Here is a 57,671-nt window from a genome sequence, read left to right on the forward strand (position 1 = left end):
AAGGTGAAATGAAAAAGCTATACAACGCTTATAATGCAGGCGATATTCGTACAGAAAAACAATTTATAGACTATTATAACAGCTTAATTCAAGGGATTCCGCTTCAAAGTGGGATTCAGATTGAAGGCATTCAGCAAAGTGAGGCAGATGCTAACTATGCGATTACTTCACTAACGTATAAAACAACAGACCAACAATCCCATACGATTGCAGCGAAGTACTGGGTTGAAAATAGTGACTACAATGCGCTCACGTCCAAGCTCCATGTGACTCGTATTCCTGGTGTAGAATCGATTTTCGGTGGCGACAAGCCTGAATATATGGCAGCAACGTATATGCTACGGTTCAAAGGTGTAGACTGGCTGAAGCTTCATAGTGCGACATTGTTAGATTATCCTTTAACCAATCTCGAAGCCAAATACGGTACTAACACGTATGTCGATTATGATTTTGGGACAGGCTTTAACAAGATTACCGAAAACTTCAAATCGCTAGACCCACAGCTCAAATTGCGTGGTATTAACTCCACTTATCAGAAAAATGGCGAAGTGATTATCAATGCACTGCTCATCTATGATGTCGATCCTGCGAATCCAGAGTCGGTACAATCGGCTATTGCTAAAGGTAAAGCCGAAGCGCCGCGTGTATTAACTTTTCTCAAAGAAAATATTCCAGGGTATGAACATGCAGAGTTAAATGGATTCCCGGAGTACTTGTATATTCGAGATTACAATCGCTTCGAAACAGATTATGTATTGTCATACGAAGATGTCGTAGCTAGTAAAATGTTCTGGGACAATGTCAGTATTGGCGGTTATCCGATGGATATTCAAGGAACACGTGCTGTGCCAACTGGTAAAGGATACGGCAAACCGGATTTCTATGGGATTCCACTACGTTCCTTTGAATTAAAATCTTATGACAATGTTCTGGTAGCTGGCAAAAATGTAGGAGCTTCGATCAAAGCTTACGGTAGTGCACGTATTACTCCAACAACCGCACTGGCAGCCGAGACGATGGGAATCATTTTAGGACGGGAAACGAAAAAATTACGTGACCTGAATGAAGAAGATTTCAAGCGAATTCATCGGTATTTGAGTGAGGATTACAATATTAAATTGGACTGAGTGAAGTTTGTTTGCAAAATGAGGATATTCTGAGGGAAACCGCTTCAGCAAAAATATGGTTTTTGCCGTCGCTGTTGAAGATGAATTCCTTGATAAGACTGGATAACGGTCGGCAGTCGCCTTCAAAGGCGAATAGACAGAAGTTTCCGAAGTTGTTTTCTTATAAAAACTTGGAGCTCTTTCAGAACATTGTTCTTCTTAAGCTCTGTGTGGAGATAATATTCTCAACATTGAAAACCGTTCTTGTAGAGAGGGTCGCATTGGCAGATTGGCTAATGTGGCTCTCTTTTTTTATTTTGGTAGTCGAGTTACGCTTTTGAGGAAAGAATTTATAAGTGTAAAAATAATTAGGAAAAACTTTAAATAATTAAAATAGCTAAGTCGTTGAAAGATTCGTAGGATCAACGACTTAGCTATTTTTCTTTTTCTTTTTTAATTATGAATATCACTTCATACAGATCAGGATATCTCTTCTATCCAACTAATTGAGCTTGATTAGGGAATCTATTAGACTGTTGTGACTTCTTTCAAACGTTGATCTAGCCATGCTAGCGCTTTTTGGATATGGTCTTGAGGAACATGTTCGTAGCGAGCACCGATTACTAATTCAGTCGAACAGTGAGCCCCTTCTTTTTTGTCTGTTAAGTATTGCACAATACCTACACCTGTCGCCTGACACATTTCGATTAAAATCGGTTCAATTTGTTCTTTGGGCAGTTCGAAATGAATATGGAACATGTTGGAGACAGGCACTTCAGGTAGCGTGTGAATAGCTGTGCATTTGTTCATCCACTGGGCTAATTGCACCGCTTCTTGGTAGTATTGTTCCATGTTGCCGACACGTTGTTCGTAGTAATATTTGGAGCTCAGAATATACGGATACAAGCTAATCAGATCGCCACCGTGTCTTCTTTTCCAGACTTTAGATTCTGCGGTAAAGTCACTCGGCCCTGCTAAGATAGCTCCCGCAATACCACCGATGCCTTTGTAAAAGGAGATATAGACACTATCGAATAATTCGCATACTTCGGCGGCTGTTTTTTGGTAAAATGGTAAAATTTCAAACAAACGAGCACCATCCAGATGAATCGAAATACCTTGTTTACGACAGTATTCAGAGATAGCTTGCAGTTCGCTGTAGGCAGGTAATTGTCCACCGATCTCACGTTGAGGCAATTCAAGCAATAAGCAGGCAATATCTTGATCCATTTGCTGTACATCTGCAAGGGTAATCAAGCGATCTTGATCCGCTAGCAAAATCGACTGAATATGGTGCAATTCTTTCAATCCATCTTCTTCATGGATCTCTAAATGGCACAAAGGATGGTAAGCCACTTTAGGGCTATTGTGGCGATCACACCAGATACGCAAAGCAATCTGTTGTGCCATCGTACCTGTTGGGAAGAATACTGCACTTTCTTTGCCTAACACGTCTGCCATCTGTTTCTGGAAATCTTCGATCACTTGTCCCCGACCATACTGATCACTGGAAAGATCACCATCAATGTCTGCAAATGCTTGTTGCAACACATGTATATTCCGATCGCTATGACCAGGTAAGATATATTCTGTTTTTGCAAATGCTTCTCTTAGTGTTAAAGTTGGTTGCTTGGATGAAGCAGATTCTGGTGTATTGTACATGGATATAAGCTCCTTTGGATGTCAGTTGAAGTGAATATGTAACCATAGCTTTAAGTTAACGTTATCATATCTGCGTAGCGATGCGTAATAGATTATACAAAAAAATAAAGTCATAGATAAATAAGTTTCTATTTACATATTAATAATACATTTAAGGTTATATTTGGAAATTAAGTATACTTGTGTTATAATGACATTGGTTGTCAACTAATCAAAAAGGAGAATGATGATGAAAAAACAGAAACTAATCTTGATCCCAGCCCTGTCGCTCGCCGCTTCTCTTGCCCTTGCACCTATTGGATTTGCTAGTGATTCATCCAGCACTCCAAACACACCAAACGCAACTGGTTCCAACCAAAGTGTAGCTCCATCGTTTACTGCTTCTCCCGTTTACAATGTAGGTACAAGTTCAGAACAGCTATTTTTACATGGTGAATTTGAAGTGAAAATTAACCCAAGTAAATATGCTAACTTTAACATTAAAATTTACGATAGTGTAGGTCGCCAAGTATCTGCAATGAGTTATAGCGGTAGTAGCCCTACTACACTGCTTAAATCTGACGAAAATTTAGTAGGTCCACATAAAATAGCAGTTACTACTACTCCAGTCGTTGCAAATGCAGGTACATTCCAAGTGAACTATTAAGTTACCCTGACATTTTATATAAAACTTTTAAATAGTTATTAAAGAAAAAGCCTTTCTCTGAAAAAAGAGAGAGGCTTTTTTATTTCAATTATCTGACTTATCTACTTTATTACAACACTCTAATCTTCTAATTCATAATCATCCAAAGACCAAGGTTCTATTTTTTTGATAGCTGTCATAGGAATAAGCATTCTTGTATCATCATGAGCTTCTTCAGGACAAATTGCAATAACATTATTGAAATAGTAATAATGAACATATAGTCCGATTACAAACAAATTATCAAGAAAAGTTATTTTGATATCTCTATCCAGATATGCTAGCATAAATATTTCTTGTTGCTCCATAATAATTCCTCCTAAGTTTTTATTGTGTGATATATATCTTTACTAATATAGCATTGATATATAAATAGGCACTTTTATATTTTCTTTTCCTATCAACATGTTCATTTCCACCCTTTTTTCCAATCATTTAGCAAAATATGATCCGCTAGAGTAGGGCATAAGATCTGGCTAGATTTCAAAAAATGATAATAAAAATGTTCAAACATCATTAAAACCTTATCTTTTTCGATATAAATAGCCTCATCAGGTGTCCAATCGGTATGACTTACACAGCTTACTCTGACCTGATTATTCTCTTCTTCAAAAATAAGCAAATGTTCAATCCCTTGTTCATAAAAATCCAATTGAAATGAGAAATCATTTTTGCTTATTTTCTTTAAAATAAATGGAATTTGTTCGATTACTGTTAATAGATCCGTTCTACAATCGACAGGCCATTGCTCTTGTCCGAAACCAGAAACAAGAAATACAATTGATTCTGAAATTTCAAAAACTTCACATATGTCAATCAAAATGGCTATTGGATCATCTAATTCCATTTCAAATGATGAATCCATTATTGATACTCTATTTGTAGAAGAAACGTTTTTCAAAATTAGCTGAATATTAAACATTTTAATTCCTCTTCTCTTACATTAAAAAACCAGTAAAAGCTATATTATGTAGTATTATAAAATGGCTAGATATCTGGTCACCTATTTTCTTACATTTATTTAATACCCATCTTCCTTATTATTTTTATTGAGAAGGCATTACATCAATACTTCCTTCATCTACATTTATTTTAAATGATTGAATAGGCACACCTAACTCACTAGTGGTTATTAAAATATACTCATTTATATGATCTGTATTTTTCAAACGTGCCCAAGCCCAATCTCCTGTACCTAAAGAATATCCATAAGAAGGCTCCATTTTAATTGGAATATCAATATATTTTTCTTGTTTTGTAGCTAACTCTTTAACATACAACTGTTGGCGTACATTTTTTTGTCCTCTATTAATAATTTCTAGACGATAATCATATTTTCTATCTGCTGTAGATTTAATAGGGTCTTGATTTACTGAGTCATACAACCACCCTCGTTCATCTACACCATCTTGATTCATATAGGAGCAACCTAATAAAAGTAATGAGAAAACACAAGCGATAGCACAACCTGCAATCCCTATATTTTGTTTTTTTGTTTTTATCAAATAAAAGATAGACAGTGAGATCACAATAATTGAAAAGATACCTATAGAAAATAATGTGTATATCGCTACAATATCCATAGAACGTTGAAAGTTAGCTGTTGAACCCACAATTAACCATAGAAGTGATGCTACATTTATGGCTATAGCTATGATCCAAATGCCTTTACATACGGTTGTAAGTATTCTCAATGTGTACTCCTACCTCATTTATTATTTTATTCAAAAATTTATGTACGTTTTATATACGTTATATATTCAATAGATTCTTTCTTTTATTATTTTGATCAGTTAGAAATAATGAAACTCTTTCCAGATACCATTAGTTTCAATTTATTATTCTTATGCTCAAATACTAAGTTTGAAGATAGTTGCTTTACTTTTTCGTTTAGTATGTTTATATCAGGTATCTCATATAAAACAAGTTCGAATGTTTGAATATATTCTGTCTCTGGATCAAGTGTCATATGAATTTCTTTAATTTTGGGAATGGCTATTTTATTTTTATCTGTACCATCAGTATTTACCATTACATATTTTTCATTCATTAAATATGTAAAATCTTTTTTAAATACCATTTCTAATACTCGATAATCTGGTTCTATACTCCAAAACATTTCTACAAATTCAAAAATAGAATCTTCAATCAAATCTTGATTTATACGATTTTGGACTATTTCCTCCGGACTATAATTCATCCATAGCTCAATGTCATTTTCCCCATCAATAATCAGTCCTGGTTTATATGGTCTTTTGTCTAAAAACTCCCATTTTTTTTGATACTTAATTTTATTTATTTCCATCATACTCCCCCTATTTAGAAGCTGTTCTGATAAACCATATATCTTATATGTACATCATCATACTATACATTCAAATAACAAAGTCTACTTTCGTGCTTTAGATATTCTCATGTGTCTTGAAATAAAGTTAATATTTTCACTGATTTTGTTATTAGATGACCTAATTACTATTATAAAAAAACCACCTAGCCATACTTAAGCGCAAGGTGGTTACTTATTTATCAAATATAATTCAAACTCAACCTTCCAAAATTCCTAACACCGTATCCAGCAACACATTAATCCCTTTCTCACAATCCTCATATGAAGTCAGCTCTTCTTCACAATGACTTTTTCCATTCACGCTCGGTACGAATACCATTGCAGAGGGCAAAAAAGAAGCGACAAATTGGGCATCGTGTCCGGCTCCGCTTGCCATTGTTTTATAGGAATATCCTAATGTCTGAACAGATCTTTCCAGTCTTTCACAAATGGCAGGATCGAACCAGACTGTATCGCGTCCCCATAATTTGGTGCTAGTCACTTCGCAATCTCCTTGTACCGCAGGTAAAGACTGAATAATACGCTCTACTTCGCGGACAACTTCTTCGTTTTTGTGTCTGGCTTCTAGTGTGAAAATGACTTTGTTCGGGATTACGGTATGAATATTGGGATATACATTAGATCGTCCCATCGTATAGACTAATTCCGAATCCAGCACACTTAATTGCGTGCGAAGTGTACTTACTAGATCATTCATCGCAAAAAAAGCATCTTTGCGCATATCCATAGGTGTAGTCCCTGCATGATCCGATTCACCGGTGATCTCAATCTCATAACAGACCATACCAACCACACAATCTACCAGGCCAATGTGTAATTTTTCGCGTTCTAACACAGGCCCTTGTTCTATATGTAATTCTAGGTAAGCTGTGGCTGCTTGGATTCGGTTGCTCTCTTCTCCTGCATACCCACTTTGGACTAATGCATCGCCAAATGTAATGCTGTCGCTATCTTTTTTGTTTAACATATCTGTTTTGGTGAATTTACCGGACAATACTCCAGAAGCCATCATCGAAGGTTCAAAGCGAGCACCTTCTTCATTAGTAAAATTCATCACTGTAATTGGAATACGGGGCGTAATACCATGATCTACCAGAGTGCGGACAATTTCCAGCCCGGCGATCACTCCCAATATCCCATCAAAACGACCGCCTTTTTTGACCGTATCCATATGAGAACCGAGTACTATAGGAGGCGCGTCTTCTGTTCCTGCTAATGTAGCGTACATACATCCCATATCATCGACGACGACTGTCATCCCTAATTGTTCACAACAGGAGCGAAAGTAACCACGTACCGCAATATCTTGTTCACTTAATGCTAATCGTGTCACACCATTGTTGGCTGTCCGTCCAAAATCAGCAAATTGTTCGATCGTATCTGCTAATCGTTGAGCATTAATAAATAATTTTTGTTGTTGCATAGCGATCACCCTATCCTATTTTGAGATATGTTCTACTGCTAATATGATACGTTTATGTCATGGTGAAAATCACAACTCACAGAGCTTATTTCAACCTATGAATATACCGTTTATGTATCTTACATCTTACCGCATTATGGGGAAAAGTCATTTGACATAGTGTAATATTTTATAAGATTTCAAAGTTACTTTATACTACATCCGGTACAAAAATCATGTCAGAATAAGAGTGTAAAAAGAGTATTATCTCTTTCCTTGGATTTGTCACTGGATTTTGATGAAATATAATGAAAAAACGTGGTTGCTATGCTACAATATTAGAATTGTATTGGGAACATTTAGGGAGGGTAAAGTAATCACTATGCTGATTATTGGTATTGCCGGGGGAACCGGATCAGGAAAAACAACTGTCGCTCGTTCAGTGATTGAACGTCTTGGCACAGACAAAGTCACTTTTATATCTCAGGATAATTATTATAAAGAGCACTCCCGATTGACTGCGGAAGAACGCCGATTGATTAATTATGATCATCCGTTTGCCTTTGATAATGAACTACTGATCGAACATCTATATTTGCTCAAACAAGGACAGGCGGCATTTGCTCCTGTATACGATTTTACAACTGATTCACGTTTTGTGGATCAGACGCTTGAATTGCATCCGAATCATATTGCGATCGTTGAAGGTCTGCATGTACTATCTGATGAGAAATTGCGTGCAGAGCTTGATATCAAAGTATTTGTCGATACCGATCCAGATGTGCGGATTTTGCGTCGTGTATTGCGAGATATCGAAGAGCGTGGACGTAGTATTCAATCGATTCACCAGCAGTATTTAACAACAGTCAAACCGATGCATGAAGCTTTTATTGAACCTTCCAAAAAATATGCAGACCTGATTATTCCTGAAGGCGGACAAAATGAAGTGGGTATTCAACTGCTTTCTATTTTGACCGAAAAATATTTAACCGGTGATCGTGCATGGGGCGAAGCGTAAATTCACCCATCTATAATGATAGTTATATAAAAAGAACAGGCTACACACCTTTTATGATGTTAGCCTGTGACTGTGTTACTATAAAAGCTGTTGGATAATTGATCCAGCAGCTTTTTTTAATTAATCCATTCATACTCTTGCTTGAGAGCGACATTGGAACCTCATGTGACACATATAACAGAATACATGACTTTTGATACTACCTAGTGTCATTGTTAATTAAAAAACTACCTTCCCTCTTAATGATACGTAATGACGAAATGTAAAACAGTACTCTTTTCAGATGGATTGATGTACTTATGCTGACGATCGGCTTTGAAACGAATACATTCTTCCTCTATCAGATCATATCGTTCTTGATTGACTTCTACCGTAAGCTGACCAGACATCACAGTGACCAATTCGGTCACTCCCGCTTGATGGGCTTCGGAAGTGTAAGAGCTATGCGGTTGCAAATACCCTCGGTACAACTCAAATCCATTCGAGCGAAATAACGGCTCTACTACAAAAAACTCATCAGAACTTCTTAATTGCACACTATCTTGCTTGCGAATAACAGACACATCGGATTCTCCAGATAATAAGGATGCGATAGGAACATGCAAACCATCTGCAATTTTCCAGATTACCGATAAAGTAGGATTCGCTTCTCCTTGCTCAATCTTAATCAAAGTTAATTTACTAACACCGATTTGCTTGGCAAATGCTTCTATCGTGATGCCTTTTGCTGTTCGAAATTGTCGTAAATTTATACCAATCTGCTTGCCAACCTCTTCTTCTTTAGCTTGAAATCCAGCATTTTTATCCATTGTATTCTCCTTTTATATCAAGCATTCTCTTTATTATTCTTCTTATAATGTATATTTTAAAGTACTAATAGTTAATTTTATTTTACTTTTATGATCTTTTTATACTATAATCTGATAAAAGTTAATTATAATATACTATTTAATTATTATTTTATACTTTAGAAAAATAGAATACAAGGAGAATACGTAGATGCTCACCAAACAACATACGGTTAAAACGGCTTTACTTGAAGCTTTTCCGTTGGCATTAGCGATAGCCGCATATGGATTATCTTACGGAGTGCTTGCTACTCAGGCACATTGGAGTCTTTGGAGTACTATCATGATGTCTGTGCTCGTCTTTTCAGGTTCAGTGCAGTTGATGATTATAGCTATGGTTATATCTGGTGCTACATTACCGGGCATGATAATCACTGCAGTACTGCTCAATTTGCGTAATTTGTTATATGGAGCTGCACTAGCAGATAATTTAGCCCCTGCTTCTCGCAAATATCGCTGGTTACTGGCATTTGGCGTCTCTGATGAATCATTTGTACTGGGAAATATACGTTATCAGAAGTATGGAGCAGATCCGTTGTATTTTGGCGTTGTAGCAGGATTATTTTATAGCGCATGGGTGATTGCTTCTTATATTGGTGCATATATCGGGGATTTAATTGATCCGGTGCGTTGGGGATTGGATTTAGCGTTTCCGATTACATTTGTAGCTTTACTTATTCCTTCTCTTACTGACAAACCTATCATCGCTACAGCAGTAACTGCACTCGGTATCGCCAGTATATTGCATTATATAATGCCTACTAATGAATTCAATCTAATCATAACAGGTGTCATTTCTCCGTTCGTTGGAATGTATATTGCAAGGAGGCAACAACATGTCTGAACAGTGGATTTTGATTCTCGTTCTATGTATAGTAACTTTTCTATCACGTCTAATAGGCGTTGAAATGATGGCAGGGCGAATATTGCATCCGACCCTGCGTTTGTATTTTAACTATGTGCCGATTGCGATGATGGTGGCGCTTATTGTAGATCAGATCATTACGACTGATCAGGGATCGACGTCAATCTCATTGCCGATTATAGCTGGTGCTATTGCTACTACACTAATGATTAAAGTTACACGTTCCTTTTTACCTACTGTAATCATCGGTGTACTTGTAGGGCTTGGAATACGTTATTTGCTATCCAGTTAACATAACACCAAGCCATTACCTTTTATTGATCGGCACCCATATTGAGCTTAGCGCCTTTTTTGCGAATTTCTCCATCGATATCTAATGTATTGATAAGCGATAGATCGGCAACTCCTTGATCAATCGCGGGTGAACTTTGTTGTAGATGGAAATTCTGCTTGGCTGGATTAACAAATACAGGATTGGCAAATAACGAATGAGCATCATTTCCACTACGTTTACGATAGTCCGGGAAGCCTGTATACTCTTTATTTTTCCAGATCCATGTGGCTTCGACACGTCCATCCGGTGCATCGTACAGATTATAGTCGATAATATTGCCACTGTTTTTGGTGTATTCATTATAAATTAGAACATTTGATGCTCCAGCGACCATAATATTATTTTGGATCACATTGTTACGGGTATCGTATTGAACATATAACTGTCCATTACCACGATTTAACGTATCATTTTTATACAAAGTATTATTCATAATATGACTGTTGGTTGTAGAACCTCGCTCGGTATCATATCCACCCATAGCTATACCTGTTAAGCGGTTAGAGTAGATCATATTGGTACGTATTGTAATATTATCTGTCGCTTTACCTTTATGTTCGGATGCAATTTCGATACCGATATCGTTGTTATAGACTTTATTTTGTTCGATAATCGTATCTTTCCCTCCATCAATATAGATAGCTCCTGCCGAGTTGCTGTTATTGGGTATCTTTTTTCCGTAAAATGGATTGCGATTAGATGAGATATTGTAGATCGTATTGCCTTTAATTAATCCTTTACGAGCGACATCGTATTTGACATCAGGTGCTGTTCCTTCATAGCCAATCACATCGATCCCGATATTATCGTTATCATGTAAAAGATTATGACTTACAGTAAATTTCTCTACATTTCCATTAATGGCTAACGATTCGCTAGAACCTAATACGAGATTGTACAGTTCATTATTATTGATCGTAATATCATGCAACGACTCTGGCGCTTTGTTACCATAGACTGCTATACCATGTGCATCTCGACCTGTGGCATTGTTACCTGATAATGAGACTGTACTTTTGATATCATGAATTTTATTGCCTGTAATTTGAATATGACTACCTGCTCCTTGCACACTTATACCTGTAGGAACTTCATCTACATGAGTGGTAGTGTAATTACGAATCTCTAATCCTTTGACCGTAATGTAACTAGCATCTTGAATATCGACCATACCTTGCAGTCCATCTACAGATTGCCCTGTGCCATCTAAAATGGCTTTTTCAGAACGGTAATTGGTAAATGTAATATTACCTTTGCTTGCTGAACCTGAACGAGTGATCGCTAGTTGTTGCTTATACACCCCTGCGCGTATATACACAGTACTACCTGCCGGTACTGTATCTGCGGCATGTTGGAGCGTTTTCCAGGGAGAAGTGATCGTTCCTGCCTGACTATCTTTGCCTGTAGGAGACACATAATATTGAGTAGTCGCCGCTTCTGCTGAAGGTGGAGCACTATATACTAATAAACTTATACATAATATACAGCCCAGACCGATCAAGCTATATAATTGATATTTTCGCAATGGATGATCATCCTTTCCTGACTAAAGTTCTGAACATGTCCCATTATAAACGTAATCTGATCGCTGTCTAGCATACGATTGCATATTCGGTAGTTTTTATTGAAAGATCCTTATTCGAAAAAAAGCCTTGATTACGGTATAGCACGTCCGCAATCAAGACTTTGACTAATTATGCTAAATGACTCGATGTTGCAGCCATTTTTTACCCCTGAATCGCTTCATAAAGATCAATCCGCGGACTGCCCATTCACAATCCATCGCAATCCAGATCCCTAGAATACCCCAACCCAGTGTAATCCCGAGCACATATCCAAGAACAACCCGGAATAACCACATCGACAACATCGATACCAGTGAAGTAAACTTGGAATCGCCTGCTGCCCGTAACGAAGAAGGTGTAATAAAAGCTATCGCCCATAATGGCACTTGAGCAATGGTATTGATAAATAAGACTAAGAAAATATCATCTACAATCTCTGCCGGCGGGTTGAAAATAGAGATCAGTGGATTGAAGAATGGGAAGATCAACAGTCCCATAACGACAAAAGAAAGAGACGATAACATCAGAAACGATTTGGTAAATTTGCGTGCATCTTGGATATGTCCGCTACCGATACACTGCCCGACTACGGTAATAATAGTGAGTGATAACGCATTTGCGGGAATCTGCATTACCCCTGCCAACGAAGAACAGATAGCATTGGTCGCTATCGCATACGTTCCCATACCAACGATAAAGATTTGCGTTAAAATTTTACCACCGTTGAAAAACATTTGTTCGGCGGCAAAAGGAATCCCGATAAATAGTACTCTTTTGAGCATAGAGAACTTTATAATCAGAATCTCACGCAATTGAACTTTGAGGTTTACATCCATTTTGAACAAATAATAGATCGCACAAGCCGCACCCAAATATCTTGCGATATTGACCGAAAGTGTCATTCCGAATACGCCCATATGTAACCCGTTGATAAATACAAAATTTAATAATACATAGATCACATTCATAATCAGCGACAACATCAATGAAGCTCGTGTACTCCCTACCCCGCGCAATGCTCCGCAGACTGCTTCAACAATTGCGATGCCTAGAAAAGAAGTACAACTTCCGATTAAATACGTTCGCGCAAGATTCATTACATCTGCTTCAGCCGATCCAAAAAGGATATTAAGTAGCGGTGCATGAAAAATAATCCCGAACAACGCGACCGCTATCGCTAGTAAAGAAACGGAAGATACCGCCCCTGCACTCGCTTCGGAGACACCGCGTTCATCTTCGCGCCCTTTGTATTGGGCTACGACTACGGTTCCGCCTGTAGCCACAGCAATAAATACGCTCAGTAGAAAAATATTGATCGAATCGATCATATTGACTGCACTGACAGCGGCGACTCCTGCTGAACTGATCATCGCTGTATTGATTAAGTTCAATCCCATAATAAAAATCTGATCGATCAAAATCGGTACAAACAGCGCAATCATCTGGCGGTAATGAATATTTGAGCCTGAAAAGTACTTATCCAGTAGCCGATGACTTCGCTTAAACTTAAGTTCAAATGGTTGCATCATAGTTCACTTCTTTTACATTAGAATGGGCATACGTAACAATAGACCGACGTTCGTGTATCAAAAGTTTTTGATACAATCATTTCAAAAAATAATATAAAAAAAGCTCTTCAGATGAGAAAGCAACTGAAGAGCATGGATGATATCTTAACTATAATAGGCTTGTTGCCAAGCGCATGTTCGTCGATTGCGTACATGAATATATCACTCTTTACATGAAAGAACAATACTTTTGACGCAATCTTAAGTGATTTTATTTTCCTTTCGCTAATTCGGATAATTGAGCAGGCGTTAGACTACCTTTATAAATACGTAGTTCATCCATCTGTCCTTTGAACGGAGTATCCCAATAGTTCACACCGAGTCCGAAGCTAGCATTATTATCTGTAAAAATATCCGGGAAGTTATCGCCACTGAACTTCTGTACTCCATTCACATAGATCGTTAAGCGACCTTCATCTACAGAGAAAGCTAGATGTGTCCATTGATTCGCTGGAATAGTTACTCCGGTCACTCCGTCGTACCATGCTGTTCCAGACCAGACCATAGCATTGTCTGCTGTTGCACCACGCGGGATCAAGCTTACCCAATGGTCGGTATCTTTCGCTCCGAAAAAGGCTGGCGAATAGGTAGTTAATTGATCAGGCTTCACCCATAAAGACACCGAATAGGAATTGTTCGAGATTAATCCTTGTGGCAAACGAATACCTGATTTTCCATCGAAAATAGCAGATTGTCCCTGAACTCCTGTGCCATACGTAATCGTGCCTACTGTTGAATCCAAGCGTTCTCCTGTCACTGTTCCTTGTCCAAATGTAGACGTTGTATCTTTTAAATTATTTTCAAAGCTATATTGAGCAGTTAACGTAGCTTCTACAAATGGCTGTACTGTCACCTGAAATACTTTGGTCTGCTTGCTGCTGCCCTTAGTAATAGTAGCTGTCAGTGTTACATTCGCTGGTGCCTGCCCTGCTTGTGGACGAGTGACTGCGCCTGTATTCGCAACTACAGCTGGATTAGAGCTTGACCATACTATCGATGTTCCGCGACTACCTACTGTAGACAATACGACATCACTGATCATATTAGAAGTATCTCCTAGACTAAGATCACCATACACATCGGCAACCACTTGCTTATCCGAAACATCTGCTAAACGACTGCCCCAACCCATTGTTCCGTTGGTAGACAATGCTGTAAATGTCATCGTATATTGCTTCGATACCGGATTCCAATTTTTCACGAATACGCCTGTATAGGTGACGCCTTCGATTGTTAATACAGCATCAGCTGTTCCTTTTTGTCGCCATGTGCCTTGAAGCTCGCCAGAGATGGTACGATCTTTGTTTAGACGAATATATTTGGTGTTTTTGATCGCTGGTGAAGAATCGTTACCATGATCGATAAATTGGTAATCGCCTATGATCGTATCTTCACTGACTTTAGTTAAATTTTCACCTGTATAACGGTAAGGAGATACAACAGGCCAACCGTCTTTGTTAATATACATCTGGTGAATACGAAGTTCGTGTTCTTCTCCTCTAGCCGGGAAGCGAGTATGGAATACAAGGAAGGTCTGTCCTGTTTTGTTATCGGTGTAGACGGAGTTATGACCTGGAGAGACATAACCTAGATTTTCTCCATATCCAGGATCGCCTACTTTACTATCCCATAGATAGTTACCGATGAGCTTGTTACCATACGTTACATTAGACGTTTGTGCAGGCCATGTTGCTTGTTGTCCTTTGGCATCTTGATAAGGGCCTTCTGGCTTGGTCGCGCGGAAGACACGCATATTGTATCCCCCATTAGCTGCTAATCCACCATAGGTCATATACAGATAGTAGTAACCACTTTCTTTGTTGTATTGAATATAAGGGCCTTCACCTGATTGACCATAACCACCTGCTACTTTGGTGCCGAAATAGCGATCAATTAAGCGTCCATCTTTTGTTTTACCATCTTTGCCCGGGTAGATCGGTTTGCCTGTTTTGGCATCAATTTCTAATACAAAAATACCACCAGACCATGAACCATAAGTCATCCATAGCTTGCCTTTGGTATCGGAAAATATAGTTGGATCGATCGCATTTGGATACGTTTGATTGGCATATGTTCCATCTGCATTGAACCATGCTGCATTTTCACCAGTTACTTTTTTCTGATCAATAAGCGTCTGGATATTGGTATTTGTCCATTTTTTATCAACAGTACTGTTATTATCAAATGCTTTGTCTTTGGTAAAACCAGAGTAGATCATCGTATCAACATACGTATAAGGGCCTTCTATTTTTTGCGATACTGCCATTCCGATCGCAGAGCGGATATATGTTGATGATGTGCAATAGTAGATCGTATAAGCGCCTTTGGTTCCATCGGCATTCACATATTTGGGATTCCAGATCACATCAGGAGCCCAGACCGAGAAGCCACCTTTACTATCTGCATCATTTTCGCCTGCCCATTTGAAAGAGCCAGCTAGATTTTTGGAAAGATCGCCGTATAATGTATTGCCTGGAGTGGTGTAGCCGTTTGCAAATGAAGTCCAATTGATTAAATCTGGAGACTTGGCAGCCGAGATATGCGAACCAAATACGTAGAACGTTCCACCTGCTTTGATAATCGATGGATCATGTACCGATACATTGGAAAAAGTAGGCGTTGTGACTGCTGGCTTGAGATCATACTCTTCTGCTCGCACTGTTGAAGCCCCTCCAAAACCTAATGTTGGGATTGTTAATGAGATCATTAATGTGAAGGCTGTCGCTTTTTGAATCCAACCTTTATTCATTACTTATGCCCCTTCCGCATTATAAAGATCAGAGCGGATATGATTAACCCGCTCTGTCATACTATTAATAAGCAATCGATAACAATGAATTATGACTGTACATCAAGTACAAGTACATTGACTGAATTGGCAGGTAAGACGACAACCAATGACTGATTATCGATCTGTACTTGTTGCTCTTGAGGAACTACTTTTTCGTCGTTCTTTTTGTTCACATTGGGAACATGTACCAGTTCAGCATCCCCTGTTAATGTAATCCATTTGGCTGTCTGAGATACGGTAAATGCTTGCAGATCAATACGTGTTGCTTTGTCTGCATCATCTGCATTAACTAATTTGACATAGACATGATTCTCGTCTTTAGTGACGGAATGGAACACTTCACGATTGTAAGCTTCTAATTTGTAATCCAGTACTTTACTTGCCGTCTGACCGTTCGTGTAGGAGCAGATAAGACGATTGCCAGTATCTCCACCGTAATTAACAGTGATGGTATACGGGGTATGATCGGTAATAGCTTCATAGCTTGCTGCTCTTAGATTACCTGCTGCTGTACTGGTAGAATAATCGCCCAGTGTATAGCTTTCGACACCTTGCTTATGCACTTTGACACCTGTCGCCTGACCACCATAACCAATCGCATATTCGATCACATCTTTGTTCTCCGCAGAGATATCGGTCAGACCTGCACCTACGTAAAAACCATCTGTACCGGACACTCTAGAAGCAATCACCTCCACTGTGTAATCTGTCCATTCTTCATTGAGTATATAGAGACCATTTAAGCCACTGGCTTGAGCGTGCAATACTAATCCTTGCGCTGGATCGATCGTATAACCAACAGAACCCGGAATTTCTTGCCAGATCGATTGGAGTGGTTGTGTGAAATCTTGCTCTAATAGTACTGAACGATCCCGATTAGATGTGACTTTGGCATGACTGATGATCACTTCTGCATTTCCTGTTGCAATCTCAATTCCGCCACGAGGAATAAGTTCCATCGATTTACCATTTTTATAAGTGGAAAAGGAAGTGCCCAGTACTTTATTTCCCAGATATTTTGCATATAAATGCTGTACATAATAGTTCGGTGTAAACCAGACACTTTCATCATCAAACCAGATACAATCTGGAGTCCAGCGATAAGTTCCATCGGTTAATACTTTGTTAAATAGTGGCGCATAAGCGGCGAGACGGACTACATCTGCATTATTCTCAAATCCTGTAATTACAGCGGCTTCGGCTACCGCTCCTGCTAATGTATTTTTATCAGTAGATGCATATTCACCGACAAATACTTTGGACGATTGTTGCCAGTCGATACTGCCATCTGGCTGATACGCTCTATAGTAGTAGTTATACCGATCTGCATTACTTAGCAAATATTCATTCGAACGATAATAATGTTCATCTGCAATCGTATCCATATAGTTAGGTTGGTCTTTGTACCATGTGACTGTTTCTTCGATCACTTTCTGTCCGTCTGCAAAAGCTACTTCTGCCGATCCTTCCATATTTCCGCTCAAAAATTTCCATCCTTGTTGATACGCATCATCGTCTGCCTGTGCTCCCACTGTTGAGATAATATGCAGTTCATGATCAGGATAATGTTTCTCCATATATTGATCGATTGATACTTTGAACACTTCAAAATTAGCAAAAAACTCTACGCCCCAGTTTTCATTTCCAACGCCTAAGTAACGCAGATCAAATGGTGCTTCATGCCCCATATGACGACGCATCGCAGCCCATTCGTTATGTTCAAAATCCGTACTAATCGCAAAGTCGATCAGATCGGTAAAGTTCTTAATAAAGTAATCCCGTAATTCCCCACCTGCTGGATGCGCATAATCCGAGCGTGCCTGACACAATACACCACATGCCATCACAGGAAGTGGAAGAGCATTCAAGTCTTCGGCTAATTGGAAATATTCCATATAACCCAGACCCATCGTCATCATATAGCCCCAGACGTTAAAGTTTTCTTTGCGTAATTCGATATCTCCGATCGAGTCTTTCCAATCGTATACATTTTCCCAGATAAACGAACCTTCTGATATACAGCCTCCTGGAAAACGTAAAAACTTAGGATGCATATCGACTAATGCATTGACCAGATCTTTGCGCAAACGGTAATTCGGATTGCCTGTATAGTTACTATGAGCAGAAGACGAAGACACTTCTTCTGTCGCTCCCCATACATCACGAGGCATTAGCGACACCATATCAATCGAGATATCTCCATCAAAAGTCAGCGCTAATTGTCCAAATCCATTCGCTATTCCTGTCAATGTAATCGGAGTCTCTACACCATACTTTTTCCATGTGTGATTGCCTTCAATAAGGATGGTGATTGGTTCGCTAAGACTGTCATGTTCAGCAGACTGTAACTGGATCGTGATACTTCCGACAGATTCAGCTTTTGCCCAGATCGTGAAATCATACTGCGTTCCTGTACGGATCGCCATCGCACAGTTATGATTCGTATCCCCAAATCCGCGGTTATAAATAGTCGCTTCATCCGCAACTGTCACATAATACGAATTCACTTCTGGATCTTGTACACCAAAGTGTTCATTCAAGCCACCACTGGATTGTGGAGTCATTTGCTCTGTATCACCGAACCATGCAAACAATGGCTCACGATTACGCCCTGTAGAACATCCACATTCTCCAGAAGCATGAGAATAGGTATCAAATGCAAACGATTCAAACGAACGGTTCTGCACCAACTCCGCATAGATCCCACCGTCTGCCGCGTTGTTGATATCTTCATAAAATAAGCCATACATCACTTCGCTCACGTCCAATACTTCCCGGTCACCATGAATCGTAAGCGTATATGGTGGTACATGTGCAGGAAGTACAGACACATGGTAACTTTTCTCCAGCGTAGTCGTACCTCTAGTAAGCACCGCGGTCAAAGTCACCGCTTGTGGCTCGGTCACGTCTCCGATCTGCCCTTGATCAGATAACCATTTCGGTTGATTAGATGTCCATGCTACATTGACACGTCCACCCATTAATTGCTGTGGTAATAAGATATCTTTGGTAATAATGGTGGTTGGAAATGAAAGATATTTATCACGTGCTAATCGAATAATCTCTTCATCAGTTAACGAATCGCACATTACTTCTATGATCTCGTCCGCAGATAATCCTGCTTCATATATACGGAAATCAGATAACGAGCCGACAAAATCATCATCTGCTACAAATTGAGAGCGTCCGATATAATTGGCTTCTTTGCTGGTCTGTTCTGCAAAGGCTTGGAACCAGTGGCGCAGACGTGCATAATTCCCACTAGACGTCTGGCTAATCGATCCATCTGCAAGCACTTCACCATTTACATAGACGACAGGCCCTGCACTGCTCAGTGTGCCACCTTCGGTTCCTTTGACAGATAGAGCTACATGCATCCATTCATCCCGTACAAATCCTTTGCCCGGATCAATCGCTAAATCCCCATCTGCTGTTAATGTTCCACGCATCTGGCGTGTCATAAATAAAGACGGACTTCCTTCACCATTACCAAAATCAAAAAGACGCTCCCAGATACTCACGCCCATCCCCAAATTCACCCATGTCGTAACTGTTATTCCATTGTTATCGCTTACATTTTGCAGTGCATCAACAGGAAGTTGGATAAATGAACTACCATTTTGCCCACCTGCAAACGTAACTGCATTTCTACCATACACTTCAGCAATCACAGGCTGGGTCGTGCCTGCAACGATCCCATCATTTGCTTTTCCTGAAGAATCTTGAGCGATATGTTCTGCGTTATCAAACTTATATTGTACAACTAACTTATCGTGTAATTGAGTCATTGCTATTCTCCTATCTCTATCTATAGTTAATAAAAATATTAATAAATTAATATAATTGCATATTATATAGTCATATTACTCTACTATGGTTATACTTTTCAATGCTTAATTTTGTAATCGTTGGAAAATAGATAGCAGTAGAGAAGATTTTTATGTTAACAAGCGCTTTTAAGTGATGTATAATTGTTATAACAGTATAATTATTTTACAGGAGGAATTGATGATATGAGTAAATCATTACACTTAGAACGTAAAGTTTCTAAGTTTGGCAACAGCTTAGGTCTAACGATGACAGAAGCATTTAAACAACTCGGATTAGAAGCTGGAGATAAAGTAGAGGTCAATATTAAAGAAAATAGCGAAGAAATTGTGATCAAAAAAGTGCAAAAAGTAGATTTACCTGCTGGCATCAGCCCAGATTTTTTAGATACCCTTTCGCAAGTTATGGGGCAATACGATACGACTCTCAACGAATTGAAAGATAGATAATGGATGCTATTCGTTATCTATCTTTAGCAGAAGTTGTCGCTATCAATATTGCGGTTATTCAGAAGTATAGTCCTGGTGAACCCATCGGTATTAAAAGTAAGAGCCTATTAGAATCTGCTCTTCTTCGTCCTCAATCTTCAGCTTACGAAGAAGCATCCCCCTCTATTTTTGAAAAAGCGACTGCTTTATTTCAATCTCTTGGTGAGAATCATGCTTTTCAACATGCAAACAAAAGAACAGCCTTCACTGCTCTCGTTATTTTTCTACATTACAACGGCTACCATTTTAAAATGGAACCCAAACAAGCTACAGATTTCACGGTAAATATGGTTAATCATATGTACACTTTTGAGGAAATTGTTGAGCTGATTTCAGATCATTCGGTTTCTTTTTAAATTTCTGTGTGCATATATTTTGTAGTATTTATTTTTCAATCATATGGGTATAGTCACCAAAAAATAGCATGAAAGAACAAAAAGCCACTAGTCTAAATGCAACTAGTGGCTTTCTTCCTTTTGAAATTAAACCAAATATTTATACTTTTCTTAATTCCAAATGTTTCACTTCAATACCCGGCTTCACAAATTCAAACTTCAATTCGTATACGCCGGCTTCTAATTCCACTTTTACTAACTTCTGTGTGATCCATTTGCCTTCTGTACCATTGGTCTGGATCGTGGTCACTAACTGATCATTAAACGTTAAGTTACAAGCACTTTGCGCTAGATCATTTTCAGGTGACATCACGTAAGCGAACAATCGGTACATACCGGCTTCTTTGACTTCGATAAATGTCGACTCATTCGTATCCAGTGGAATCGGTTGGTTTGGTTTCACTTTTTGCGCTTGTTCTGCGGATAGATTAGCATTTCCTTTAAAAACATCTACACTTTCAACAAACGCTTCTTTTCGCCCAAATACAGGCGCTTGCATAATAAATTCACAAATATTGATCGCACAACGTTGTAACTCACCCACCGTTAACGCTCCATTTGTCAATGATTCGATAATATTATCGCCCCATGCATTGGTCTCTGCACCATAGTTAGGCACAACCATATAGAGATCATTTTGCGCGCGTACCATTGCATGCATATGTTTGCGATCAGCCGGCCCTGCGTCTGCTGGATCATTCATAATCGCCCACCAGTCAGTCATCACAATACCGTTGAAGCCCCATTCACCACGCAAAATAGTTGTATTCAGATCATAGTTAGAAGCCGCCCAGTGGCTATTAATCGGGTTGTATGAAGTCATGACCGAGTTCGCGCCACCTTGCTTCACAGCAATCTCGAATCCTTTGAGATAAATCTGGCGTAGCGCACGTTCAGACACGACAGCATCTACTTTGCTACGATGCTTCTCCTGATTATTACAAGCGAAATGCTTCAATGTTGCATTGGAACCGCCTTTCATAATGCCTCGTGTACAAGCAGCTGCAAATACACCTGAGATCAACGGATCTTCTGAAAAATATTCAAAATTACGTCCATTTAACGGACTACGGCGAATATTCAGTCCCGGCCCAAGCAATGCGTCAATATGGTTAATCAGCATTTCCTGACCTTCCATCACATACAATTCTTCGACTAGTTCGCTATTCCATGTTGCCGCCAATAGTGTTCCAATCGACACTTGAGTAGACTGCTCTCCGCTATCCATACGAATACCAGATGGGCCATCTGCTGTACAAGCTACTGGAATCCCGTAACCAAATAGACTATCGCTCACGCCGCCAAAAGCAGACGCTGTACCCGACGTTACGAGCGGACTACTCATCCCTTCGCCACGTACCAGAGCAGCCAAATCTTCATCATTTAACTGAGATACAAAGTCTTGAATACTGACTTTGCCATCTGCAACATCTTTGAGTTTGTGTCCTTTGTCGCCTGTCTGTGGCAAAGGTTCTGGTAGATTTTGCTGAATCCGATCTTTTAACGAAATCTGACGGGTAGGCACTTCAACTGAACTCAGTTCATACGAACCGTCCTCTTGACGAGCACCAGGTTTGAAACGGTAAAAGCTTTCTAGTGGAGCCATCGCTTCTGCTAATTGCTCAACCACTTGCAGTTGCTCCAATACATAACCGTTTTGTCCATCGACCTGTACAGGTTGTACCTTTTTCACACTGGTTCCTACATGGAAAATATACGTACCCTGTTCCAGCACATATGCGGACGGATGCCCAGTAACACCACTATCATCATAAGAAGCGAGTGAATGCATAGGGAACGTAATCGTTAACGTTTCAGTTTCTCCCGGTTGTAATACTTTGGTTTTGCCAAAAGCCGCTAATACTTTAGTCGGTTGTCCAAGCTCGCCTTGCGGTGCTTCGACATAGACTTGAACCACTTCTTTACCTGCAAACTTAGAACCGCTATTTTTCACATTTACATTGATCTCAATATGGTCTGCTCCATCTCGGGAGATCACTTTCGCTTCTTGAGGATCTATAGTGAAGTCTGTGTAAGACAATCCATAACCAAATTCGAATTGCACTTTATCCGGACAGAATGTCTCAAAATAACGATAACCTACATAAATATCTTCTTCATAAATACTTTTAAATTCATTACCATAATTGCGTGTAGATGGATAATCTGCAATCGAGTAAGCGATAGTATCGGTTAGCTTCCCGCTAGGTGTCACTTCGCCGACAAGCACATCTGCAATCGCGTTACCGCCTTCCATCCCACCATGCCATGCGTAAATCACACTGCTAATCGGGTGTATGTATCCTGTATCATTGATCCAGCTCATATCTACAATATTGGATACATTTAAGATCACAACTGTTTTGTCAAAATGAGTAGTTACATGTTGCAACATGGATTTTTCCTCTAACGTTAACTTATAACTTCCCGGTTCGTCTGCATTATCCTGATCTTCACCAGCAGTACGCCCGATAATCATAACCGCTTTATCCGAATGTTTCCGCGCTTCAGCTACCAATTCATCGGTTAAAGGCATTTCTTTCTGGAACCACGGTTCTGCTGCCCAACCACCGCCACCGTTATCAAACGGATTTTCCTCGATCCATTTCTCATATACCGAAGCCAGTTGTTCGTTGACCGTAATATCTGCTTTGCTACGCAATCCATCTAAAAGGTTAGTCGTATACGCTACATGCACACTACCACCTGAACCTGTCCCACTACGATAATAATTCACCTGCGTGCGTCCAAATATTGAAACGCTTTCTTTTTTCTGAATCGGAAGAACTTGATCATCATTTTTCAATAATACGGCACCTTCCGCAGCTACTTTACGACTGAATTCTGCAAAACCTTTCAATGGAACACCTATTGTAGATGTACTCAAATCTATCGCCTCCTGTTTTCATACGTCTGTCTATATTATGTACTTCATCGTGTGTAAAAGCAAAAAATAGCGATGCTCAAGAGTTAATACTCTTTGAACAAAGCTAATGTATCATAAGACCATTCTGGAATTTCCGCTATACAATAAATCATCTTATTTTTTTCTATTTCAGCAATAATAGAAAGCTCATATGTATTATCTATAATAATGACCTGATCGGCTATAACTAGAGTAGCATTCAATTCACTCGTGATATTGATACTCTTTACGCTCTCCTGATTCAGTATAAACAATCTCATATTTTTGTCCGCTAGCATCTTCACGGAGACGTTTATTATTTTTTATATAATAAATAGAAGCTCCTGCTTCTTTCGCTTTTAAACGCACATTTATGTTGACTTGTTGAAGTTGCTCTCTACTAAGTAGCATAAGATTTTCCTCCTCTAAAAATAAGCTATTTATTCTATTTATTATATCATAATCTAAAATAATTTTTGCGTTCTAAAGAGAACATCACTTTTTCATCAAGCTTCCCGACCATACACTTCAAACTGGGTCAAAGCTGGAAAAGGAGAAGGATCATCGGATTGGATTAACTCGCTCAATGTGACCCAGTCCACTGTTCTTTTTTCAATAGAGATCGTTTGCGGTTGATGTGTTTTGACCAGATTCACTTGCTCTGAACTTCCATCCGAATAAGTTAATGTCACACGTTCCCAATAATTATCATGCGGAAAATCTGCTCGTAACGTCAGCACCACCTGATCGATCAATACGTTACGTCCAAAATGAATCGTAATCGCCGCATCTGCACGCTGATTAATCCCCCACGATTCATAAGGCCATTCTCCATGCGAATGATTGGCTCGATTCCCATTGATCGCATTGCGCGCTGCAAAAACAGCTTCCCCACGCGTCTCTACATTTGCCGAAGCATGTGGATAGCAGACTTCATTGATGTGTTGGTCATACGGGTTATAGGCTAGATTCCGATAAGACTGTATTTCTTCATTTGTTGCTAGACGGGCAGTTAATAAATGCATTTCTCCTATAAAAGATTTCGGTGAATATGAGGTTCTTTTTTCAGCAAAGGGGATAGGATATCGGTATTCTTCACCTGTAAAATAAACAAAAACTTCACCCATCGAGTCCTCAAGTTGGATGATGAGGTATGTATTAGGGTTGGAGCATTTGAGTACAATGATATCTTCCGGTTGATAAGCTTGAGTGTAGACAAGATGTACTTGATCGGTGTCCGTATGAGAAGCTAAGACTTTGCCTGTAGTGTTTTGGATTTCAAGAGATAGGTTGGTCATAGGCTTTGGCTCCGTTCTATGATTTTATTTATAGTGCTTGAAAAGTTGATCAATAGCTCTTTCAACGAGACAGATATATGTAATACTAGCTAGAGAAAACGCTATCATATTTAAACCGAAATATCTATACTAGGTCGAGATACGTTTGTTTTTATATTTATTTTCACAATTTCAATAAAACACTATTTGGATACAGAATGCTCATAAAGTATAGTGACAATTTGCTCTAAAGAAGTATGCCCTTTCGCAATATCTACAATAAATTCAACAGCAAATACACGTTCCATTCTCAAATGATAACCATTAATCATTAAAAAAGATTTCACCACTAAATAAGCTGTACGTTTATTGCCGTTATGAAAACAATGGTTTTTAACAAGAGATTCTAATAACGCTCCCGCTTTATCAAACAAACTAGGATACGCATCTTCCCCAAATAAACTCTGCATCGGTCTATGTATAGCAGAATCAAGCAAGGTATGATCTTTGATTCCTGCCTGATCCACATCGTTCATTTGTCTCATCATGTAATAATGAGCAGCAATGACTTCTTCTTTGGTTAAAAACAGAGTCATATTATCTGTCCTTCAAATCATCAAATATCGCACGATCTTCCTCAAATACATCATAAAACGCTTCTAACACTTCAGGGCGAACATGTTCAGGAAGCTCTATTTGACGAACCTTTCTTAATATAATCTCACCCTCATTATTTTCAATAAACTCAATTTCATCCCCTTGAGAAATATCTAACTTCTCAGCAAGCAACTTTGGAAAGCTAACTCCAAGACTATTTCCCATCCGACCAATTTTACGAGAATATACTTTATGATCTGACGTTTTTTGATTTAGTTTTATAATTTTGTTCACTATAATCACCTCTATTTATTTAATCTTTGAAGTTACAAAGTTATAACTATTATAACTTTGAGTAGAGGATATCATAGTCAATATCAAAAAGCCACTCATTAAAATATAATGAATGGCTTCTCTTTTACTATAATAGAGTAATCTCATAATCTGTATCGTTTATTATGAAGTAGAAATTTAATTCGCCCAATACTGCTCCGCAATCTTCTGCCCTTGATTGATTTTTTTCCACTGCTCTGCTTCGGTCAATTCATTACCACCATCGCAAGAAGCAAATCCGCATTGATGAGAAAGCAACAAACGATCTTTATCAATAATCGTAGATGCTTCATCCAGCAGTCGAAGAACACGTTCTTCATCATCTAACGTACTTGTTTTGGAAGATAGTAAGCCCAAGACAACCTCAGTATTTGGCTTGTCTTTGAATACAGCAAGCGCTTCAAGTGAACCTGCGCGCTCGTCATCCCACTCTAAGAAAAAGCGATCATATTTCAATTGCTTTAAGAACAGATTCGCAATCTTCACATACGATCCGCCACCCATGTTGCGAGAATCGTAGTTACCACGGCAGTTATGCGTCCACATTTTCAGTCCCAGACTGTGACCATAGTCGATAACAGTATTGCTAATATCGATAAATTCAGTCGCAAGCGCCTGTACTTCCTCTTGGTTGATATGCTCGCCAGTGTAAGGAGAGTTCGGGTTATCGTCTGCGAATAGTTCCCATAAGCAATCGTCAAATTGTAGAATTTTACCGCCAGCTTCAGCAAATTCTTTCACAAATTCAGTATAAGCTTTCACCAGACCCGCTTTGAGTTCTTTGGAATTTTGGTAGACCGCATCCGTTCCGCCGATATTATCCGACCAGGACAATTCACCGAAAATATGAGATGGAGACGGTACACATAACTTCGTCTCACGATCGCCTGCATGGTCTTTTAGCTTTTTGAATACTTCGATAAAATGATGGTTTTTCCCACCTAGTTCACCTGTAATCCGTAGCCCGATATCTTTGCGTGTCTCGTATTTGGAGCTACCATCCGTATCGCGGAAAAAGTATCCATGATCTGCAATATAACGTTCGATCCCTTGAAAGCCCCAGACAAAGTCCAGATGCCACATGGATTTGGAATATTCACCATCTGTAATGATCGACAGGTCATTTTCGATTTCTTTTTCCACAACAGACTGGATCGCCTTCGCTTCCGTCTGCTCATATCCATCGAATTCCTGATAGAACGGATAGTGAATATCGTCCCGATGCTCGATTTGTGTTTTATATTCTAACAACTCAGCCGGTCGCAACAAGCTTCCTACGATTTGAAATTTATCACTCATATTAAAGTCCCCCTTGGTATTGTTCACGTGTAATGATGATTTGTTTATTTTAACACGGGGAGACTTTCTTTACGTAAGCTGAAAAGGTATATCTGGTTATAGTTATTAGCTATGGCAAAACAAAAAGCAATGTAGACAGGGAATTTCTAACTCCAATACATATCTTTATACACTCAAACATTAATCATATTGCCTCTAGCGGATACAGCAGAACTTATATCCCAGACGACAAAAATAATTTAAAACCTTATCTGTTTTAGCGTAGTTTTATAATGATCCATCTTTTTCTGAAATGCACTTCGAGAATCCTTTATTAAGCGAAGCTGACTTCGATCTGCAATCTCCTCGATGATCTGATCGATACTTTTATCGTCTGTTATAATTTTCTCTTCTGTAATGAAATGGTCAAAAGCATACATACACGGCTCAATTCTTTCCCTCGTCCATGTTCCCCGTTCAAAGCGCTTTTTGAGTCTTTTCTCAATCGTTTCCTTTTCCGCATAAAGGATAAAGTGATATACTTCTACACCATCTCTCACTAAACGACCGATAATTTCCTCATAATAGCGAGGATCGATCAATGTCATAGGTGCAATAATAGTCCCTTCATATGTAGACGATAAATATTTCAGCATATCGTAATTAAACGAACGCCACTGTGTATGGTCTTGAAAATTGGGTTCATGTAAAGCTATAGGTATATTTTTACGAATAAAATAGCCAACATTCTCAGGATCATATACGAATGAATCAGGCAATCTTCGATGTAACTCATATGCACAAGTCGATTTGCCAGAACCGTAAGCTCCATTAATCCAAATAATCATTGGAACACCTCATCTTCTAAATGCTGTGCCACTTTCCCCAAAATCTTTTCAAACTTCTCAGCTTCTTCTGGCTCAAGCGGATCATAGAAAAATTTAATCATTTTCTCTGAAAATGCCGCTTCGATCTTCATCATGTCGAACCCTTTATCACTTAGTTCTAGTGTAAATCTTCTTTTATCTTTCAGATTCTCTTTTTTGATCACATATTGATGCTTTAATAATGTTTTGACCATTTCAACGACAGACGATTTTTTCACACTCAATCGGTTAGCAATTTCCGTAACCGTAGCTCGATCTCCATCCTTATGTAATTTATAAATAGCGATTAAATATTGATAACTATTGAAGGTCATTTCGCCGTATCCAGCTTTTAAAAACTCGGCGGTTAACTGACGGTTAAAGAACTTGTAGCACGTGTCCATACTTTTAAAAATAGTCATAGGTTCTCCTTTTCGAAATTTAGTGAGTTAGGCTACCTAACATAATAAACGAGAATAATAGATTTAGCAATGCCAACTAGCTAAAACAGTATAGAGATACAAAAAGGCCACTTATAAAAAAGATGGTCTTTCTGCTACTAGATCACTATCTATTTTTAAATAACGTAAACTACAAAATCTTGACTCTGATAACGAGTACATAAAAAATTGTAAACATGATTGGAGCCAAATAAGGAAGTTCTTCCATATGTAGCATATAACTTAAAAGGTCAAGCACAAGGAACATAAAGGATTCTGTTCATATGTAAGGTAGGGGACTAATTCAAAAAATAGATACCCAAAAAACCATTCCTGAAAAAGCTCCAATACTTGAAAATAATATGAAGCGCACAGCCTCGCTAAACAATATTTTTTCTAAAAATACAGAATAAATAAATTATACACTAAGATATAGAATTATGATATTTGATAACCTGCTAAATAAATTCTAAATTTCTAACTTAACAACTCTGCAAATGATATAATAATGAAGTGTTAGGAAGGAGGTGATTACTTTGGACCTTCTTGCTCTGATTGCAGCATGTATAGGGTTACTGACTGCACTAATCAATTTGTTTATTGCATTGCGTAATTCCGCTGACAAAAAGAAAAAAGACTCTAAGCGCTCCCAACGTTTAAAGTCCCAAAGAAAGAAAAAGTAATGATCTGAACAGGCAATAATATTGCCTGTTCCCCTAACACAATTATACCCCAACTCATCATATTACAAAAGATAATATGATGATTTTCTTTATTTTTCTATGAGTTTAATACATTCTTATATTTTTAACTCATCTCAAAATATAAAGGAGGGAAAACGATGCTACAGTATATCACTTTAGCAGTAACACTAATAACTTTGTGCATCAGCTTTTTCACACTCTCAATTGTGATTCGTCGTCAGAAATAAACATATTCTTTATTTCTGATCTTATTTTCATATCAGTTTGTAAAAATGCTGTTAGCTTAATCTCAATCTCATTATTTTTAATAATTAATTTATTTGAAACGGCTGCATTATAAAAAAGATGCATAAATGTAAACATAGTATTCGAAATAATCCACATTGTTTTTCTGATATATTTTGGATGATATCGATCATGGAAACTAAATATAAACTGATTATCATCTAACTTCTCTATTAAAGAGTGTGCATCAAAAGCATTACCGTGAGCAACATTTTGATTAATAAGATCTTTATTATGTTTTATCACTTTAGAATGCTCAGGGAAGCTTTCAGCTAACCATTTATAAACCTTCTCTTTTAATTTCTTCTCCTTATATTGCCGATCCTTTTGTAATTCATCAATATTACTTTTTTGATTGCTAAACACGAATTCAGTTTCTGGAAAGACCAAAGAATAAGCAGCCAAACACCCCAATTCCAATGCATTTCTCAAATCCATATATGCTTGATTCATATGTAGTCTAATGATTGATAATCCAGCCAGTTTTAACATCTTATCTAATTTCATATATAAAACTTTAAAGTTATAAACCTCTTCAACATTGTTGAAAAAATTGTCTTCTTTAAGAAAATAATCTCCAAAGTATTCGGAGATTTCTTGAAGATATAAAAAATAATCTCCATGCGATAACTCAGCTTCAATTATTAGTTCATGCTCTAATCTTGAAATATTTTCGAAAAAACCCAATATAGCACCTCATTTTATAAATATTTATTCATATTATCCATATACAACTACTTAATAAAAAGCCCATAGCGTATATTTAATTTAGTAATTTTAGTCAATTGATTTGTAAAATGAACTCACCCTCTGCCAATGATAGTTAGTAGAGAGAGATTATTTGTTTTAAGCAGCACGATTGCTCAGTACAAGTTCGAATAATCCTGTAGCTAATAGTTTAACTAATGCTCCAGACCATAAAAGTAACGTTAGGCTAAGATCAGTAAACGGTTGGGCTGTCCAATTAAGGTAAGCAGTCTAAAATTTCATCAGCTTACTACTCAGAAGCCAGCTATATCCAAAGACTTGCCACTATCACCACACTATGTGAGCAATGTCGTCAAGTCGTAAGAAAGACAAGTTATCCAATAGAGGTTTGTGTTTTAAAATGAACGCTTCCAGCAGTTTGCGGTCAATATCGGTCTACAGAAAAAGAAATTAAGGACTTGGTGTTCAATTTAAAAGAGAATTGAAGTTATATCGAAATGGATACGCAAAAATAACTCACCCAGTCTATGTTCCGGTGAATTATCCTTTAAAAGGACGAAAATATATGAACAATAGTAAGTTGTTTCCTGTATAAAAGAAAAAGACACCGCCCTCGAATGGCTGGTGTCTTTTTCTCTACCACTTTCCGTACCTGAGAAGTCCCCATATAATATAGAAAGCTAGTATTTCAATGGAGGCGAGGGGAGTCGAACCCCTGTCCGAAGGCAACGTTACATAAGCTTCTACGGGTGTAGTGACAGATTTGATGTCACCCTAGGAACTCCCTGTCACCGGATTCCCTTTGGGTCAGCCTGGTTATCTTATTCAGCACACCTCAGGCGGAGATGTGACAGCGTAGCCCACTATTAGTTGGGCCCTCGTCCTGGCACATGGGCGATGCGAGGGGAGAGCACGCTCACAGGTTATTAAGCTGCGAAAGCGTAGTTAGTTTGTTGTTTGCCGTTTAATAGGCTTTAGCGTTGATAAAGCGGACGCGTCCCCACTACCCGCTACCCATGCTCGAACTACCCCCGTCGAATCCATAAACGCCCCCTTAATAAAAAGGGTGCTGGATTAGAACGGATCACATGAGTCTCGTTATCCGAATATACAGCAACAGTCTTTCCCTCCATAAGAAAGAACTGTAAAGTGTGTCATGTATCAGCAATATGCTGTTTCTACTGAAAGAATATACAACGACCACAGACTATGAGTATACCACATTTTAGGCTCTGTGAACAGTTGTACGAATACACCAACGTTGTTCTGAGATCCATACCATGTTGTTCCTCTAGCCATTATCTGCTCTGTAAGCCAGCACGTACTAACCTCATCGCTGATTCACACCAGCTTCACTATCCATTTACCCATCTGTCTGTTAATTGTAACTAACTCACTACAAAATGATGATGACTTCGCTTTTCAACGTTTACTTACTTAACGAGAAACCTTCTGATTATCCCGTAGTGCGCGTTGAATATCACGATCTGCATCTTTTTTGGCAGCAGACGCACGTTTATCATGCTGTTTCTTACCTTTTCCTAGACCGATTAATAGCTTGGCATACCCGTTGCGGATATAGATTTTGAGCGGAACGATGGTATATCCGTCTCGCTTGGAAGCACCGATCAATTTGCTGATCTGACCTTTATGCAGTAGCAATTTACGAGTACGTGTCGGATCGGTTGGATTCGCACGATTACCTTCTTCAAAAGGGCTGATATGCATATTGTGCAAAAATACTTCGCCATTACGAATCGTCGAGAACGCATCTCCAATATTCGCTCTTGCGCGGCGCAATGATTTGATCTCTGTTCCGGTTAAGACCATTCCTGCTTCATACGTATCTTCGATAAAATAATCGTGTGATGCTTTTTTGTTCTGTGCAAGAACTTTACTTTCACCCTTTTTAAGTGCCATAAGGGTTCACTCCTTTATAAACGAATTAGTTAACTATGACTTATGTTATACCTTGCAGATTTACTTTGTTATCTATACTTGTCTACCTATCATTTTAAATAAAGACCGGCATTTCTTCATCCTCTCTCCTCATTCTAAGGTATACAGAGAAAGAAGAAAGCCGATCTATCGTTATTTATTCAGGTTTTTGCTCGGTAGATTTCGGTTTACGTTTGCGTGGACGACTTTTTTTCACTTCGCCACCTGTTTTACCTGTATCTACTTTAGCCGAAGACGTTTGGATATTGCCTGCTTCTGGATCGAATACAGGACCTTCTATCTTTTTGCGTCTTGGTGCCGGGCTACCTTTACGCTTTTTGCTACTTTCGACAGGGCTGTTATAGCCGCCTTTTCCTGAACCGAAGTTAAAGTTACGAGAATTGTCTTTACCCGAACTTTTCGGAGCATTGGTCGAAATGCCTTTCGCTTTTTTAGGCTTACCCTCACCTGTATTGACAGCTGTCGTACTGTCCGGGTTGCGTGGTTGAGTAGTCGGTACATTTACCGCAGTCGTCTGACCGGAAGCTGCCGCAGATGATTTACGTTTGCGTCTGCCTGGCTTTTTACTGCCTGTATCTGTAGTAGGCGCTACTGAAGTGCTAGGAGCTTTGGTCGCTTTGGCAGCCTTCGCTGCTTTACCGAATTTCGCCGCTTTACTAGCTGCTTTGTTTTTACCACGATCTCCGCCACGTCCACCTCTACGGTCGCTATCTCCACGCGGAGGACGAGCACCACGATCTGCGCGTTCAGGACGATTGCTTTTCGGCATATCTTTAAGCTCAAAGTCGATCGTATGATCTTCCATATTCACGCGGGCTACACGTACCGTAATTGCATCACCGATACGATAGATTTTGGAAGTACGTTCACCAAGCAAGATCATTTGTTTATCGTCAAAATGATAATAATCGTCGGTCAGCATTCCTAAGCGGATCAGACCTTCTACTGTATTATCCAGCTCGATAAACATACCGAAGCTTGTCACACTGCTGATAATACCTTCGAATTCTTCGCCCACTTTATCCAGCATATATTCCGCTTTTTTCAGTTGATCGGTATCGCGCTCTGCATCGACAGCCACACGCTCACGTTCTGAAGATTGTTGCGCAATATCTGCCATACGAGAATTCAGATAATCCTGGCGCTTCGGCTTCAGCTTACCACCATTTTCGATCACTTCACGAATCACGCGGTGAATAACCAGATCGGGATAACGACGAATCGGCGATGTAAAGTGACTATAATAATCTGCGGCTAGTCCAAAGTGACCTGAACTGTCTGCGGAATATTTCGCTTGTTTCATCGAACGAAGCATCATTGTGCTGATCACTGTTTCTTCTTTTTCACCTTTGATATCTTGCAACAATTGTTGCAAGGCACGTGGATGAATATGATCGCCTGTTCCTTTGATCACATGACCAAAGTTGGAAGCGAATGCTAAGAAGTTCTGTAATTTCTCTTGATCTGGATTCTCATGAATACGATACAAGAAAGGCACTTGAAGCGTACTGAAATGCTCGGCTACCGTCTCATTCGCTGCTAGCATAAACTCTTCGATAATCTGTTCTGCTACCGAACGCTCACGCTTCACGATATCGACCGGTCTACCTTTTTCATCTAAAATAATCTTCGCTTCGTCAAAATCAAAATCAACTGCGCCACGACGAGCACGCATCTCACGTAACTGCATCGCCAATTCACGCATCAATTTGAAATCTTCGACAAGCGGAGCATAACGTTCTAACAATTCTGGATCTTCATCTTCCAAAATTTTGCGTACATTCGTATAGGTCATACGCTCTTTGGTTTTGATCACACTGGTAAAGATTTCATGCTTCACGACTTTCATATGCTCATCGAATTCCATTTCGCATGAAAGGGTAAGGCGATCTACCTGTGGATGTAGACTACAGATACCATTAGACAAGCGATGAGGTAGCATCGGAATGACGCGATCCACTAGATACACACTACATCCGCGGTTGTAGGCTTCAATATCAAGCTTAGAGCCTTCTTTGACGTAGTAGCCTACATCTGCAATATGAACGCCCAGACGGTAATGTCCGTTCTCGAGACGCTCTACATTGACCGCATCATCCAAGTCTTTGGCATCTTCACCATCGATCGTTACGATATTTTTGTCGCGTAGATCACGTCTACCTTGTTCGACGATCTCTGCATCTGTAATAGAATCAGGAGCCGCTTGCGCTTCATCCATAATTTCATCAGGGAATGATTCTGGTAATTGATGCTTACGAATAACAGATAAAATGTCTACACCTGGATCATCTTTGTGACCCAACACTTCAACAATTCGTCCTTCTGCTGCTGCTCTGCCTTCTGGATAGCTGACGATTTCAGCAACCACTTTTTCCCCTTCAACTGCACCACCGAATGACTCTTTAGGCACAAAAATATCGCGGTTAATCCGCTTGTCATCAGGGATAATAAATCCGTACGTATCGAGTCCTTGAAATACACCAACGATGCGTGTATTTTTGCGAGTAATCACGCGGACCACTTCGCCTTCCATACGACCACCTGTCGTACTGCGAGAAGTGACTTTCACAAACACGATATCACCGTTCATCGCCGTTCCCATATCATTGGCATTGATGTAGACATCGCCATGCTCTTTTTCCTCAGGAATCAGAAAAGCAAATCCTTTAGCATGGGCTTGAATACGTCCACGAACCAGATCCATATGTTCAGGTAGACCATAACGATGAGACTTGTTCTGCACGATCACTCCTGTGTGCTCAAGTTCATTTAATATTTTGACCAATTCTTTAAAATCAGAAGCCGCTTGAATCTCTAACTGCTGCTCCAACTCTTGATAAGTCATTGGTTTATAATCGATACTTTTTATTACATCTAATACTTGTTGTTCAGTAATCATATCATTTCACCTCGGACGACCTTCAGGGTAAGCTTATGTTCCCTTCTTGATCCGTATGTACAACTGTATGCATTGTAGCGTTTAGTATACTCATACCCTAGTATACACTAAATTAATCTCACTCATTCAATTCGCTTCAAATATTCAGTTGCCTGTATTGATCTGTATAAAAAAAGAGGGCAGTTCTATTATCCCCTCCTTGGTTGGGAATAACAAAACTGCCTGAAAAGTATTGCACATCATGGACTTCGGTCTTACATGTCTTGCATGGGAATAATGGACAAGCTCGGGAACAATTCCAAGTATAGTTCCTTTATATGAATTCTCTATGAACAATCACTAACCAAAGAACAATCTTTTGCCTAACATATAAAAATCGCCTGAACCGGTAAAATGATGCTCTACCGAATCAGGCGATTCATGATTTAACTAAAGACCGCTACAAGAATAGCTAAAACAAAAAATCCAATAGCTAGACCTACTGTTGTACGTTCCAACACCAGTTCCATTCCGCGCGCTTTGGTTTTACCAAAAAGATGTTCCGCACCGCCGGAGATGGCACCAGAAAGTCCAGCACTTTTACCTTTTTGAAGTAGAACAATAACGATCAACCCAACGGAAAAAATCATGAGCAGTACTTTCAAAGTCAATAACATGAATTCCACCTCCTCAAACGAATACGCCGAACATCTATCGTTATCATATAAGAACAATAGCGATTGACTATCACTATCGTATGTAATAATCGTATAGAAAACAGCATTCTTATTTTAGCATATTTTTCAAGTGAAAAGCAATCTTTTTACGCCGATATGTATGATTAAGTCAGTTTTTGAAGCTTACCCTTCTTTTTTACGTGTCAACATATTCATAATCTTAGCCAACACCTATCTATACAAAAACAACCACCCGGCATGATACCGGATGGTTGTGATCTATCTTTTGACCTTTGATCATCTTCTTCTAAAAGAATCTGAATCCAAAGTTAAAAGTCAATTATTTAGTCAAGCCTCTGTGTGCAGTCAAGTTATAGAAAGATTTAAGACCATCGTATTTAGCAAGGTCACCCAATTGATCTTCGATGCGAAGCAATTGGTTATATTTAGCAATACGGTCTGTACGTGAAGGAGCACCTGTTTTGATTTGTCCAGCATTTGTCGCTACAGCGATGTCAGCGATTGTGCTATCTTCGGATTCACCAGAGCGGTGAGAGATAACAGCTGTGTAACCAGCGCGTTTAGCCATTTCGATCGCATCAAATGTTTCAGAAAGTGTACCGATTTGGTTAACTTTAACAAGGATAGAGTTACCAATACCTTCTTCAATACCACGACCAAGACGCTCAGTGTTTGTTACGAACAAGTCGTCACCAACCAATTGAACTTTGTCTCCCAATTTCTCAGTTAACAATTTCCAACCTTCCCAGTCATCTTCAGAACAACCATCTTCGATTGTAATGATTGGGTATTTATCAACCCATGAAGCCATCAAGTCTACGAACTCAGCAGAAGTGTATGATTTACCTTCGCCAGCAAGTTCATATTTACCGTTTTTGTAGAACTCAGTAGAAGCAACGTCCATACCCAAGAATACGTCAACACCTGGTTTGTAACCAGCTTTTTCGATTGCTTCGATAATAGAAGTCAATGCTTCTTCGTTAGATGTGAAGTTAGGAGCGAATCCACCTTCGTCACCTACAGAAGTGCTAAGTCCTTTAGCTTTCAATACAGATTTAAGGCTGTGGAAAATCTCAGCACCTGTACGAAGAGCTTCTTTGAAGCTAGGAGCTCCAACTGGCAATACCATGAATTCTTGAACGTCAACGTTGTTATCAGCGTGCTCACCACCGTTGATGATGTTCATCATTGGTACTGGCAATTGTTTTGCGTTGAATCCGCCCAAGTATACATACAATGGAAGGTCAAGAGCATCAGCAGCTGCACGAGCAGTAGCCATAGATACTGCAAGAATAGCGTTAGCACCCAATTTAGCTTTGTTAGGAGTACCATCCAATTTGATCATTGCTTTATCGATACCCAATTGATCCAAAGCATCCATACCAATGATTTCTGGAGCGATGATTTCGTTAACGTTCTCTACTGCTTTAAGAACGCCTTTACCCAAGTAACGAGATTTGTCTTCGTCACGAAGTTCTACAGCTTCATGAGCACCAGTAGATGCGCCAGAAGGAACGATAGCGCGACCCAAAGCGCCAGATTCCAAGTATACTTCAACTTCAACTGTAGGGTTACCGCGGGAGTCAAGAACTTCGCGTGCATAAACATCAGAAATAATAGTCATGGTTAAATGTTCTCCTTTTAAATCGTTATTTTAGATCATACATGATCATTACATTTTAAGTCATATCTTTATAGCGAGCAATTACTTACGGCTGTTGACAATAGATGTACCTGTCATTTCTTCCGGTTTAGGTAATTGTGCAAAATCAAGAATGGTTGGAGCGATATCACCTAAGATACCACCTTCACGCAAAGTAACATTTTTATCTGTGACGATAAATGGTACAGGGTTTGTTGTATGTGCCGTCTGCGGACGACCCAATTCATCAATCTCTGTCTCAGCGTTACCATGGTCAGCAGTAATTAGGGCTACGCCACCTTTAGCTAGAATCGCATCTACGACTCTACCTACACACTCATCTGTTGTTTCTACCGCTCTGATTGTAGGCTCTAGCTTACCAGAGTGACCTACCATATCAGGATTAGCAAAGTTCAAAATGATAACATCTTGACGCTCTGCTTCAATCTCAGCGATACAAGCATCTGCTACTTCACGTGCACTCATTTCCGGTTGTAGATCATACGTAGCGACTTTAGGAGAGTTAATCAAGATACGAGTCTCACCTTCAAGTTCTACATCACGACCGCCACTGAAAAAGAATGTAACGTGCGGGTATTTCTCAGTCTCAGCAATACGCAATTGTTTTTTGCCATGCTGTACTAAGACTTCACCAAGCGTGTTGCTCAGATCTTTAGGGCCATACGCTACCGTTCCACTTACTGTATTGCTGTATGTGGTTAAGCATACATAGTACAGGTTTTTCGGTTGTGCATGTCCACGATCAAATCCTTCAAATGCTTCTTGCGTAAAAGCTTGAGATAATTGAATTGCACGGTCAGGACGGAAGTTCAAGAATATGATTGAATCTCCATCACTTACTGTACCGACTGGTTTTTCTTCACTATCCACAATAACAGATGGTTCAACGAATTCGTCAAATACTGAATTTTGGTAAGAAGAAGAAATAACGTTTTCTGGATCTTTGAATGCCGGACCTTCGCCAAAAGCGATAGCACGGTAAGCTTTTTCCACACGTTCCCAGCGTTTGTCACGATCCATTGCATAATAGCGACCTTGAACGGTAGCAATTTTACCTACGCCCACTTCTGCTATTTGAGCAACCAATCGTTCCATATAACGTTTACCGCTATCTGGTGATACGTCGCGTCCATCCAAGAATACATGAATCAGTACATCATGGAAGTCTTCGCGTTTAGCCATATCCAGTGTAGCGAATAAATGATCGATATGACTATGTACACCGCCATCGGATAACAGGGTGAACACATGCAATTTTTTGCCGTTTGTTTTTGCATTTGTAAATGCGCCAACCAACGCTTCATTTTGGAAAAAGTCTCCATCACGAATCGACTTGGAAATACGAGTCAAATCTTGATATACGATACGGCCTGCACCGATATTCAAGTGACCTACTTCCGAGTTACCCATTTGCCCTTCAGGCAGACCTACAGCTTCACCACAAGCAGTTAGTGTAGTGTGTGGGTATTCGCTTAGATATCTATCATAATTCGGTTTTTTCGCTTGAGCAACGCCGTTGCCTTCTACTTCTGCGCGCAGACCGAATCCGTCCATAATGATTAGTGCTACTGGTTTGGGTGCTGACATTTACTTCGCCCCCTCAACGAGCTGAATGTAAGAATCAGGTTGCAAGCTTGCGCCGCCGACAAGTGCGCCATCGATATCGCTTTGTCCCATGTACTCCTTCACATTCTCCGGTTTCACGCTACCGCCGTATTGAATACGAACTGCGTTAGCCACTTCTTCGTTGTATAGACCTTTAACCAATTCACGAATATAAGCGATAACTTCATTCGCATCTTGGGATGTAGAAGATTTGCCTGTTCCGATTGCCCAGATTGGCTCATAAGCGATTACTGTTTCTTTCGCTTGATCTGCACTTAATCCGACAAAAGCACCTTCTGTTTGTACTTTACATACTTCTTTGGTTTGGTTAGCTTCACGCTCTTCAAGCTTTTCACCTACACATACGATAGGAGTCAAACCATGACGGAAAGCAGCATGTACTTTTTTATTAACGATTTCGTCTGTTTCAGCAAAATATTGACGACGCTCAGAGTGCCCGATGATTACATAGTCCACACCAAGATCTTTCAACATTACGCCACTGATTTCGCCAGTGTAAGCACCATTGTCTTCGAAATGAAGATTTTGTGCACCGATTTTGATAGAAGTTCCTTTTACTGCTTCAACCAAAGCAGGAAGATTAGTGAAAGGAGCGCAAATTACGCTTTCTACGCCATCTACTTCTGCTTTGCCTTTGATATCTTCAATAAACGCTTTTGCTTCAGGAACGGTTTTGAACATCTTCCAGTTCCCTGCAATAATTGGTGTTCTCACTGCGATATCACTCCTTCTGTTTGCATAACTACAGTGTTCTGATCGAAGCCACACTGAAGTGCTTTGTACAATCCAAAGCACTCAAATCTATATACATTTTAAACTTATTTATCGTTCAATGCCACAACGCCTGGAAGAGCTTTACCTTCCATAAACTCTAGGGAAGCACCGCCACCTGTAGAGATATGGTCCATTTTATCAGCTAAGCCGAATTTCTCTGCTGCTGCTGCGGAATCACCGCCACCAATGATAGTGTAAGCTTCAGTTGTTGCACATGCTTCTGCTACTGCTTTTGTACCACCAGAGAAAGGTGCGATTTCAAATACGCCCATTGGTCCGTTCCATACAACCAATTTGGAGTTTTTGATTACATCAGCATAAATTTCACGAGTTTTAGGACCGATGTCTACGCCTTCCCAAGCTGCTGGGATTTTATCAATCGTTACGATATCTGTGTTAGCATCTGCGCTGAAATCGTCAGAAACAACGATATCTACTGGAAGATACAATTTTTTACCTAATTTTTTTGCTTTTTCCATGAATCCAAGTACAACATCCAATTTGCTTTCGTCTAGAAGAGATTGTCCTACTTCATGACCTTGAGCTTTGAAGAATGTGTAAGTCAATCCACCACCAATAATGATGTTGTCTGCAAGTGTGATTAGGTTATCGATAACATCGATTTTGTCTTTTACTTTAGATCCACCTACGATTGCTGTGAAAGGACGTTCTGGGCTAGTCAATGCTTTACCCAATACATCTAATTCTTTCTCCATCAAAAGACCAGATACTGCTGGCAAGTGGTGTGCAATACCTTCTGTTGAAGCATGCGCACGGTGAGCTGCACCAAATGCGTCATTTACGAATAGATCAGCCAATTCTGCAAAAGATTTAGCTAAGTCTGCATCGTTTTTCTCTTCACCAGGGTAGAAACGTACGTTTTCAAGAACCAAAACGTCGCCTTCTTTTAATTCAGCGATTTTTGCTTTTACTGCATCGCCAATAGCTTCGTCAGCTTTAGCAACCGGTTGACCTAGCAATTCAGATAGACGCTCTGCTTGTGGAGTTAAGCGTAGTGATTCAACCACTTCACCTTTAGGACGACCCATATGACTTGCAAGTACAACTTTTGCACCTTTTTCAACTAGATATTGAATCGTTGGTAAAGTTTCACGGATACGTTTGTCATCTGTGATTTTACCGTCTTCCATAGGTACGTTGAAATCTACACGTACAAATACCACTTTACCTTTTACTTCTACATCACGAACACTTTTCTTATTCATTATATTGTTCCTCCATGCCCTGAATTTTGATTAACGAGCAATTTAAAACAGATATTCATTTAGAAAAAGCGGAAACACAAGAAACCTGTTTCCGCTTTATGGAATTAATATTTATTTCAGTTCACGAAAGATTCTTACGCTTTGTTAGCGAAGTACTCAAGAGTACGAACCAATTGTGCAGTGTAAGACATTTCGTTATCGTACCAAGCTACAGTTTTAACCAATTGGTGGTCACCAACAGTTAGAACGCGAGTTTGAGTAGCATCGAATAGAGAACCGAAAGTCATACCTTTGATATCAGAAGATACGATTTCGTCTTCAGTGTAACCATAAGTTTCAGCATCAGAAGCAGCTTTCATAGCAGCGTTAACTTCATCAACAGTAACTTTTTTCTCCAAAATAGTTACCAATTCAGTAAGGGAACCAGTTGCTACAGGAACACGTTGTGCTGCACCATCCAATTTACCTTTCAATTCAGGGATAACCAAACCGATTGCTTTAGCAGCACCAGTTGTGTTAGGAATGATGTTTTCAGCAGCTGCACGAGCACGACGGAAGTCACCTTTAGCATGTGGAGCATCCAAAGTGTTTTGGTCGCCAGTGTAAGCATGAATTGTAGTCATCAAGCCTTCTACTACTCCGAATTGATCTTGCAATGTTTTAGCCATAGGAGCAAGACAGTTCGTTGTGCAAGAAGCACCAGAGATTACAGTTTCAGTACCATCAAGAATTTCATGGTTTACGTTATAAACGATTGTTTTCATTTCGCCTGTAGCTGGAGCAGAGATAACAACTTTTTTAGCACCAGCTGTTAAATGTTTCTCAGCTGCTTCTTTAGTTGTGAAGAATCCAGTACATTCAAGAACGATATCCACACCAAGATCTCCCCAAGGAAGTTCTTCTGGGTTACGGTTAGCTAGAACTTTTACTTCTTTTCCGTTTACTTTGAAGAATCCGTCATGAACTTCAACTTCGCCGTCAAATTTACCTTGAGTTGTATCATATTTCAACAAGTGAGCCAACATTTTAGCGTCAGTCAAATCGTTAATTGCTACTACTTCAATACCTGCTACATTTTGAATACGACGGAAAGCCAAGCGTCCAATACGTCCGAAACCATTAATACCAACTTTAACCATGAGTTAATTCCTCCTAGAGATAGTGTATTTAATTTATTTCAAGACATACCTTATAAAAGGCATGTCAAGACAACATTATAGAGTAAATCTTGTGTGCCGACTGCTAGACGTTCGAAAATGAAGCAAAAGGACTAGTCTAGTTCTTTCACAATTTCTCTAGCAGCGGCTTCGTCAATGACCAGAATATCTTCCTGACCGAATTTGAGTACAGCATGAATCGATTTGGCTTTGCTACGACCTCCAGCAATACCGATAACCACTTCCGCTTTGGAAATATCATCGAGCTGAAGTCCCATCGTTAACATCTGGTGCACCGTCTCACCCTGTTCATTAAAATAATGACCGAATGATTCAGCAACAGCTCCAGCGGCATGAATTTCTTCCGCTGCCTCGGGTTCAAGTCTACGGCGACGCACCATCTCCATCGCATCTCCAATTCCATGCATGATGATACGTGCTTTACGAATCAGACCGACAATTTCGCGGATATTCTGATCCTGATAAAGCAATTCATAAGCATCTTCACGCAATAAATCTGGAATATGCAACAATCGATATTGTGCGCCTACACGCTTTGCCATAGTGGAAGCAATCGAATTCGCCTGAAATTCCATACTCTCTCCAAGTCCGCCTCTTGCCGGTACGAACCAGGCATTCTTGAGAGGTGCTGGTATGGATGGACTGAGTTGCTCAGCGACTTCAGCTAATGTAAAGCCTCCTGTAACAGCAACGACATCGTCCTCACGGATGACACTGAGCAGCGCTTTGGCTCCTGCTCGTCCAAGCTCTTGCTTAGCCATAATAGATATGTCACTATCACCAGGAACGACAATTACTTGTCTCAACTTATAGAAAGTGCGAATACGTTCTTCCAGATTCGATAATCCAAGCAGTTCCTGAATAATAGGTTCAAGCTCATCAAGCAATTGCTTGCCTGCTTCACTAACCTTCATTCCCGTACTTTCAATCTCAAGTAACCCTTGCGATTTGAGAAGATCGGTCTCTGCACGTAAGACGCGTTCAGTCATATTAAGCGATGTGGCGAGTGATCTTCTTCCAACCAGCCCTACCATCATAACCTGATGCAGAATCGTATATCTTTTTTTGAGTACTTCGGTGAGATCGGGCAGAAGCTGCTTTTGTATTTCTAATATTTTCCGCATGCATTCCACTCCTGCAACTTATCTCGCTCAGTGTTCATTATATCCGCGATTCTTAATGGACTCAAAATGTCCCGGCATAACTTTTTAAGTCCCACGTCTATCTTAACCAATTTTTCATGCAGAAGCAAGTTTTTAACACAACTATTCTGTGAGAGGTTGATGTTATCGTTTTTATCCGTGATTTCCTCCCAAGCTAACTTGCTTTTTATAGGTAGATATCCTATAATCAATCGTACTGCTGTTTTGATGTGCGCCCGTGGTCCAATGGATATGACGTAGGCCTCCGAAGCCTGAGATCCAAGTTCGATTCTTGGCGGGCGCGCCATTTATATTTTTTATTTCATTATCTTTTTTACATAAGAATCGGTATGATCGAATGCCTTTTGATATGTTCTATCATATCTAAGAACTATTTGCGCAACATTAAGTGATTGACTTATAAATGCAGAACACCCTTTAACCAGCCTATGCTGGTTATTTTTATACCCAAATTTTGGTTGCCCTCTTCTTCATTAACCGATTTTACTGATGTTCCTACACTTTTGGTCAGGATAGTTTGACTTTCTTTGACTTTTGATTCGAATTATCCTATAATGTGGTAAGAACAATGAGTATCTTCTAATACAATATTTGATCTATAATTAATCTATTATGATGTACAACTTTGAAGGAGGGTTTCTAGTGAGTTATATTCCAATGGTCGTTGAACAAAGCAGTCGTGGAGAACGTGCCTATGACATTTACTCTCGTCTGTTAAAAGACCGCATTATTTTTCTAGGTTCTGAAGTTAATGATGTTGTAGCTAACGCGATTATTGCACAAATGCTGTTTCTGGAAGCCGAAGACCCGGAGAAAGACATCCACCTATATGTTAACAGTCCAGGCGGTTCGATCACTGCGGGAATGGCTATTTACGATACAATGCAATTTATCAAAGCTGATGTATCTACCATCTGTGTAGGTATGGCTGCAAGTATGGGTGCATTCTTGCTTAACGCTGGTGCTAAAGGTAAACGTTTTGCTTTGCCTAACAGCGAAATCATGATTCACCAACCACTTGGTGGCGCACAAGGACAAGCAACAGATATCGAAATCCGTGCTCGTCGTATTCTTAAAATGCGCGACAAATTGAACAAAATTCTAGCTGATCGCACAGGTCAACCGTTGGAACGTATCGAAAAAGATACAGACCGCGATTACTTTATGACTGCTGCTGAAGCACAAGAATATGGCATAGTTGATAAAGTGATTGAAAATACACCTCCACAAGGGGTATAATTTTACTCCAGCATGCTGGAACAACACGCGAAAAAGCCTCCGGGATATAAACCGGAGGCTTTTTTGTATTCTTTTTTATAATAGTAAGTCTAATAACTGCTACATTTACTTCATAATATTGCAATTACTCTATCATCCGATCACTTATATTATCAAAATTAAGCTTTGTACGCATCCAGTGGATTTACACCTGTAGGTAACAATTTTTTGAAAGTAAATGAGAACTCTGGTGTACCTGCTGCATATGGTGCAATTTCGTATTGTTGGAAATAGATTGTTAGTCCACTATCTGTTAAATAATATCCTTGATTAGCAGCAATTCCTTTAAAACTATCTGCAAAGTAAAGATCTTCTTTTTTGATTTCAGCATTAATGACTTTGTCGATGTCTTTACGATAATTGCTATTGGATTTGAGTAGATCACTCAATTGAATTTGCTTACCGTCTTTCAACGAGAATGTCATCCCAGTTAGCGTAGCCCCGCCGTGTGCACCACCGAGAAATTCATAGTCGTTTACTAACACACTTAATACACCGTTACGATTATAAGTTACTTTATAACCACTATCTATTTCATATGTCATAGCTGAATCTTTAGGAGGAGCCCCTAATTCTTTAGCTTGTTTTTGTGTTTGTTCCAAATAAGTTTGCGCATGAGCTTTGAAAGCTTTATTAATAGCTACTTCAGCTTCTGAATTGTCCAAACCAGATATGACTGGATATTTAATATTAATCTCTGTATAGCTGTTCGTTTTGGTCGGTTTTAGAGTAGCTGTTGTTAGTTCAATATTATTCATGCCTTCTTTTGTTATATTTACAGTACGTGTAGCACCATTCCATACCGCACGATATCCGAATTGATCTGTAACTGCTTTGATAGCTACATAAGAAGTACCATTGACTATTTTAGCATCATAACTATCTCCAACCGTACTACCATTTAAGGTAACAAATACACCGTCATTTACATCTACTCCTAGAGCAAATGATGCTTTATTTTTGTCTTTGGTCACGGTAACTGTTTTCTCTTTAGCATTGTACGTTACTGTAGCCCCGATTGCTTTGGCTGTGTCTTTTAAAGGAAGTAGCGAACTACCATTTGGACTCACAATCCCTGTTGTAGCGATCGCTTTTCCTTCTACTTGTACATGAATAGCTGATTTAGCAGTAGACGATGTTGCAGCCGCCGCTTGTACTGTATAAGAAGTTCCTGGTAGAACAGCTACCGTTCCTACAGTAGCCATCGTTGTTGCTAACAGAAACGCAGAGATTTTTTTCAAATATGCTTTAGATGTATTGTTTTGATTCGTGTTCATTCCTTATCTCTCCTTTAACATTATGTATCATGTTATATTTGGTTTAACCTTCTTTATTATATCCTTAACATTTATCAAGAGATTTACAAATCACTCAATATCAATTTACAACATAGTCACGATTGCACTACTAAAAATGATGAAACTGTAAAACATTTTTAGGTTTTTCTGCTGAATATCAAAAAAACGTTTATCTTGCTCATGTAGATATTGAACAAGATAAACGTTTCTAATTTGAGGACTGCTCTGCTTTAGTAAACTTCTACTATACTGAAACGATACGTGGATTTGCACGTATAATTAGTTACAATTCTGATTATTTTGCTCTAATCAGATTCATTCACGCTTCAATCTGTTAATTCATAGCATACTGCACGTTAAGTGTAGCATTCAATTCAATCGTACCTGGCTCAATATTTGTACCGGCAGCATCAGGAGTATCCAACGCTTTAGCACTTTGTTTTTCCATATATACAACAGGTGGTGCACTTACACCTGGATCACTTACGGACAACAAGCTTCCGAGTGAAAGGTTTGCTGCTTTTGCAATCGATTGAGCTCTTACTTTTGCATTAGACATTGCTTTGGCAATGACTTGCTCTTGATAGGTATCTTCATTTTCGATCCCAAAGCTTACAGAACCGATATTGTTAGCTCCTGATTTAGCAGCAGCATCCAACAATGAACCTAATTTGTCCAAATCACGATAAGTCACTTGCAAACTATGATATGCCGTATAACCTGTAACTTTTTGCGGGTCTTTACCGTTATAATCATAGTTGGGTTGTACATAGAATTGAACACTCTCAATATCCGCGTTTGGAATTTTCCATTCTCCTTTGAGCAAAGTATTCAATTTTGCCATTTTCTCAGCATTTGCTGATTGGGCTTTGGCAGCAGTCGCTGAAGTTGTCTGTACTCCGATCGTTAGATATGAGATGTCTGGTTTGACTGTTAACTTACCTGTACCACTCACATTAATCACACCTGGTGCTGTTGTAACTGCCGTTTCCGCTGCATAAGTTGTATGACTAGGCAGTGCTACAAACGCACTCATACCAGTTAGTAATGTACCTGCGAGCATCAATGAAGCTAGGGATTTACTTGTTCTTTTCATTTTATTCACTCCTTAATTGGTTGTACCTACTAAACGATAAGGAGCAAATAAAAGTTGCATCATTGATTATTTGAGCGATTATGGAGAGAGGAGTTGTTTTTCAAACTCGGCCGAAAAATAGAGAGATCAGACAAGAGCGTATGTATTTCACACAACAAGTTGAGCATTGTTCAAGTTCATCGTGACAAGTTAGATTATTTTTTTTATAATCTCATATAATCCCACCATTATGGACTTTAGCGCTATAATGAGTACACGAGATCGGGAATAATAGAATGAGGGGAGAGTCACCATGTCAAAAAACAAATATCTATGGAGTTCCATTTTGCTTATGATGAGTATTCTAATTTTTAATACAACAGCCGTTCAAGCTGCCACTCCAGCCAAGCCGCGTGAAGTGAAGTTAGAATGGAATGGAACACGCCTTCCGCAAAATGGTCTTTTGATCGGTGGTAATACGATGATTCCAGTCGTTATGCTACGTGACTCTATAGGAATGACGTTACGATATGAATCTGGCGTCAAAACATATACGTTATTGCAAAATGATGATCAGCTCGATATGATCATGAGCAATTCTGGCGTAACGATGCGTCTGAATAATCATCAATGGAATGGGCCTGATGCTACAGTGGTCAATGGACGGATGTATATTCCATTTGCTGTATTGCGAGATGGCTTCGGATATCAAAGTTCATGGAATGCGTTTCAATTAAAATTGAACTTTGCTAAAAAAGGCATTTTTCTAAGCTAATTGATGCTAACTATACAAAAAAACCGCCACAGCAATCTGTGACGGCGTGCCCTCCATATATGCTATGGGGGGCTTATTGGTTTTCTAATTCTTCTTTGCTTACTAGACTGACTAAAGCGTTTACAGCAGATTCTGAATCTGCGCCTTCAGCACTAATGTATACTTCAGTGCCAGAGCTGATTGCAAGGCTCATAATGCCCATGATGCTTTTAGCATTCACTTTTTTATCGTCTTTTTCAACAAAAATCTCTGAAGAATATTTATTCGCTTCCTGTACAAACAATGCTGCAGGTCTTGCGTGTAATCCCGTTTTCAATCGAACAACAACCGGGTGTTTTGTCATGAGATCGTTACCCCCTATAATACATATTCATTACATCTATTGAGCGTGCATACGCAGCTCACAGTGTTTAATACCATGTTCATAACACTATACCATTATAGCACGCACCGTACTAGAAAAAAATAAAGCTTACGTGAGATTATTTTATTCAAGCATAGTGTTCATTGCGCATCTTTTCAGCCATCTCGTCTAATTTGCGTAGTCGATGATTGACGCCAGACTTACTGACTCCACCTTTAAGCATTTCGCCTACTTCTTTGAGATTCATATCGGGATGTGCTAGACGAATCTCTGCTACTTCACGCAATTTATCAGGCAATTGTTCAAGTCCAATACGGCGCTGAATAAATTTGATGTTATCAATCTGACGAACTGCTGCACCAATCGTTTTGTTCAAGTTAGCTGTTTCACAATTTACGATACGATTTACGGAATTACGCATATCTCGCATAATACGAACATCTTCGAATTTGAATAGCGCTTGATGAGCTCCGATAATACTCAAAAACTCAATAATTTTTTCGCCTTCTTTGATATACAAAATAAATCCTTTTTTGCGTTCAATACAGCGAGCATTCAATTCAAATTCATTCGCAAGATCAACAAGCGCCTGACATTGTTCTTCATACATCGATGCAATCTCCAAATGATACGATGATCCTTCTGGATTGTTCACCGATCCACCTGCCATAAAAGCACCGCGTAAATAAGCACGTTTACAGCAGTTTTTGCGTACCATTTCCGTATTAATGCCCGGGGTAAACATAAATCCTTCAGACACAATTTTAAGTGTAGTCAGAATGCTTTGTACACCCATCGGAATACGAACAATGTAGACATTATTTTTTTTGAGACGCATTTTTTTACGCACCAGTAATTCAGTATGCACAGCAAAATGCTTTTTGATCAGGGAATAGATCCGTCTTGCGATAGCGGCATTTTCAGTAGAAATATCCAAAATCACTTTCTTGTTGGAAATTTGCACTGAACCATTCATCCGTATAAGCGCAGACAGTTCTGCATGTTCACAACAGTCATCAGCCTCTACCATCGTTAATTCTTTTTTCGTCTGCGCCGCAAATGACAATGGACTCACCCTTTCGATAACATAGATTTTTTAACTTGTTCATAAATATGATGACTTAACTTATCTGCATCATGACGAAGATAGGTTCCATAGAGCACCAGTTTGTCTGCAATAACTTTGTATCCGAGCGACTCCACCGTTTCCAGATCCAGAATTACTGGCTTCGCTCCTTGTTCGGCATACCGTTTTTGCATTTTCAAAGGAATAGGATCGTTATTCACAATCACATAATCAAATAAGCGATGACCGACATGCTCATAGATCGCATTCAAATGATCACTTACTGTATAATGATCTGTTTCTCCCGGCTGTGTCATCACATTGCAGATAAATAATTTGAGCGCATTTGAATTCAATATCGCATCTGCAAGCTTATGCACAAGCAAATTGGGCAACAGACTCGTATACAGACTGCCAGGTCCGATCAGAATCGCATCTGCCTGCTGAATAGCGAGTACCGCATCAGGCAATGGTTCTACATGATCAGGTTCTAAAAAAATGCGTTTGATTTTTTGACCGGCTTCAGGAATCTTCGACTCCCCAGTGACGATAGAGCCATCCTCCATCTCGGCGTGTAGAATAACAGCCTGTTCTGCTGCTGGAAGCACTTGTCCTCGCACAGCAAATACACGACTCAATTCTCGAACAGCAGTCACGAAATCACCCGATATGTCTGTCATTGCTGCCAGAATCAGGTTACCTAAGCTATGACCTGCAAGTCCTTCGCCTTTTTGAAAACGATATTTGAGCATCTCTGATAAAAGAGGTTCTACATCCGCCAAAGCGGTGAGTACATTACGAATATCACCCGGAGGCGGCATTTTTAGTTCGTCTCGAAGAATACCAGAACTTCCACCATCATCTGCTACAGTAACGATAGCTGTAATATCCAATGGCTTTTCTTTGAGACCTCTAAGCATTACCGACAACCCGGTGCCACCACCCATAACCACGATTCGCGGACGAACCACAGGTAAAGTGGGTTGTGAAATAGACATATCTTTCACTCCTTAATGCCGATCGCGATCAGCATCCCTATGACTAACACGTACAGTTTCTGTTTCGCTTGCGCCAAGCATGCGACCCAGATATTCAGAGATCGCAACAGAACGATGCTTACCGCCTGTACAACCAATGCCTATAATAACCTGACTTTTGCCTTCATTCCGGTAATGAGGGATTAAGAAGTGCAACATATCTAATAATTTAGTCAGAAAAGCTTGTGTTTCTGGCCATTTCATTACATATTCGTACACATCACTATCCTGTCCGGTATGTGGCCTTAGATGGTCAATATAGTGAGGATTAGGTAAAAAACGAACATCGAAAATGAGATCGGCATCAATCGGAATACCATATTTGAAGCCAAATGAAGTTACATTAATCGATAACCGATTGGATTCCAAATGAGAAAAACGAGCAATGATTTTCTCTTTTAATTGAGCAGGCTTGATAATACTTGTATCTATAATCTGAGTCGCAGATGTTTTGAGGTCATCTAACATTTGACGTTCTAAACGGATACCATCCAGCGGCATACCTTCAGGCGCTAGCGGATGCCGGCGTCTGCTTTCTTTATACCGCTGAACCAGTACCGAGTCGCTAGAATCCAAAAATAATATTTCAGAATGAATCGTATAGTGGTTTTTGATATAGCTTAGGGATTCAGACAGAGCAGCAAAAAATTCACGTCCACGTAAATCAATTACAAGTGCAACTTTACCGATTTTACCATTGGATTGCTCTATTAATTCAGCGAACTTCGGAATAAGTACAGGTGGCAAATTATCTACACAGAAGAATCCAAGATCTTCAAGACTCTGTACAGCAATCGTTTTGCCTGCTCCAGACATTCCGGTAATAATGATCATTGTTGCTGTCGATGAATTTTCGCTTTTGCTCATGCTCAAGTACCCTCCCTTTAACGACTCTAGACGTTGATATGATAGTTATAATTAACGCAACAATAGACCTGCTGCTCCAACAATCCCTGCATCGTTACCAAGCTTCGCAGGAATAATTTCTACTCCACGTTGCAACGGTTCAGGTGTCAATTCAGCAAACACTCTACGGATTTCATTGAACAAAATATCGCCAGCTTTGGACACACCGCCACCGATAATAAAGCGTTCTGGATTCAATGTTGCTGCTACAGCAGCCATCGATTTACCCAAGTAAAAAGCAGCCCGATTGATAATACGGATACTCACTTCGTCGCCTGCTTTGGCTGCATCAAAAATATCTTTTGCCGATACTTTTTCGATTGCAGATAAAGAAGTATGGTCGCCACGTTCTACTGCTTCTACTGCCATACGTACAATACCTGTTGCAGAAGATACCGTTTCAAGACAGCCCATTTTGCCACAACCACATTTAATCGCTTCCAAATCAGGCACAACAGAAATATGACCGATCTCTCCTGCTAATCCTGAAAATCCTTGATAAATATGGCCATTCACAATAATACCGCCGCCTACACCTGTACCTAATGTGTAACAGACGCAATCGGTAATGCCTTTACCTGCTCCACTCCAAGCTTCGCCCAGTGCAGCTACGTTAGCATCATTATCGACACGAATCGTTTTGCCCAAACGTTCTTCCAAAATAGCACGGATCGGCACATTCTGAAAATTGATGTTAGGAGCCATCAAAATAACGCCAGCACGCACATCGGTGAAGCCAGCAACACCAGCTCCAACACCTACGACTTGATCCCACTCATACGGCGATTGCTCTACGATATAACGTACATATTTTTCAATATTTCCGATAACCGCATCTGAGCTTTTTTCTTTTTCAGTCGGACCTTCGTACGTATGGAGCAATTCTCCTTCTTGATTGCAGATACCTACTTTAATAGCTGTGCCGCCAAGATCAACACCAATATAAATATTTTCAGACATATGACCGATCCACCTTTTCCATTCAAAATTTAATAGTTCGTGATTTATAAAATCTCTAACCATTACTATGATTATACGTAATTGTATCATCCTTTGAGTGATTCGAAAGTAAACAAAATGATGACTTTTTGTCATAGGAATATGATTAGGTTTGGATATATAAGATAGAACATGCTTCTGATGAATGTACGTATCCCACTATAAGCGAACCTTAGACTCTGGTCAAGCGAACCCGTGGCTCTGTTGTCTTGTCTAATACCGCCAAAAAGGGAGCCATCATGGCTCCCTTCTCCATTGGTGTTCTTACTCGTTCAGTGATTCGCTCCAGTCGTGTACCATACTGCCTTCAAGATACTTCTCACAATCCATTGCCGCCATACAGCCACTACCTGCTGCTGTGATCGCTTGACGATAACGTGTATCTTGCACATCACCACAAGCGAATACGCCCGGGATATTGGTTTCTGTTGTGCCTGGAGTAACCATAACATAGCCATGTCCGTCAGTATGAATTTGCTCGCCCAAGAAACCGGTATTCGGTGTATGACCAATCGCTACGAATACGCCATCTGCTTCAATGATTTCTTCTTGTCCTGTTTCATTGTTTAGCACTTTTAGACCTTTAACACCCATACCATCCGCTACCACTTCAACCGGTTTGCGGTTTAATTGCCATTTGATTTTAGGATTGTCTTGTGCACGATCTTGCATGATTTTGGAAGCACGTAGTTCATCACGACGATTGACTACTGTTACTTCTGTCGCAAAACGAGTCAAGAAGCTTGCTTCTTCCATCGCTGAATCGCCGCCACCGACAACAATTAGTTTTTTACCACGGAAAAAGAATCCATCACAAGTCGCACATGTACTTACACCGCGTCCTACATTATCTTGCTCGCCTGGAATACCCAAGTATCTTGCAGAAGCACCTGTAGAAATAATAACAGACTCAGCTTCTAACTCGCCCATGCCTTCTACTTTTATTTTGAAAGGACGTTGAGAAAGATCTACATTTTCTACCCATCCTGATTTGAATTCTGCACCAAAACGTTCTGCTTGCTTACGCATGTTGTCCATTAATTCAGGTCCCATAATACCTTCTGTAAAGCCCGGGAAATTTTCTACTTCTGTAGTTGTAGTTAATTGTCCACCTGGTTGTAAACCTTCAATAATCAAAGGTTGTAGATTTGCACGAGCCAAATAAATAGCTGCTGTTAATCCAGCAGGTCCTGTACCAATAACGATTGTTTTATACATAAATAGAAAACCTCCTTGATGTAGTTAAAAGTATAGTTATCACACATAAACTAATCTAAAACAGATAGATTCGATACCGTAGACTCTGTGTCTACTCTAAAATAATCGGCAGATAATGCCTGTGTATTTACACTTTGCCGTAATACACGTTTTATTTCTGTACGTAACGGATCTGAAATCTGTGGTTCCTGTAATAAATGACGTAAAGCTTGATACACTTCTTCATTATCATCCAATACATACGATTCAATCGCACGTAGCTGTTGTTGTTCATTGCCATGCGCTAAAATATGGAGCAATTGAATATGTGTAGGTTCTGCATACATATAATTTTCTATATTCACTCTAGCATGAGCTGCACTTTTGGGTTGAAATGACAACTGATAATGATAAGATGGCATCAACTTGCCAAGCTTAATCTGTTCCACATGTTCCATATAAAATGATGGTACTTCAGCTTCCGGTTCAAAGCGCAAAATCATACTCCATAACTTGCGAGCTTCATCTATTTTGTGCAAATGACATGCTGCTGTTGCCGCATAATGATACAGCGCCCATTGATGAACAGATTCTTGCTGTTTGATCAGCTTGCGAAAATAACTATACGCTAATTCATGCTCACCTAACATTCCAAGTGTTGTAGCTAGCTTTAACAAATGCTCCTGTTGAAAAGGAATAATACGTGTTAACACGTCGATTTGTTGCTTCACTTGCTCGGTCTGCCCTAGATGTTGCATCAAAATCGCCTGATTACATAACCCATGAAGATTATGCGGATCACGCATGAGCACTTCTTCAATCTGTAGAGCTGCTTCGGTCATTTTGCCCTGATAGTACAGCGCAATAGCTAGATGATTACGTGCTGTATGAAGATCGGGTTGCACTTTTATAATCTGCTCCAATTGTTCAGCCGCTTCTACAAACTGCCCTTGCTCCAATAAGCTTTGTGCCGCATCATAATCATTAACAGGTAATTTCGTATCATGATTCGTACTTGATGAACGCTTCAATTCTTTGTGTAATAAATCCATCATTTCTCCAGCTTCATCTAGAAATTGACCGTCTTTGTCCAATTCTAGATAAGTTAGCAATGATGCCTCTGCTTGTTCAAAGTGACTCATATTGGCATAATTATTCGCCATATAGAAATGACATTCAACCATAGCAGGATCAACTACGTCCAGAATATTAGCAAGCACTTGATTCGAAGCTTCATAATTACCTATCTCTGATAATATACCCGCCATATTGCAATGATTCACAGGATTGTTGGGTTCATATTCAACAGCTTTTTCAAAATACTTCAATGCCTTGTCATAACGATGACGGTCTAATGAACGGACAGCTCTTTCAAAAAAGAAATTAGCATCCCAATGAAGCGAGATGACTTTACGTTCATCTTCTCCTACTTTTCGCTTATAATCATTCACCGGATCAAGGCACCTCCTTTGTTTCTATACCACTTTTATCAATAGTTAATCATATATTTAAAATTAGCCGACTATGAGTTGGGAAGTAAAAATTCTTATCGGATAAGTATATCATATCCCAGAAGCACACTAAAGCTACGACCCTAAACTATTCATAGTTACTTCTTTTTTGTCATATTCACGTGAGATCAAATACCTGCATCACTGAACAATGTAGCGATAGATCCGCCTTCCATAATGATACGCACAGCATGCGCAAGCATTGGAGAAACCGATAATACAGTTAAGCGATCAAGATGTCCTGGTGGCAAGCTGATCGAATCGGTCACAACCAGTTCACGAATATACGGATGATCCAGACGTTGCAAAGCCGCTCCTGAAAAAAGACCATGTGTCGCACAAACGATCACTTCTTTGGCTCCGCGTTCTTTGAGACTTTCGACCACATTAATAATCGTTGTACCTGTATCGATCAAGTCTTCGATAATAATAGGCGTTTTGCCTTCTACATTACCGATCACATGGGTAATTACAGATTCATTATGCGCTGGACGCTTTTTGATCATCATCGCAAAAGGCGAATCCAGACGATTGGCTAACTTTTCTGCCATCGAAGCTCGACCTGCATCTGGAGATACGACAACAGCGTCTTCTATTTTTTTCGTTTTGAGATATCCACTGATCAGATCAAGAGCAGTCAGATGATCGACAGGAATATTGAAAAATCCTTGAATCGCAGACGCATGTAGATCGATCGTAATCACACGATGTGCGCCTACTGTTGTTAGGACATCAGCGACCATTTTGGCAGAGATCGGCTCACGTGGAGCGGACTTGCGCTCTTGTCTTGCATATCCATAATACGGAACAATAATATTGATTGTTCTTGCAGAAGCACGTTTAGCCGCATCGATCATCACTAAGAGTTGGACAAACATTTCATTGATCGGATGTGATAACGATTGCACTAGAAACACATCCATATTACGAATACTTTCTTCATAATGAACATAGGTTTCGCCACTTTTGAATTGAGATAATTTGATTTTGCCTAGTTGTACACCCAGTCGTTCGGCGATCTGAGCTGCTAACTCCGGGCAAGATGATCCTGAGAAAATACGTAATTTATCTTTCATAAGCGCCTCCTATTTCATATCCAGACTCCATCCACTCAACATTATATTATCGGTAGTTACAGACAGATTATTTATTTCTATCATACCGTAAACCTGTATAAAGCGTTAAAGAAAACGGTATTCTGAAACTTTCATAAAATTTTCTTGACGAAATATAGTACGGAACCGTACAATATGATAATCAAGTACAAGCAGTTATTATGCAAATATATGTCCTGCCCTAAAGAAAGGTGAAGAAAATGTCGATAATAGATTCATCTGATGATCATGTTCCATCAGAAGAGATGGATAAATTAAGCGAATTAAGTAAATTATACCCTGATTTCAATATCGATTGTATGCGGACTTCGATTTTATTGATTCGCACTTCGCATGAAATATTTAACGAAACATCAACTTTACTTGCTAGACATGGATTATCGCCTAGTAAAATGCGTATTTTAGTCCCATTGCTGTTACGCAAAAAGCCGCTGTTGCCTTCTGATCTTGCTGAATATTCAGGTGTAACACGTTCAACAATGACCGGACTTATTAACGGTTTGGAAAAAGATGGACTTATTCGACGGGGTGCACATGAAGATCGCCGGATGACATCTATTCATTTAACCGATGAAGGCAAACAATTGATTCATAGTACGCTTCCTGTATATATGGAACAGATTAATCAATTAATGTCTCATATAACCGAGGATGAGCAAAAAGTATTACACCGTTTATTGTACAAGATTCAAGCGGGACTAGAAACATCTAAACAAGGTTAACTTTTTTTTTGGCAAAGTAATACGGAACCTTACTATCAGCCCCCGTACCATATCTTTTTAAGATAATTACGATGCGATAGTTTGAATTTAATGTTAAAAAAATAATATTTAATTTATGAAGAACAGGAGCACAAAAAGTGAAAATTGCAAAACTAATTCCTATTATTGTATTAATTGCTGCCCTCGGTATAGGTGGATACTTACTAACTATGCATGGTAAAGACGCTGTTTCAATGGCTGCTCTCAAAAAAGAAGGTGTCCTCACTATAGATACGGTGAACAGTTCATTTGAAGGACAATCTGGTAAATTAAGCTCGGTTAAAGTCATTGAAGAACAACATGTTAAAAAAGGACAAGTGTTGATGACGCTTGATACAAATGATATTAATTTGCAAATCAAAGGAATCAAAGAACAAATGTCTCAAATTGATGTGCAGATCAGTCAAGCTAAAAGCTCTTTATCCAGTCAAGCTAACAAATTAGCAGAACAAGAAGCAAATGCTAAATTAAATATTCAAGCTGCTCAATTAGCTGAGACACAAGTCAATCAAGGCGCACGTGCAGAAGATATTACCAGCCAAGAAATCGCTGTTGATTCAGCTAAAAAATCTGTAGAAATTGCTAACAATTCAGTAACTTCTGCTCAAACTGCTGTATCGGCTGCTCAACAAGCTGCTGATTTTGCACAAACAAGCTTTGATCGTAACAAATCGCTTTTCGATAATGGATTAGCGACTCAAGCAAGTGTAGATAGCGCTCAAAATGCTGTCGATACGGCTAATAAACAATTACAAAGCGCACAAGATCAATTAGCCACTGCGCAAAAACAAGTAGAACTTACAGGCAATCAAGTAAAAGCTCAAGAAAC

At 39.4% G+C, this 57,671-nt stretch carries 51 protein-coding genes, 1 tRNA gene and 1 other RNA gene (2 of these 53 running past the window's edge); 12 read left to right on the forward strand and 41 right to left on the reverse strand.

From position 1 onward, the window contains the following. Nucleotides 1-1,127, forward strand: partial view of an FAD-dependent oxidoreductase gene (locus PQ460_RS22560; RefSeq protein WP_274171261.1) — the 3' portion only. Its footprint begins 376 nt before the window's first position; the window shows 1,127 of its 1,503 coding nt (coding positions 377-1,503); the start codon falls outside the window, past its left edge; the stop codon is at nt 1,125-1,127. Between the two features lie 507 nt (nt 1,128-1,634). On the opposite strand, the gene PQ460_RS22565 is transcribed toward PQ460_RS22560, so the two are convergent. Beyond that, a complete protein-coding gene (locus PQ460_RS22565) occupies nt 1,635-2,768 on the reverse strand; it encodes a threonine aldolase family protein (RefSeq protein ID WP_274171262.1) in 1,134 nt (377 codons plus the stop codon). A gap of 250 nt (nt 2,769-3,018) precedes the next feature. Here PQ460_RS22565 and PQ460_RS22570 point away from each other — a divergent pair, with 250 nt between their 5' ends. Next, nucleotides 3,019-3,414 carry a hypothetical protein gene (locus PQ460_RS22570; protein ID WP_274171263.1) on the forward strand — a complete coding sequence of 132 codons (396 nt, stop codon included), beginning with the start codon at nt 3,019-3,021 and terminating at the stop codon, nt 3,412-3,414. 119 nt (nt 3,415-3,533) lie between these two features. Here PQ460_RS22570 and PQ460_RS22575 read toward each other — a convergent pair whose 3' ends face one another. From PQ460_RS22575 to PQ460_RS22595, 5 genes are all read right to left on the reverse strand, one after another. Further along, nucleotides 3,534-3,761, reverse strand: a complete 228-nt coding sequence (locus tag PQ460_RS22575) for a hypothetical protein (RefSeq protein WP_274171264.1) — start codon at nt 3,759-3,761, stop codon at nt 3,534-3,536. Between the two features lie 101 nt (nt 3,762-3,862). Then, complete coding sequence (locus PQ460_RS22580; RefSeq protein WP_274171265.1) at nt 3,863-4,375, reverse strand: hypothetical protein; 513 nt, start codon at nt 4,373-4,375, stop codon at nt 3,863-3,865. 124 nt (nt 4,376-4,499) lie between these two features. After that, on the reverse strand, nt 4,500-5,147 hold the full coding sequence (locus PQ460_RS22585; RefSeq protein WP_274171266.1) for a hypothetical protein: 648 nt from the start codon (nt 5,145-5,147) through the stop codon (nt 4,500-4,502). A gap of 95 nt (nt 5,148-5,242) precedes the next feature. Further along, nucleotides 5,243-5,758 (reverse strand): hypothetical protein, encoded by a 516-nt coding sequence (locus PQ460_RS22590; RefSeq protein WP_274171267.1) that lies wholly within the window; start codon nt 5,756-5,758, stop codon nt 5,243-5,245. Nucleotides 5,759-5,996: 238 nt separating this feature from the next. Then, nucleotides 5,997-7,223 (reverse strand): Zn-dependent hydrolase, encoded by a 1,227-nt coding sequence (locus tag PQ460_RS22595; RefSeq protein WP_274171268.1) that lies wholly within the window; start codon nt 7,221-7,223, stop codon nt 5,997-5,999. Between the two features lie 361 nt (nt 7,224-7,584). Here PQ460_RS22595 and udk point away from each other — a divergent pair, with 361 nt between their 5' ends. Further along, on the forward strand, nt 7,585-8,220 hold the full coding sequence (gene udk, locus PQ460_RS22600) for a uridine kinase (RefSeq protein WP_273614420.1): 636 nt from the start codon (nt 7,585-7,587) through the stop codon (nt 8,218-8,220). A gap of 239 nt (nt 8,221-8,459) precedes the next feature. Here udk and PQ460_RS22605 read toward each other — a convergent pair whose 3' ends face one another. Further along, nucleotides 8,460-9,029 (reverse strand): helix-turn-helix domain-containing protein, encoded by a 570-nt coding sequence (locus PQ460_RS22605; RefSeq protein WP_274171269.1) that lies wholly within the window; start codon nt 9,027-9,029, stop codon nt 8,460-8,462. 190 nt (nt 9,030-9,219) lie between these two features. Between PQ460_RS22605 and PQ460_RS22610 the strand changes: the two genes are divergently transcribed. Continuing rightward, nucleotides 9,220-9,912, forward strand: coding sequence for an AzlC family ABC transporter permease (locus tag PQ460_RS22610; protein ID WP_274171270.1), 693 nt, complete (start codon nt 9,220-9,222; stop codon nt 9,910-9,912). Beyond that, nucleotides 9,905-10,225 carry an AzlD domain-containing protein gene (locus PQ460_RS22615; RefSeq protein WP_274171271.1) on the forward strand — a complete coding sequence of 107 codons (321 nt, stop codon included), beginning with the start codon at nt 9,905-9,907 and terminating at the stop codon, nt 10,223-10,225. The genes PQ460_RS22610 and PQ460_RS22615 overlap by 8 nt, the downstream gene beginning before the upstream one ends. 22 nt (nt 10,226-10,247) lie before the next feature. Here PQ460_RS22615 and PQ460_RS22620 read toward each other — a convergent pair whose 3' ends face one another. The 4 genes from PQ460_RS22620 to PQ460_RS22635 all read right to left on the reverse strand — a co-directional run bounded on the left by PQ460_RS22620 (nt 10,248) and on the right by PQ460_RS22635 (nt 19,979). Beyond that, nucleotides 10,248-11,792, reverse strand: coding sequence for a right-handed parallel beta-helix repeat-containing protein (locus tag PQ460_RS22620; protein ID WP_443147180.1), 1,545 nt, complete (start codon nt 11,790-11,792; stop codon nt 10,248-10,250). Nucleotides 11,793-11,966: 174 nt separating this feature from the next. Then, complete coding sequence (locus PQ460_RS22625) at nt 11,967-13,358, reverse strand: MATE family efflux transporter (RefSeq protein ID WP_273614416.1); 1,392 nt, start codon at nt 13,356-13,358, stop codon at nt 11,967-11,969. 253 nt (nt 13,359-13,611) lie between these two features. Further along, nucleotides 13,612-16,149, reverse strand: a complete 2,538-nt coding sequence (locus PQ460_RS22630; RefSeq protein ID WP_274171272.1) for a LamG-like jellyroll fold domain-containing protein — start codon at nt 16,147-16,149, stop codon at nt 13,612-13,614. An 89-nt stretch (nt 16,150-16,238) separates the two neighbouring features. After that, complete coding sequence (locus PQ460_RS22635; protein WP_274171273.1) at nt 16,239-19,979, reverse strand: alpha-L-arabinofuranosidase C-terminal domain-containing protein; 3,741 nt, start codon at nt 19,977-19,979, stop codon at nt 16,239-16,241. A gap of 225 nt (nt 19,980-20,204) precedes the next feature. On the opposite strand from PQ460_RS22635, the gene PQ460_RS22640 reads away from it, so the two are divergent. Next, nucleotides 20,205-20,468 carry an AbrB/MazE/SpoVT family DNA-binding domain-containing protein gene (locus tag PQ460_RS22640; RefSeq protein ID WP_274171274.1) on the forward strand — a complete coding sequence of 88 codons (264 nt, stop codon included), beginning with the start codon at nt 20,205-20,207 and terminating at the stop codon, nt 20,466-20,468. Beyond that, on the forward strand, nt 20,468-20,863 hold the full coding sequence (locus tag PQ460_RS22645) for a type II toxin-antitoxin system death-on-curing family toxin (protein WP_274171275.1): 396 nt from the start codon (nt 20,468-20,470) through the stop codon (nt 20,861-20,863). The genes PQ460_RS22640 and PQ460_RS22645 overlap by 1 nt, the downstream gene beginning before the upstream one ends. A 139-nt stretch (nt 20,864-21,002) precedes the next feature. Here PQ460_RS22645 and PQ460_RS22650 read toward each other — a convergent pair whose 3' ends face one another. The 20 genes from PQ460_RS22650 to PQ460_RS22745 all read right to left on the reverse strand — a co-directional run bounded on the left by PQ460_RS22650 (nt 21,003) and on the right by PQ460_RS22745 (nt 43,421). Further along, nucleotides 21,003-23,789, reverse strand: a complete 2,787-nt coding sequence (locus PQ460_RS22650; protein ID WP_274171276.1) for a glycoside hydrolase family 3 C-terminal domain-containing protein — start codon at nt 23,787-23,789, stop codon at nt 21,003-21,005. A gap of 243 nt (nt 23,790-24,032) precedes the next feature. Further along, nucleotides 24,033-24,218 carry a hypothetical protein gene (locus tag PQ460_RS22655; RefSeq protein ID WP_274171277.1) on the reverse strand — a complete coding sequence of 62 codons (186 nt, stop codon included), beginning with the start codon at nt 24,216-24,218 and terminating at the stop codon, nt 24,033-24,035. A 95-nt stretch (nt 24,219-24,313) separates the two neighbouring features. Then, a complete protein-coding gene (locus PQ460_RS22660; RefSeq protein WP_274171278.1) occupies nt 24,314-25,105 on the reverse strand; it encodes a carbohydrate-binding protein in 792 nt (263 codons plus the stop codon). A gap of 182 nt (nt 25,106-25,287) precedes the next feature. Beyond that, complete coding sequence (locus tag PQ460_RS22665) at nt 25,288-25,680, reverse strand: type II toxin-antitoxin system death-on-curing family toxin (protein WP_274171279.1); 393 nt, start codon at nt 25,678-25,680, stop codon at nt 25,288-25,290. A gap of 1 nt (nt 25,681) precedes the next feature. Beyond that, complete coding sequence (locus tag PQ460_RS22670; protein ID WP_274171280.1) at nt 25,682-25,975, reverse strand: AbrB/MazE/SpoVT family DNA-binding domain-containing protein; 294 nt, start codon at nt 25,973-25,975, stop codon at nt 25,682-25,684. 177 nt (nt 25,976-26,152) lie between these two features. Continuing rightward, nucleotides 26,153-27,313 carry a cobalamin-independent methionine synthase II family protein gene (locus PQ460_RS22675; RefSeq protein WP_274171281.1) on the reverse strand — a complete coding sequence of 387 codons (1,161 nt, stop codon included), beginning with the start codon at nt 27,311-27,313 and terminating at the stop codon, nt 26,153-26,155. Nucleotides 27,314-27,552: 239 nt separating this feature from the next. Continuing rightward, nucleotides 27,553-28,140 (reverse strand): AAA family ATPase, encoded by a 588-nt coding sequence (locus PQ460_RS22680; protein ID WP_274171282.1) that lies wholly within the window; start codon nt 28,138-28,140, stop codon nt 27,553-27,555. Beyond that, nucleotides 28,137-28,562, reverse strand: coding sequence for a MarR family winged helix-turn-helix transcriptional regulator (locus PQ460_RS22685; protein ID WP_274171283.1), 426 nt, complete (start codon nt 28,560-28,562; stop codon nt 28,137-28,139). Before PQ460_RS22685 ends, PQ460_RS22680 begins: the two co-directional genes overlap by 4 nt. Nucleotides 28,563-29,494: 932 nt before the next feature. Continuing rightward, nucleotides 29,495-30,274, reverse strand: a complete 780-nt coding sequence (locus PQ460_RS22690; protein ID WP_274171284.1) for a hypothetical protein — start codon at nt 30,272-30,274, stop codon at nt 29,495-29,497. Nucleotides 30,275-30,984: 710 nt separating this feature from the next. After that, nucleotides 30,985-31,349: a transfer-messenger RNA gene (gene ssrA / locus PQ460_RS22695) on the reverse strand. A gap of 107 nt (nt 31,350-31,456) precedes the next feature. Continuing rightward, complete coding sequence (locus tag PQ460_RS22700; protein ID WP_274171285.1) at nt 31,457-31,594, reverse strand: hypothetical protein; 138 nt, start codon at nt 31,592-31,594, stop codon at nt 31,457-31,459. Between the two features lie 138 nt (nt 31,595-31,732). Further along, nucleotides 31,733-32,215 carry an SsrA-binding protein SmpB gene (smpB, locus tag PQ460_RS22705; protein ID WP_274171286.1) on the reverse strand — a complete coding sequence of 161 codons (483 nt, stop codon included), beginning with the start codon at nt 32,213-32,215 and terminating at the stop codon, nt 31,733-31,735. Between the two features lie 175 nt (nt 32,216-32,390). Further along, nucleotides 32,391-35,153: a ribonuclease R gene (rnr, locus tag PQ460_RS22710; RefSeq protein WP_274171287.1), complete on the reverse strand. Its 2,763-nt coding sequence runs from the start codon at nt 35,151-35,153 to the stop codon at nt 32,391-32,393. Nucleotides 35,154-35,578: 425 nt separating this feature from the next. After that, nucleotides 35,579-35,809, reverse strand: coding sequence for a preprotein translocase subunit SecG (secG, locus tag PQ460_RS22715; RefSeq protein WP_069325812.1), 231 nt, complete (start codon nt 35,807-35,809; stop codon nt 35,579-35,581). 340 nt (nt 35,810-36,149) lie between these two features. Continuing rightward, complete coding sequence (gene eno, locus PQ460_RS22720) at nt 36,150-37,454, reverse strand: phosphopyruvate hydratase (RefSeq protein WP_204826913.1); 1,305 nt, start codon at nt 37,452-37,454, stop codon at nt 36,150-36,152. 81 nt (nt 37,455-37,535) lie between these two features. Beyond that, the gene (gene gpmI, locus PQ460_RS22725; RefSeq protein ID WP_274171288.1) at nt 37,536-39,080 is read right to left on the reverse strand and encodes a 2,3-bisphosphoglycerate-independent phosphoglycerate mutase; all 1,545 of its coding nucleotides are present in this window, start codon (nt 39,078-39,080) and stop codon (nt 37,536-37,538) included. Beyond that, complete coding sequence (gene tpiA, locus PQ460_RS22730) at nt 39,081-39,833, reverse strand: triose-phosphate isomerase (protein ID WP_204826911.1); 753 nt, start codon at nt 39,831-39,833, stop codon at nt 39,081-39,083. Nucleotides 39,834-39,937: 104 nt separating this feature from the next. Further along, complete coding sequence (locus PQ460_RS22735; RefSeq protein WP_273614397.1) at nt 39,938-41,119, reverse strand: phosphoglycerate kinase; 1,182 nt, start codon at nt 41,117-41,119, stop codon at nt 39,938-39,940. 134 nt (nt 41,120-41,253) lie between these two features. Continuing rightward, nucleotides 41,254-42,258 carry a type I glyceraldehyde-3-phosphate dehydrogenase gene (gene gap, locus PQ460_RS22740; protein ID WP_273614396.1) on the reverse strand — a complete coding sequence of 335 codons (1,005 nt, stop codon included), beginning with the start codon at nt 42,256-42,258 and terminating at the stop codon, nt 41,254-41,256. 131 nt (nt 42,259-42,389) lie between these two features. Next, nucleotides 42,390-43,421, reverse strand: a complete 1,032-nt coding sequence (locus PQ460_RS22745; RefSeq protein WP_069325818.1) for a sugar-binding transcriptional regulator — start codon at nt 43,419-43,421, stop codon at nt 42,390-42,392. Nucleotides 43,422-43,671: 250 nt separating this feature from the next. Between PQ460_RS22745 and PQ460_RS22750 the strand changes: the two genes are divergently transcribed. Beyond that, nucleotides 43,672-43,746 (forward strand) — tRNA-Arg (locus PQ460_RS22750). Nucleotides 43,747-44,102: 356 nt separating this feature from the next. Continuing rightward, entirely contained in the window at nt 44,103-44,699 is a 597-nt protein-coding gene (gene clpP, locus PQ460_RS22755) for an ATP-dependent Clp endopeptidase proteolytic subunit ClpP (protein ID WP_273614395.1), read from the forward strand. Between the two features lie 158 nt (nt 44,700-44,857). On the opposite strand, the gene PQ460_RS22760 is transcribed toward clpP, so the two are convergent. After that, the gene (locus PQ460_RS22760) at nt 44,858-46,015 is read right to left on the reverse strand and encodes a PdaC/SigV domain-containing protein (protein ID WP_274171289.1); all 1,158 of its coding nucleotides are present in this window, start codon (nt 46,013-46,015) and stop codon (nt 44,858-44,860) included. Nucleotides 46,016-46,370: 355 nt separating this feature from the next. Then, complete coding sequence (locus PQ460_RS22765; protein WP_273614393.1) at nt 46,371-47,132, reverse strand: SIMPL domain-containing protein; 762 nt, start codon at nt 47,130-47,132, stop codon at nt 46,371-46,373. A gap of 292 nt (nt 47,133-47,424) precedes the next feature. On the opposite strand from PQ460_RS22765, the gene PQ460_RS22770 reads away from it, so the two are divergent. Next, nucleotides 47,425-47,886 (forward strand): stalk domain-containing protein, encoded by a 462-nt coding sequence (locus PQ460_RS22770; RefSeq protein WP_273614392.1) that lies wholly within the window; start codon nt 47,425-47,427, stop codon nt 47,884-47,886. Between the two features lie 73 nt (nt 47,887-47,959). On the opposite strand, the gene PQ460_RS22775 is transcribed toward PQ460_RS22770, so the two are convergent. The 8 genes from PQ460_RS22775 to PQ460_RS22810 form a co-directional block, all read right to left on the reverse strand. Next, nucleotides 47,960-48,229, reverse strand: coding sequence for an HPr family phosphocarrier protein (locus tag PQ460_RS22775; RefSeq protein ID WP_069325823.1), 270 nt, complete (start codon nt 48,227-48,229; stop codon nt 47,960-47,962). Nucleotides 48,230-48,377: 148 nt separating this feature from the next. Next, nucleotides 48,378-49,316: a DNA-binding protein WhiA gene (gene whiA, locus PQ460_RS22780; RefSeq protein WP_204826904.1), complete on the reverse strand. Its 939-nt coding sequence runs from the start codon at nt 49,314-49,316 to the stop codon at nt 48,378-48,380. 5 nt (nt 49,317-49,321) lie between these two features. Next, the gene (locus tag PQ460_RS22785; RefSeq protein WP_204826903.1) at nt 49,322-50,314 is read right to left on the reverse strand and encodes a gluconeogenesis factor YvcK family protein; all 993 of its coding nucleotides are present in this window, start codon (nt 50,312-50,314) and stop codon (nt 49,322-49,324) included. Between the two features lie 12 nt (nt 50,315-50,326). Further along, nucleotides 50,327-51,220 carry an RNase adapter RapZ gene (gene rapZ / locus PQ460_RS22790; RefSeq protein ID WP_204826902.1) on the reverse strand — a complete coding sequence of 298 codons (894 nt, stop codon included), beginning with the start codon at nt 51,218-51,220 and terminating at the stop codon, nt 50,327-50,329. A 51-nt stretch (nt 51,221-51,271) separates the two neighbouring features. Then, entirely contained in the window at nt 51,272-52,219 is a 948-nt protein-coding gene (locus tag PQ460_RS22795) for an ROK family glucokinase (RefSeq protein WP_273614390.1), read from the reverse strand. 303 nt (nt 52,220-52,522) lie between these two features. Beyond that, nucleotides 52,523-53,476 carry a thioredoxin-disulfide reductase gene (gene trxB / locus PQ460_RS22800; protein ID WP_273614389.1) on the reverse strand — a complete coding sequence of 318 codons (954 nt, stop codon included), beginning with the start codon at nt 53,474-53,476 and terminating at the stop codon, nt 52,523-52,525. Nucleotides 53,477-53,526: 50 nt separating this feature from the next. Next, nucleotides 53,527-54,906 (reverse strand): tetratricopeptide repeat protein, encoded by a 1,380-nt coding sequence (locus PQ460_RS22805; protein ID WP_274171290.1) that lies wholly within the window; start codon nt 54,904-54,906, stop codon nt 53,527-53,529. 188 nt (nt 54,907-55,094) lie between these two features. Continuing rightward, complete coding sequence (locus PQ460_RS22810) at nt 55,095-56,042, reverse strand: ribose-phosphate diphosphokinase (protein ID WP_069325830.1); 948 nt, start codon at nt 56,040-56,042, stop codon at nt 55,095-55,097. Nucleotides 56,043-56,281: 239 nt separating this feature from the next. Between PQ460_RS22810 and PQ460_RS22815 the strand changes: the two genes are divergently transcribed. Together PQ460_RS22815 and PQ460_RS22820 are read left to right on the forward strand one after the other, a co-directional pair. Then, nucleotides 56,282-56,803 (forward strand): MarR family winged helix-turn-helix transcriptional regulator, encoded by a 522-nt coding sequence (locus PQ460_RS22815; RefSeq protein ID WP_273614387.1) that lies wholly within the window; start codon nt 56,282-56,284, stop codon nt 56,801-56,803. 137 nt (nt 56,804-56,940) lie between these two features. Beyond that, nucleotides 56,941-57,671: the 5' portion of an HlyD family secretion protein gene (locus PQ460_RS22820; protein WP_274171291.1), read on the forward strand. The gene runs 580 nt beyond the window's last position; only the first 731 of its 1,311 coding nucleotides appear in the window; the start codon lies at nt 56,941-56,943; the stop codon falls past the right edge of the window.

This window comes from Paenibacillus sp. KACC 21273 (genome assembly GCF_028736095.1).
Taxonomy (GTDB): Bacteria; Bacillota; Bacilli; order Paenibacillales; family Paenibacillaceae; genus Saccharibacillus; species Saccharibacillus kyungheensis.

What these genes read in the sequence shown, in the direction of transcription:
- PQ460_RS22700 (WP_274171285.1), bottom strand. Translation starts at nt 31,594, where the DNA reads ATGGCTAGAGGAACAACATGGTATGGATCTCAGAACAACGTTGGTGTA.
- PQ460_RS22785 (WP_204826903.1), bottom strand. Translation starts at nt 50,314, where the DNA reads ATGTCTATTTCACAACCCACTTTACCTGTGGTTCGTCCGCGAATCGTG.
- PQ460_RS22655 (WP_274171277.1), bottom strand. Translation starts at nt 24,218, where the DNA reads ATGCTACTTAGTAGAGAGCAACTTCAACAAGTCAACATAAATGTGCGT.
- PQ460_RS22810 (WP_069325830.1), bottom strand. Translation starts at nt 56,042, where the DNA reads ATGAAAGATAAATTACGTATTTTCTCAGGATCATCTTGCCCGGAGTTA.
- PQ460_RS22605 (WP_274171269.1), bottom strand. Translation starts at nt 9,029, where the DNA reads ATGGATAAAAATGCTGGATTTCAAGCTAAAGAAGAAGAGGTTGGCAAG.
- trxB (WP_273614389.1), bottom strand. Translation starts at nt 53,476, where the DNA reads ATGTATAAAACAATCGTTATTGGTACAGGACCTGCTGGATTAACAGCA.
- PQ460_RS22660 (WP_274171278.1), bottom strand. Translation starts at nt 25,105, where the DNA reads ATGACCAACCTATCTCTTGAAATCCAAAACACTACAGGCAAAGTCTTA.
- PQ460_RS22665 (WP_274171279.1), bottom strand. Translation starts at nt 25,680, where the DNA reads ATGACTCTGTTTTTAACCAAAGAAGAAGTCATTGCTGCTCATTATTAC.
- udk (WP_273614420.1), top strand. Translation starts at nt 7,585, where the DNA reads ATGCTGATTATTGGTATTGCCGGGGGAACCGGATCAGGAAAAACAACT.
- secG (WP_069325812.1), bottom strand. Translation starts at nt 35,809, where the DNA reads ATGTTATTGACTTTGAAAGTACTGCTCATGATTTTTTCCGTTGGGTTG.
- PQ460_RS22610 (WP_274171270.1), top strand. Translation starts at nt 9,220, where the DNA reads ATGCTCACCAAACAACATACGGTTAAAACGGCTTTACTTGAAGCTTTT.
- PQ460_RS22595 (WP_274171268.1), bottom strand. Translation starts at nt 7,223, where the DNA reads ATGCAACAACAAAAATTATTTATTAATGCTCAACGATTAGCAGATACG.
- PQ460_RS22685 (WP_274171283.1), bottom strand. Translation starts at nt 28,562, where the DNA reads ATGGACACGTGCTACAAGTTCTTTAACCGTCAGTTAACCGCCGAGTTT.
- PQ460_RS22680 (WP_274171282.1), bottom strand. Translation starts at nt 28,140, where the DNA reads ATGATTATTTGGATTAATGGAGCTTACGGTTCTGGCAAATCGACTTGT.
- PQ460_RS22760 (WP_274171289.1), bottom strand. Translation starts at nt 46,015, where the DNA reads ATGAACACGAATCAAAACAATACATCTAAAGCATATTTGAAAAAAATC.
- PQ460_RS22795 (WP_273614390.1), bottom strand. Translation starts at nt 52,219, where the DNA reads ATGTCTGAAAATATTTATATTGGTGTTGATCTTGGCGGCACAGCTATT.
- rapZ (WP_204826902.1), bottom strand. Translation starts at nt 51,220, where the DNA reads ATGAGCAAAAGCGAAAATTCATCGACAGCAACAATGATCATTATTACC.
- PQ460_RS22735 (WP_273614397.1), bottom strand. Translation starts at nt 41,119, where the DNA reads ATGAATAAGAAAAGTGTTCGTGATGTAGAAGTAAAAGGTAAAGTGGTA.
- PQ460_RS22640 (WP_274171274.1), top strand. Translation starts at nt 20,205, where the DNA reads ATGAGTAAATCATTACACTTAGAACGTAAAGTTTCTAAGTTTGGCAAC.
- PQ460_RS22625 (WP_273614416.1), bottom strand. Translation starts at nt 13,358, where the DNA reads ATGCAACCATTTGAACTTAAGTTTAAGCGAAGTCATCGGCTACTGGAT.
- rnr (WP_274171287.1), bottom strand. Translation starts at nt 35,153, where the DNA reads ATGATTACTGAACAACAAGTATTAGATGTAATAAAAAGTATCGATTAT.
- PQ460_RS22765 (WP_273614393.1), bottom strand. Translation starts at nt 47,132, where the DNA reads ATGAAAAGAACAAGTAAATCCCTAGCTTCATTGATGCTCGCAGGTACA.
- PQ460_RS22630 (WP_274171272.1), bottom strand. Translation starts at nt 16,149, where the DNA reads ATGAATAAAGGTTGGATTCAAAAAGCGACAGCCTTCACATTAATGATC.
- PQ460_RS22770 (WP_273614392.1), top strand. Translation starts at nt 47,425, where the DNA reads ATGTCAAAAAACAAATATCTATGGAGTTCCATTTTGCTTATGATGAGT.
- PQ460_RS22635 (WP_274171273.1), bottom strand. Translation starts at nt 19,979, where the DNA reads ATGACTCAATTACACGATAAGTTAGTTGTACAATATAAGTTTGATAAC.
- PQ460_RS22745 (WP_069325818.1), bottom strand. Translation starts at nt 43,421, where the DNA reads ATGCGGAAAATATTAGAAATACAAAAGCAGCTTCTGCCCGATCTCACC.
- smpB (WP_274171286.1), bottom strand. Translation starts at nt 32,215, where the DNA reads ATGGCACTTAAAAAGGGTGAAAGTAAAGTTCTTGCACAGAACAAAAAA.
- PQ460_RS22590 (WP_274171267.1), bottom strand. Translation starts at nt 5,758, where the DNA reads ATGGAAATAAATAAAATTAAGTATCAAAAAAAATGGGAGTTTTTAGAC.
- PQ460_RS22815 (WP_273614387.1), top strand. Translation starts at nt 56,282, where the DNA reads ATGTCGATAATAGATTCATCTGATGATCATGTTCCATCAGAAGAGATG.
- gap (WP_273614396.1), bottom strand. Translation starts at nt 42,258, where the DNA reads ATGGTTAAAGTTGGTATTAATGGTTTCGGACGTATTGGACGCTTGGCT.
- gpmI (WP_274171288.1), bottom strand. Translation starts at nt 39,080, where the DNA reads ATGTCAGCACCCAAACCAGTAGCACTAATCATTATGGACGGATTCGGT.
- PQ460_RS22645 (WP_274171275.1), top strand. Translation starts at nt 20,468, where the DNA reads ATGGATGCTATTCGTTATCTATCTTTAGCAGAAGTTGTCGCTATCAAT.
- PQ460_RS22580 (WP_274171265.1), bottom strand. Translation starts at nt 4,375, where the DNA reads ATGTTTAATATTCAGCTAATTTTGAAAAACGTTTCTTCTACAAATAGA.
- PQ460_RS22565 (WP_274171262.1), bottom strand. Translation starts at nt 2,768, where the DNA reads ATGTACAATACACCAGAATCTGCTTCATCCAAGCAACCAACTTTAACA.
- eno (WP_204826913.1), bottom strand. Translation starts at nt 37,454, where the DNA reads ATGACTATTATTTCTGATGTTTATGCACGCGAAGTTCTTGACTCCCGC.
- PQ460_RS22575 (WP_274171264.1), bottom strand. Translation starts at nt 3,761, where the DNA reads ATGGAGCAACAAGAAATATTTATGCTAGCATATCTGGATAGAGATATC.
- PQ460_RS22775 (WP_069325823.1), bottom strand. Translation starts at nt 48,229, where the DNA reads ATGACAAAACACCCGGTTGTTGTTCGATTGAAAACGGGATTACACGCA.
- PQ460_RS22615 (WP_274171271.1), top strand. Translation starts at nt 9,905, where the DNA reads ATGTCTGAACAGTGGATTTTGATTCTCGTTCTATGTATAGTAACTTTT.
- PQ460_RS22675 (WP_274171281.1), bottom strand. Translation starts at nt 27,313, where the DNA reads ATGAGTGATAAATTTCAAATCGTAGGAAGCTTGTTGCGACCGGCTGAG.